This is a genomic window from Nostoc sp., assembly GCF_036917975.1.
Lineage (GTDB): Bacteria > Cyanobacteriota > Cyanobacteriia > Cyanobacteriales > Nostocaceae > Nostoc.
The window spans coordinates 173,014-230,684 of record NZ_JBALEJ010000034.1 but is presented as its reverse complement, the minus strand read 5'-3'; the positions used below and the strand labels follow the sequence as shown (position 1 = coordinate 230,684).

The following is a 57,671-nucleotide window of genomic DNA, read 5'->3' as shown; positions in this document are numbered from 1 at the left end:
GTTTCTAACCGCCCTTTTAACGTTAATTTAAGATTTTAGATTAAAAGTCTTTACCACAAGGATTATCTAAATTTGTCATGTTATGGTATAATAGCGCAGTTTTTAGCTAGCTAAAAAACAAACACCAGAAAGTGATACTATAATGAACCCTTTTAAATTGAATAACTATAGCGATCGCGAACCCAGTGAGAAACAACAAAAAAGATTTCCGGGATGGTTTGCTTTAGATTTTGGTACGTCGAATTCGACAGTTACACTTTTCGATCCAATTGAAGTACCGATCGCAGAAATTTTACCCAAAGAACAAGAAATGCGGTTGCGCGATCGCTTATCACAATGGCTGAGTTCTCCCGCCTCAGTGGCTTTACCAGATGTCAGCGCTGATGATTGGGAAAAGTTTATTGTAGAAATTAGCAAAAATCTGGAGATAGAACCAAGAAAGCTGAGTGAAGTATTTGAAAGTGATAATAAAGAGCGATTTTTGGAAGCAATTCGCCAAATTGAACTTTCTTTAGGAAACAGCGAGAGATTCCGCCGTGCTGTCAGCAAAAAACTTTACCAAATCTATCATGAGGTGTTCCGCGTCCCTACCCTAGAGTCGCAAAATCTGATCCCAGTTGTGCTGGATATCGATCGCCGCGATACGGAAATTCCCAGCGAGTCGGAAATTTCGCACTTAGGGGATTTAAAACTGCGGATGGGTAGGGAAGCTAGAGATAACCGAAAAAAAGCGATCGCTCAAGGTACAAGCGGTTCTTTAAAGGAAATTATCAGCAGGTTTCACCATTCACCCAAACGCTATTTTGGTCAGGAGCGATCGTTTTCAGTTATTTTGGATGGTGAAGAACAAACAATTACCGCTAACCAGTTAATCCAATCTGCTTGGGCGCATTTAATCGAGTTAACTGAAGACTACCGCCAACACGCACGACGCAGATTTTCAGAAGGAGATTTTTTAACAGCAGTTGTCACCTACCCAACAGTCGCCCCACCAGTTGTTCGTAAGGAAGTTAGGGAATTAGTTGAGCAGTTGGGGATCGATGATGTGCAAACTGCTTATGATGAAGCCGTTTCTGTGGCAATATTCTTTTTATGGCGAGAATTTGGCGGTAATCTCAACATTGGGATTGAGTCATTCAAAACTCGTTGTCGCCAAGTAGGAAACAAATGGTCACAAAATGTTCTCGTCTTGGATATTGGTGGGGGAACTACAGACTTAGCTTTAATCGAACTAACTTTAGAAGATAAAACCCCAGCTTTTGCTGATTATGAAGACCGAGGTTTAGGAGGACGTTACTATAAACTTACCCCCAAACTATTAGGTTCATCTGGTCATTTACAGCTAGGCGGTGAGTTAATTACACTGCGAATTTTTAGATTATTAAAAGTTGCGATCGCAGAATTTTTATTGACAGCAGTAACAAAAGGTGGTATTGAAAACGAAAAGCTAGAAGATTTAATTAACTCCGAGTTAAACGAGCGTTTTTTAGAACAAGGCAAATTCAAAACTGGCAGTCTTTTAAAATGTCTGGATAGAGAAAATCCAGAAGGCGATATTGCTTATAAAGATGCTCTAGATACTGCCGAGAAAGTATTGCCCACCCGTTGGCAACAAGCACCCCAACGTCTACAATCTTTTTATATTCTCTGGGATTATGCAGAAGCAGCTAAACTTAAACTTGGGCAAAAGCCACCAGCAGAGAATTCTCTATTAACCTTCACACTTTCTGAACAGCAAATTTCCGAATTACTCACTCAAAGCGCCGTTAAATTACAAGTTACAGATCCAAATAACATCTGTGTCACCTTAGATAACCAGCAATTTGAACGAGCCGCCGCATCTGGAATTAAAGAAGCGATCGGAATTGCCAAAGGACTAATGGAAAGTCGCTTGCGTCCCGACGATCTCACCAAAGATTCTTGGAATTCTCAAAAAGTTGATTGGTTAATTTTGTCTGGTAAAACTTGTAATTTAGACATAGTACAGCGCCAAATCTACCAAGAATTTAGTAAGTCCCCATATTTTGTCTGGAATCCAGAACGGATTACCTTTGTGTTGGAATTTACCAAGCTAGCCACCTCCGCCGGTGCTTGTTATGCCGAAAAGCTGCGAAGATTAAGATTCGATCCAGAAGAATCCAAAAGCTTGCTGCGTAAGGGAGCAAACCAGCTAGAAATTGATGTCAAAAATCTATTTTATTATTTGCCCTGCAACTTCAAACGCAAAACCCAAAGCAACGATTTACTAACTATATTCAAAGCCGGACAAGAACTCTATCAACTCGCACCTTGGGAAACTGCTGCCAAAGTTCGTACTCATTGGCAAGGCATACAATTAACTAACATTATCTACCGTCAAGATTACGAAGAAGGAGATTTGCGATTATGGGGAAGCTTTGACGGCAAAAACCTCATGAATAAACTGGAGATGCAAGAAGCAGAGTTTCTAAAAAAAATCAAAGTCCAGTTTGAGATTGACCAAACCCTCGAATTTAATGTATTGCTTTGTCAGGGAAATCCCCATTATTTGATTGATATTTCTGGTATTAATTTAGAATCGGTAGTTTCAGAAACTTCTGCGTTATTTGCTGATGGTAAATTAAACTGGAATATTGCTGTGGAAGGCTTCAATAAAGACTTGAATGATGGTGATATTGCCGTCAATGTTATTGAGTCTGCAACCGTAGATCAACCAGATGCCTATCATCTTGTATTTGAAGTAGGAAATGATGGTAGTAGAACGTTTCACAAATTTCACTATTTGCGCGATGGAGTGACGCAACCAGGAATTGGGTTAATTAGTAATCCCTTACCTCCCTTCCCACAAACTGGCCAGCACACCTTCTATGTTTATCAAACAGATGCCGAAACAAACAGTAAAAAATGGATAAGAATTGGCGCACTCAGTAAACCAGATGTGACTACAGATTACCCTTGCCAATATCGTGTAACTCTCGACGATCAAGGTATTCTAAGGATGCACGCTGGTGAAGTCCCTTACTGGACATCACAAAATCAAGAATGTTTAAAGGAAGAAGGATGTGTTTATCGTGCTGAATTAGAGTTACAACCTAATGAAGTTGATAAAGAACGCGATCCTTTTTGCGGGATACATTAAACCTCTGCGTTCCTCTGCGCTAACCTTTGCGTTCCTCTGCGTTGAAAAAATTAATATTTTAAACGCAAAGGGGCGCGGAGTAAACGCAAAGGGGCGCAGAGGTTTGCCAAGTATATTTGGAGGTGATATTTATGCAGCACTTGCGTCAATTATTAGAGATAGAAAACTCAGAGTTAGCCCAATTACTGCGGTTTAGTTTGTATGGACTAGAGGCTAGTTTAAATCAGGCTCGTGCAGAATTACCACTAGATCCAGGATCTAAAATATGCGATGAGGTGCTGCAAGAACTTCATAACCTGTTGCAACCTACGTCGCCACAGCAAAATACTGGCGGATCTTCCCCGCCAGATGAGTTAAAACTAAGTCACCTCCGAGAAGCTTTTAATTCTGACTCAGAACTCAGTTATTATCTGGGTAATTCCCAACTGCAAAGCCAAACAGATTCAGATTTGTGGAATGAGATTCAACGCAAACTGCTACGACTTCCAGAGGATTTAGCTACATCTTGGCAACAGCGTACCTTGGATCTGGCTCAAGAAGTTGGTGCGATCGCAGATAATTCTAACCTTTATCAACTTCCCTTTATCCGCAACGAAATTATCTACCCCGGACTTAGTGGTACTGTTCAAACTCAAGGATTGAGCTTGTATCAGCAAGCACTTTCAAATTCTAAAATTCCCCAAGGTAATACATCCGATTTAGCAGCAGCGTTTCTATTTTTATATATGAATTTTATCGAAATAGACCCGGATTTACATCATGCTTTAAAAAATGTTTTTAGCTTCGATGTTATTTCCTTACACTCCAAACCAGAACAGCGCGATCAATATATTGAGGCTTTAAGCGATCGCTTCCAACGCACTCAAAAAGCAGAAAAAAACACTGATCCCTTATTAATTCTCCGTGCCTGGATTGACATGGACGAAGCTATACATTCCCTAGTATTTGTACCACCGGCTGAACGCTATTCTTGGTGGGGAAAGCTGCAACATGAATCACGGCGTATCCTGAAGAAAGTCGCTGATGAAGCTATTAATGCAGGTAATGAAGTGCGAATTCGCCAATTATCGGGACTTTATGCAGATATCTGTGCTTTATCCAAGGATGACTTACAACTAGACTGTGGTGGTATTCCTGGCGAAGTCTTAACTTGTCTTCGAGTATATGCGCGAATTAATCAAGAAGAATCTCCAGGTCGTATAATATTTCGCTCATCACGCTAGCTGCTGGCGAGTTTTCTAATTCTTGAGATTATGAGGCAAGGCAGACAATTTTACTAATCCCCGCCTTGCCTCATAATCTAATGAAGGTAAAAACGTTTAAATCTAAAGGATGCCCCAGAAGTGTAGAATCCCTTGACCAGAAAATACTTCAAGTGCAACAGCAGATAAAAAGCCAATCATTGCAAAACGACCGTTCCAGTTTTCGCTCTGAGGAGTGAAGCCCCAGCGCAAAGCATTAGGATCTTCTGAAACCAAAGGCGTAGTCTTCTTAACGTCTGCCATAAATAATACTCCGAGCTTTTATGTTGTAACAGTTATAACTGCCTGTAAAGTAATGTAACAGATTTTTACGAAATTGCAACATTTAATTGGCTCAAAAATGAAATTTATTTAGCTAACTTATATTAAGTATGCGTAATTTCTTGTCAATATCCCGAGGATGGTTAGAATTAAAAGGTTATGCGTAGTCAATAAACTAAGGTAGTATGACATCCATAATTACATATAGTAGCTGAGGTGTAGTGCAGTGAGTCAAGTTTTAAGCTTGGAATTAAGTGATGAAGTCTACGCGGCATTGCAGCAACAAGCTGAGGTTTTAGGCGTATCTCTTGCAGAATTGGTAGCTACTTCCATAGAACAGCAGTATGGTTCTCCAAGACGTGAAAAGTCGCAAGCTGAAACAGAGAAAGAAGTCGCTCGTCAACGTTTCCGAAGTCATGCTGGAAGCATTAACCTTGGTTACGCTACAGGAGCAGACAATGAAAGCATTGATGCTGATTTAGTCAGAGCATACAACAATAGTTTTTAGCAAACAAATTGAGTGTTTATATTACCCCAAATGTGACGATTTCTAATTATGCTCAAAAGTCCTCTCCGATATCCTGGTGGTAAGTCAAAAGCAATTAATCAAATAGTCGAATACTTGCCAGAGAGCTTTTCGGAATTTCGAGAACCTTTTGTGGGTGGTGGTTCTGTATTCATTTATTTAAGACAAAAGTTTCCGGATCTCAAAATCTGGATTAACGATTTAAACCGCGAAATTTTTTTATTCTGGAAATTTGCCCAATCTGATTTAGCTCAGTTAGTTAAAGAAATTCGACAGATTAAAGTTAAATATACAGATGGTAAGTTGCTTTTTACAAAATTAACTCAGGTCGATATCAATAATTTATCTGATTTAGAAAGAGCCGTTCGCTTTTTCGTCCTTAATAGAATTACTTTTTCTGGAACTGTAGAATCCGGTGGTTTTTCCCAAGAAGCTTTTCATAAAAGATTTACTGATTCTTCAATAGAACGACTTGAAAAGTTAGAAAATATTTTATCAGAAAATGTGCAAATTACTAATTTGGATTACAGCCACGTATTAAAATCAGAAGGTGAAGATGTATTTATATTTTTAGATCCACCATATTTTAGCGCTGAAAAATCAAAGCTATATGGTAAAAGAGGTGACTTGCACACCTCATTTGAACATCAGAGATTTGCTGAACTTTTGCAACAATGTCATCATCGCTGGTTAATTACCTATGACAACTCAACACAAATTAGAGAAAATTTTCAATGGGCTAATATTTCAGAGTGGGAATTACAGTATGGGATGAATAATTATAAGCAGAGTGGTGCGGCTAAGGGAAAAGAGTTATTCATTGCTAACTATGAAGTTCAACGGGATTTAGACAAAATCGCATCTTCTATTGCATAGTCCAGCAACCACGGTACTGCAAACTGCTGCGGTTCTTGAGGTGAATGAGTTCGTTGCCAATCAACTGTTTGCCGCAATGCTTCATCTAACGGCACAATTTCCCTATATCCCAACTCTTGACGGATACGAGTTGAGTCTACAAACCAATCTTGCGCTGTATTACCAGGCAATTTCCACTCTGATGGTAACTGGCTTTTGGGTACGATAACAACTTTACCCTGCCATCCTGCTATTTTCCCGACTTTGGTGATGTGTTGAGCTTCGGTAAGTGCTTCTACATCAGCGACGTGATAAATGCGACTAGTTGCGCGTTCGTTTGTTGCTGCTAGTGCGATCGCATACGCTACATTTTCCACATAGCCATAAGAGCCACGCCATTGAGCGATATTGTCTTCCAAAACAATCGCAGGACGGTTATCATCCATCCGCCGAAGATAGGAATACAGGCGATGTCGGAAATCTCTGGAACCATATACCATTGGCAAGCGTATAATCGTTCCAGGTAAGTTGGATGCCATCACCACCCCCTCCACCAGAATCTTTTCATAATCAATTGGCACAGCGATCGGTCTAGAGGGCATTTCCCGGTATGGATAAAGTTGTTGGCGCAGGGGTGAATCTTCGGTAAGTGGTACAGGTACAACATCAGATTCCTTACCCCAAAGCACATCGTATGCACGATACACATCTATACTGCTAATCGCAACAACACGCTGGGCAATACCTTCAAATGTGTTCATCAGAGTTAGTGCATCTTGTTCGTTATAAGCAATCATATCTACCACAATTTGAGGCGAAAGCTGTCTAAACTTGCTTTTCATCTCCAAAAGATGGGAGCGATCGCCCAAAATTTCCTGCACATCTGGTGGTAAGTTAGCTGTAGTTTTTCCCCGATGAAATACGCTCACTTCATGACCCATTGCAATCAGTTGACGGACTACAGAAGGGCCAATAAAATTTGTGCCACCAATGATGAGTATTTTCATTTTGGTTTTCATCCATTACTGTTTGTCGATATTAGAGTGGTTTGCAGATTATATAGATGCAGATGTTTTCAAGATGATATTGTCAATTAAACCGTAAGCTTTTGCTTCTTCAGGACTCATGAAAAAGTCACGTTCAGAATCCAGTTCAATCTTTTCTGGCGATTTACCTGTATTAGCAGCGAGTATTTTGTTCATTAATTGGCGGAAATATAAAATTTCTTTGGCTGCAATTTCAATATCAGATGCTTTTCCCTGAGCGCCTCCTAATGGTTGATGAATCATAATTCGAGCATTTGGGAGAGCATATCTTTTACCCTTAGTTCCAGCAGCAAGCAAGAATGATCCCATTGAAGCAGCAATACCGATGCATACAGTACATACTTCTGAACGAATTTGATTCATAGCATCGTAAATAGCCATTCCTGCTGTCACCGAACCTCCAGGACTGTTAATATACAATGTGATATCTTGCTCTGGATCTTCAGCATCAAGAAATAGCATTTGTGCAACGATGAGGTTAGCTGTCTCGTCTGTAACTTCATTTCGCAAAAATATAATTCGCTCTGCAAGTAAGCGGGAATAAATGTCTAATGCTCGTTCCCCTGTTTCTGATTGTTGAATAATCATTGGGATGCTGAGTTGAATTTGAGAATTCATATTTGATATCTCCAAGCAAGATTAATCAATTCAAAATTCAAAATTCAAAATAAAATGCTTAAGCTATTTTTTTCAGGAATTAGGATTTTTATCAAAAGTCTGTTTATTCATATTTAATTTTCCAAAAGCTCAATTTAATGTAGCTTGGCTAATACTCATCCAACTACAAATAATAATGTTGCCAAGCTTTAAATTGAAATGTAATTATTGGCGTGCAATATGTGAATTTACACTTTAACTACTGCAATCTTTGACTAAGATTTGCGGTAATTTTTCATGTAAACTATAGTTCCATCCACCATTGAGAAAATAACTAAGAACGATACTATCTAATGCCTCATATCTACTAATGGGTATTGATGAGAATACAGGGCTGCGATTATTTGGTATTACTGTCTGCATCCCTGCCTTGGACTCATGCATAAATTTCCCTTGCCACGGTTGGGAAAGTTCCATTGGTTCATTGAGCTTGATGGCTTTTTGAATCAAACCTTTATGTTCAAGTAGAAGTTTCGTACCCCCAACTACGGGTTGGATTGTCCAGGTAACAACTGAAGGCTGGCACATCATACTGTCTTGCCAAGTGAACGCCAGTCGTCTTGGCTCATCAAGTTCAATTACCTGACAGTCTATGTCTCCCTCCAGCCCTGGCAGTGTCGAATGCACAAATCGGAATTTGTGTCCTAAACGTGGCTCAAAGTCGTTTTCCATTAGCCATACTGCCAATGCTTGACGGTTAGTGAGTACCTGCCAAACCCGTTGGGGAGGATAGGGATAGAACACTTCCATATTCAAGTTTCGGAGCATCAATTTTCCTCCAAATAATTGCCAAGGGCATCGAGTTTTTCTTGCCAAAACTGCTCGTAATGAGCAATCCATTCAGATATCTGTTTCAATGGCTCCGGGTTTAGCCGATAGAAACGCTGTCGCCCTGCTTTTCGCATTTGTACTAAGCCTGCTTCACAAAGAATCTGTAAGTGCTGAGAAATCGCTGGCAAGCTCATGGCAAATGGCTGGGCTAGTTCTTTGACTGGTTGCTCACCACTACGTAACAGATCCAGTAGCGCCCTGCGTGTGGGATCTGCGATCGCCACAAAAACATCGGCACTGGCAGCAGGTCTACTCATTCCTATTAACCATATATTTAAGCAAACGCTTAACTATTTATAGAATACATAAGTAATTGCTTAAATGTCAACTCCTAAGAACAGCAAAAGGTTGGGATTTTAGTTTCCCAAGCTTGGCTGCTATTTCTCATTTTTCGGTAGGATAGCTCCCATACCCACAAAAACCTTAGCTATGACAACTTCCCCAATCCCTGCTCAAGAATCCTCTGTTAGCTGGTATCTTCTGCTGCAACAATTAATAGATGGACAATCATTGTCTCGTACTCAATCTGCTGAATTGATGCAAGGTTGGCTCAGTGAAGCGGTTCCCCCAGAGTTATCGGGAGCAATTTTAACAGCGCTGAACTTTAGAGGCATTTCTGCCGATGAGTTAACCGGTATGGCTGAAGTATTACAATCTCAATCAAGACTGGGGACTGGGGACTGGGGACTGGGGACTGGGCAAGAATCTACCCAATCCCCAATCCCCCTAATTGATACCTGTGGTACTGGTGGAGATGGTTCATCAACTTTCAATATTTCTACAGCTGTTGCTTTTGTTGCCGCAGCCTACGGTATACGCGTCGCCAAACACGGTAATCGTTCAGCTTCAAGTCTCACAGGAAGTGCAGATGTATTGGAAGCCTTGGGTGTAAATTTGAGTGCTTCTAGTGAAAAAATACAAGCCGCACTACAAGAAGTCGGGATCACCTTCTTGTTTGCTCCTGGTTGGCATCCAGCACTCAAAGCGGTTGCCCAATTGCGGCGGACTTTGAAAGTGCGAACAATTTTTAATTTGCTTGGGCCGTTAGTAAACCCCTTGCGTCCTACTGGGCAAGTGGTGGGCTTATTCACTCCTAAACTTTTGGCAACTGTTGCCGAAGCTTTACAAAATTTGGGTAAGGAAAAGGCGATTGTGCTGCACGGACGAGAAAAACTTGATGAGGCGGGGTTAGGAGATGAAACTGATTTGGCGGTGTTATCAGACGGGGAGGTGCAGTTAACTACCATTAATCCCCTAAATTTTGATTTAACGCCTGCTCCCATAGGTATGCTTCGGGGTGGAGATGTCCAAGAAAATGCGGAGATTCTCAAGGCGGTACTCCAAGGTAAGGGAACTCAGGCGCAACAGGACGCAGTAGCTTTGAATGCTTCGTTGGCGCTACAAGTCGCAGGTACGATCGCCTTCCTCGATCACGCTGAGGGTATTAAAATCGCTAAGGATATCTTACAGAGTGGGGCAGCTTGGACGAAATTGGAACAGTTAGTTGAGTTTCTGGGGAATTGATTTGCGATCGCAATTGCGGGCGAAATTCTACGACATTACGCTTAATGGTGACATCATAATTACCAAAAAAGTCATGTCCTAAAAGTCCAGTTTCTAGTTCCGCACCTGCGATCGCTACTGGTATTTTATTCACTATTACCCCGCCAACTGCCATCGAATTAACATAGCCCACAGGAAATTCTACCGCTCTGGAACTGGCGGTGTTTGCCTTAGCTTTCCCCACTGTGACGATTCCCAAAGCATTAGCCATCTGTTGGGTGATGACAGTACCACTCGCTCCCGTATCCACAATCATCTCAAATTTCTGCTGGCCATTGAAGGTAACTTCCACAATTGGCGTACCACCAATGCGCCTTTTAATCGGGGCTGTAAATACTGCTTGATCTGGAATCACCACTGCTGATGAGGGCAAATCTGGCTCTGGTGATAACGGTTTTGTTTCTATAGAAGGTAAAGTAAACTTTGGTATGGTTTCTCTTTGGGGAACAACAACTACTACTTTCTGAGGTTCTCTAACTGCAACAGGGCGAGGATTAGCTTGCTGCTGGGCGTATTTAACTAGGCGGCGATATTCTCTGATTTTGGTTTGAGCGATCGCAAATTCTGGGCTTTGTGGTCGCACTCTTCGCATCAGCGCGATCGCATCCTGGTACTGACTCGCCACCAACTTCCAGTCATCTGGAGATTGAGCCGATTGGCTAATACTCCAAGCGCCAACAGCTTTGTCTCGCCCCATTTCAAAAAGACTTGGTTCACTTTCAGATTCAGACGGATCTAGCGGCTGCGCTTCTGGGGTAGCTGCGGGTGTCACTGGTTCGACAGTCGGCTTTACTGATGCCAGACCCCCAACAGGTGTGGGTTGGTCATTGCCACCAGTCGCGGTGTTTTGTTTGTCTTCACTACAGGCAACACATAAAATCGCTAGAACGCTTGATACAAAAATTAGGGTTGCACGGGATAAAAAAGACTGAAGCATAATTAATTTTAACTGCCCAAGCTTTGCCAAATCCACTCCCGCTAATTTAATTCCCTTTTAATTTTAATTAACTATTTTAAAAACTCCCAATTGCTCAACTTATGGGACAATTAACAATCGCAGTATTGGGGACTGGTGACTGGGGACTGGGGAAGAAGCAAGGGAGTAGGGAGCAAGGGAGTAGAGTTTTCCCCGCCCTGTACCTCTCTATCCAATCCCCAGTACCCAATCCCCAGTACCCAGTACCCAATCCCCAATCTACTATGCCCCTGACTGACGCAGCAATCCCAGCTTTACTTGTCCTAGCAGATGGAACCACTTATCGCGGTTGGTCTTTCGGTGCGACGGGAACCGCGATCGGAGAAGTGGTATTCAACACTGGCATGACCGGCTATCAAGAAGTCCTGACTGACCCTAGTTATCGCGGTCAGATAGTTATTTTTACCTATCCTGAATTGGGGAATACTGGCGTCAATCCTGAAGATGAAGAATCAGATGGGCCTCAAGTGCGGGGTGCGATCGCCCGGAATATTTGTCAGCGTCCAAGTAACTGGCGATCGACACAATCTTTACCTGACTACCTCAAGCATAACCAAGTACCGGGGATCTACGGCATCGATACCCGCGCCCTCACTCGCAAAATTCGGATGTTTGGAGCGATGAACGGTGGCATTTCTACAACCATTCTCGATGAGGCAGAATTGCTAGAGCAGGTACTAACGGCTCCCAACATGGCAGGATTGAATCTGGTTCGTGAAGTCACCACCCCAACAGCTTATGAATGGGCAGATCCGACAATTCCAGCTTGGGAATTCAACTCTGAAGCTGCCGAAAATCTTGGGGAAGCCTTTACCGTTGTTGCCCTTGACTTTGGCATTAAACGTAATATCTTGCGTCGCCTAGTAAGTTACGGTTGTAAGGTGATTGTTGTACCTGCTGATACACCACCAGAGGAAATCCTCAACTACAATCCAGATGGTGTATTTCTTTCTAACGGCCCTGGCGATCCGGCTGCCGTCACTGAAGGGATTGCAACTGCAAAAGCACTCCTGTTAAGTCAAAAACCAATTTTTGGTATTTGTATGGGACACCAAATTTTAGGTCATGCACTAGGGGCAGAAACCTATAAACTCAAATTTGGTCATCGTGGTTTGAATCAGCCTGCCGGTTTACAACAACGGGTAGAAATTACTAGCCAAAACCATAGTTTTGCTATTGATCCAGATTCTTTACCTACAGCAGTTGTGGAAATCAGCCACCTAAACTTAAACGATCGCACCATTGCTGGGGTACGTCACAAATCTCTACCTGTATTTTCCGTACAGTATCACCCAGAAGCCAGTCCTGGCCCCCACGATGCTGATTACTTGTTTGAGCAATTTGTTCAATCCATGCGAACAGCACGTCAAACCGTGGCAGAGGTGAGGTAAAAATAGGGGAATAGGGACTGGGGACTGGGGACTAGGGACTGGGGAATAAAATCTAAGAATACTATTTTCCAGTACCCAGTACCCAGTACCCAGTACCCAATCCCCTATTCCAACAGATTGTAGACAACTTGCTCAAAAACCATCTATACTTGAGCGTTCACTTTAACTCATGAGGAGGGAATTATTGCTGAGCCACTAAATCTAACCGTTAGCCTGAGGGGCACTCGTGAAGTCCGGGATAACTGTCAGCTATTCCGCCTCACAGGTTTGTTAGATGCTTTTTCTGAGCCGACATTTCGCAAGACACTTGGCAGCAAGATTGACGATGGCCCTAAGCATATTATTTTGGATCTCTCACAAATTGACTTTGTAGATAGCTCTGGCTTGGGCGCTCTGGTGCAGCTAGCCAAGCAGGCTCAAACTGCTGATGGCACTTTGCAAATTGTCACGAATGCCCGTGTAACTCAAACGGTCAAGCTTGTTCGCCTAGAGAAGTTTCTCTCCCTGCAAAAATCAGTTGAAGACGCTCTAGAAAACGTCAAGTAGCCTTGATTGCTAGACCTGAAAGTTCAATTTAGCTATCTAGATTCAACATCAGATAGCTTAATTTTTAAAACTTCTGGCAAAAAACCTCTCTCCTTGTGGGCTTGTTGTACACACAAGTAAAATTACCCCCCTTAATCCCCCCGATATATTGGGGAGAAACAAGAAATCTAGTTCTTTCACGCCACATGCTTCAAGTCGGGCGTTGCCCGCCCAAAGCAGTGGCTCCCCTTTATAAGGGGAGGGTTAGGGTGGGGTAAAACCTTGGTTTTTCAGCTATTTCAGACTTGGTGTACACCGTAGCTGCTTGTGGGAGAGGCAAAAAGCCAGTTGAGCTAGTATATTTAAAGTTAAGCAATAACTTAAAGATATAAAAACCCAGTTCTTGGGTATGTAATCGTTGGCTATAATATCTGATAAATAATCAAAGCTTGAGAAATTTGTAAGAAATATCAAGCCAGCATCTTTGTCGATAAGTAGACTTGATCCTGTATAGTTAAAAATTGTCACTTACTAAGTAAGCACGACAATGCGATCGAGCCAAAGCGTAAATTTGATGTTCAGATTTTACCCTATCTTCGGCACAGACCACAATAAGTAGGCGAAATTTGGTTTACAGATGTTGACATCATGGTGATTTAAAATGCCAACTCTCAATCAAAAAGATGAAATTAGGAAGTAATTTTGATAGTATTGATTATGCTAAGTATACTATCATGGCATACTTCAGAAAAATCAATCTTTGCGAAGAATGCCTGCCAAATAGAGCCAGTCAAGGAATGATTTATTTGTGAAGTCACAGGAGGAAGAGCTATTAGATGGACAAGATAAAACTCCCAAACCGAGTTTATCTTGGGATCAAGCACTCTTGGCAACCACAGCGCCATTCCAACAGATTTCCTTTTCACAAGTGCAAAAAATTTCTCCTACTGCTTTAGCGTATTTAGGGGATGCAATTTATGAATTGTATGTTAGAATCTTCTATCTGCTGCCATTGCAGCGGTCAGGGATTTACCATAGTCTGGTAGTGGAGCAGGTAAGAGCGGAAACACAAGCGCTACATTTGCGATCGCTGATTCCTCATCTCAGGGATACCGAATTAGAAATTGTCCGACGGGGTAGAAACGCCGCAACAGGACGCCCTAAGCGACTTAATCCCGAAATTTATCAACAGGCTACTAGTCTAGAAACCTTAATTGGCTACTTATATCTCACCGATTATCAGCGTCTAACCGAACTATTGCAAATACTTCATATAGAAAAAGAGTGAAAACTCAATTTCACAATTGCCGTAACACTAGATTAGGTTCAAGAAATTGAGGCAATCGGAGCGATCAACCATACGCTATATCCATAACTAAAATGCAGAATAAACCAAAAAAAATCAGGACTTCTAGTGAACCCAATCGTGGGCAACCCGTAAAAATTAAAGGCAAGCGTGTTGTTACGAATCCGACTCGCAATCCCAGAAAAGTCGATAGCAACCCCATTTCTGTAGCTAATCCAACTCGCAATCCCAGAAAAATCGATAGCAACCCCATCTCTGTAGCTAATCCAACTCGCAATCCCAGAAAAATCGATAGTAACCCCATTTCTGTGGCGAATCCAACTCGTAATCCCAGAAAAGTAGATGGCAACACTATCTCTGTTGTTAATCCGAATCGCAATCCCAGGAAAATCGATAACAACCCCAGTTATGGGAACTCCCGACAACGAAATAATAACTTTTCCCAGCCATCTGCACCTACACAACCGATAGAAGAAGATAGCGATCTCATCTACGGTCGTCACCCCGTATTGAGTGCATTGCAAAATCAGCGCAATCTCAACCGTCTCTGGATTACTACCCGTCTGCGCTACGATCCCAGCTTTCACCATTTTCTCTTGCAAGCGAAGGAAAATGGCACAGTTATTGATGAGGTTGAACCCAAGCGCTTAGACTATCTCACCAACGGCGCTAATCACCAAGGTGTGGCAGCACAAATCGCTCCCTACGCCTACACCGAATTGCCCGATCTAATTGAACAGTGCAAATCTGTAACCGATGCCGTAATTGTCGTGGCTGACGGAATTACCGATCCCCACAACTTGGGAGCAATTATTCGCACCGCCGAAGCAATCGGCGCTCAAGGGTTAGTGATTCCCCAAAGAAGAGCATCTGGGATTACTTCTACTGTGATGAAAGTAGCAGCAGGCGCTTTAGAAAATTTTGCTGTAGCTAGAGTCGTCAATCTCAGCCGCTCTTTAGAAGAATTAAAAGAAGCTGGCTTTTGGATTTACGGCACTGCTGCAAGTGGCAGCGAACCTCTGCATACAGTCAATTTCACCGGCCCAATCGTTTTGGTAATTGGCTCAGAAGGTGAAGGTCTGGGTATGTTGACTCAACGATCCTGTGATTTTTTAGTTTCAATTCCTCTACAGGGTAAGACTCCCAGCCTGAATGCTTCCGTAGCAGCAGGTATGGCGCTTTATGAAATTTATCGTCAGCGATCGCTAAATACGCTGCACTTAGATAAATTACACAAAATCTCTTTTAAAAAATAACGTAACAGAGTATAAAGAAATGTAAAAGATAATAAAGTAGCATATCGTTTCACACCCTGTAGCACGTTTATAAATCGGCGAAAACCATGAAAACCATTTGGCATAACCTCAAGGAAGTGTTAATTAACACGTTTGAGAACCTCGGCTTGGCTTGGTGGGTAGAAATTGTAACGCAGAATCCGCGCTGCACGTACTACTTCGGCCCATTTCTGAGTTCTTCCGATGCAACATTAGCCAGCAAAGGATACATAGAAGATTTGGAGCTTGAAGGAGCTACGGGAATTCTTGTGAGTGTCAAGCGTTGCAAACCTAAGACCTTAACGATCGCTGACGACTTGGGGGAAAGATTTGACCGCAAAGTACAGCCTGCCTTTGGCGGTCAAATTTAAGTTAGGCCAACATAATTCGTAATTCGTAATTCGTAATTACGAATTATTTCCTTAAGAGTCAATAATCCACGGGTTTTTGACTACTAATTACCTGCGGATGTTCTTCCAGCCAACGATCAATGTCACTGAGAACTAGTTGGGGGACTTCCCAGGGAAAAAGATGTGCGGTGTTGGCATAGCACTGCCACCGAGAATTTTGGAGGTGTTGAGCAGTTTCTAAGCTGGAATCAGATGTAATGTGGCGGTCTTGATCGCCAGCAAGTACTAAAGTCGGACATTGAATTAGTGGCAAATCTGGAAGTCGGTTGTATCCCGATTGAATTGCACTATAGAGGGCGCGAGTCGCCGCCGGGGAAGTTTGCAGATAAGCTGGCACTGCTTCTTTGGCAATGTAGTTGTAACTGGTAGATGTATGTTGTTGGATTAGATAGCGAAAAAGCGATCGCCTGCCAAAAGTTTCAATATTCCATTGCCAACTCGGTTTTATATAGTTCAACAAGGCAGCAACGCCAGTATATAAATTATCCTGCCAAGTAATGCTCGGATGACTACCACGGGGTTTTGCAGCTGTTGCCACCAAAATCAGCCCAGTAACGCGCTCTGGCAAACGTAATGCCAACTCCATTGCCAGAATACCCCCAAGTGACCATCCCAATACTAGGCATTTTTCAATCTCTAAGCGGTCTAGCAGCGCTTCTAAATCAGTCAAATGGTCATTCATCTCAAAATTGCGGTTGTAGCGACTTTTCCCATATCCACGTAAATCAGGAGCAAAAGTTTTGTAGCGTTTTGATAAATGATTGGTAAAGACAGAAAGACTACGACCAGTACCAGGATGACCATGTAAGCCTAAAATGGGGAATCCTTGACCTTGGATGTAGACATTGAGACTTGCAGCAGTCGTGGTATGGCGATCGCTCATTACTTGCTGTTCTCCTGTCTATCGAACAAATGTTTTAAAATACATTGACGTACCTATTTTAGATTTTAGATTTTAGATTTTAGATTTTAGATGATTTCCGTTCATGCCCCGCCCGAAGTCAAGCGGAACAAATCCAAAATTGTCAATCTCAAATCACCAAGCCCTGTACCCTTGTGGTCAGGGTCAATCCAAAATTGCAAATCTAAAATCCAAAATTGTTTGACTTTCAGTTCTCAAGCCTCTAATCTCACTCACAACTTTTTTCCGTTCAATGACAATTGCCAACTGCATTGATCGCAGCCTCCAGTGCGATCGCTACATGAGTCCAATGAGTCCCCCCCTGGCAATAAACCACATAGGGTTCACGCAAAGGCCCATCTGCTGATAATTCCAAAGTACTCCCTTCAATAAACGTCCCCCCAGCCATCACCACCTGGCTCTCATACCCCGGCATATCATCTGGAACAGGGTCTAAGTAGGAACCAATGGGAGAATGTTGCTGTATCGCTTTACAGAAAGCAATTAGCTTTTCGGCAGAACCGAGTTTAATTGCCTGAATTACATCCCCACGGGGAGCAAGAGGTGCGGGATTTACTGGATAACCAAGTTGATCAAATACATAACCAGTTAGATAAGTCCCTTTCATCGCCTCTCCTACCATCTGCGGCGCGAGAAATAAGCCTTGGAACAGCAGGCGATTTTGGTCAAAAGTAGCACCGCCATAACTACCGATACCGGGAGCAGTGAGACGACAGGCGGATGCTTCCACTAAATCGGCACGACCGGCGACATAACCACCAGCACTGACAATAGTGCCACCAGGATTTTTAATCAATGACCCCGCCATTAAATCAGCACCTACGGCCGTGGGTTCCTTGGTTTCAATAAATTCGCCGTAGCAGTTATCTACAAAGCAAACGGTGTTCGGGTTTTGCTCTTTGACTAAGTGGACGATTTTTTCAATATCAGCAATTGATAAACTAGGACGCCAAGAATAGCCACAAGAGCGCTGAATTAAGACTAAACGAGTGTTTTCAGCCACACTAGTACTTATTGCTTGCCAATCTATAGTTCCTTCTAAGGTTAGCTCCAATTGGCGGTAATTTATGCCAAACTCGATAAGAGAACCTTGACCTTGACCCCGTAAACCAATGACTTCTTCAAGCGTATCGTAGGGAGAACCAACCACTGCTAACATTTCATCCCCAGGACGGAGGACACCAAACAAAGCACAAGCGATCGCATGAGTTCCCGAAACAAACTGCACTCGCACCGCCGCAGCTTCAGCACCCATAACTTCGGCAAAAACTTTATCCAAGGTTTCTCGTCCTAAATCATCATGACCATAGCCGCTTACACCAGCAAAGTGGTGTGCGCCGACACGGTGATTACGAAAAGCATCCAGCACTCGTTTTAGATTATGCTTGACCTGAGCGTCAATTCCAGAAAAAATTTCTAACAGTGCATGTTCTGCTTGCCGCAGCTGTTCTAAGCTGTTCATCAGTTCCTCGGTTCAAAAAAATTAAATTATAGATATGCGGATTTTCAGATCGCGCTGTTCTTCGACTGGAAAAATTAAAATTCAGGTTACTGCATGACAATTGCTACTTCAACCAAACCTCAAATTAACTGGGTTAATACCCTGTTTTTCATTGGACTGCACATCGGCGCTTTATTTGCCTTTGTTCCCGGTAACTTTAGCTGGACGGCAGTTGGTGTGGGTTTCTTGCTGTACTGGGTAACAGGTGGTTTAGGAGTTACTCTAGGATTTCACCGCCTTGTCACCCACCGCAGTTTTCAAACTCCCAAGTGGCTAGAATATCTCTTGGTTTTCTTCGGCACACTTTCATGTCAAGGAGGCCCAATTGAGTGGGTCGGGACACACCGTATCCATCATTTACACTCTGATACTGACGCTGATCCTCATGATTCTAATAAAGGCTTCTGGTGGAGCCACATGGATTGGCTGATTCACTATTGTCCCGCTCACGCTGATGTTCCTCGTTTCACCAAAGACATTGCCGAAGACCCAGTTTATCAGTTTTTAGAAAAATATTTCATTTTGATCCAGGTTGCTCTGGGTGTACTGCTTTTGCTTCTGGGTGGCTGGCCTTTTGTGATTTGGGGAATTTTTGTTCGGATTGTTTGGGTTTACCACTGCACTTGGTTGGTAAACAGCGCTACTCATAAATTTGGCTATCGGAGCTATGATTCTGGCGATCGCTCGACTAATTGCTGGTGGGTAGCTGTACTAGTTTTTGGTGAAGGCTGGCATAATAACCATCATGCCTTTCAATACTCAGCTCGTCATGGGCTGGAATGGTGGGAAATCGATTTGACCTGGATGACAGTTCAATTGCTACAAGCAGTTGGTCTGGCCACTAATGTGAAGTTGGCCCCAACAAAAGTTAGTTAGGAGTTAGGAGTTAGGAGTTAGGAGTTAGGAGTTAGGAGTTAGGAGTTACATAAGGGTGTTTTTACTTATCACTTTTTACTCCTAACTTTTCAAAAAGCTATTTACGGGTGCGCTTGTGTCTGTTAGGTTGCTATAATCCGAAGCGCTAATGTGAAGAGTTTTTGCGGCAAGTTGCTTTTCGGTGACTTGGTGGAGGAGTTTGTTGTTTTTCAGGTGTCCATGACTACATCAATAATTAACAGCCAGAAACTAAGTGACGAGCCTGGTAATTCCGATTTTAGGCTCAAAGATATTGTCAAAACCCTGCCACGGGAATGTTTTCAGCAGAACCGTCGCAAAGCTTGGACACAAGTACTACTTAGTGTCTTGGCAGTCGCCTTGGGCTATTACAGCCTAGTCATCACTCCTTGGTTTCTTTTACCCCTAGCTTGGATTTTTACGGGTACTGCTTTAACAGGTTTTTTTGTTATTGGCCATGATTGTGGTCACAGGTCTTTTGCCAAACGTCGTTGGGTAAACGATTTGGTAGGGCATTTCTTTATGATGCCGTTAATTTACCCCTTTCACAGTTGGCGTATTAAGCATAATTATCACCATACTCATACCAACAAGCTGGATGAAGATAACGCTTGGCATCCAATTAGACCAGAAGTGTTTCAAAATTGGGATCAAACCCGGCAGTCTGCTTTTGAACTGTTCATGCGTAAACGTTTCTGGTGGGTAGGTTCCATTGGACATTGGGCTGTGGTGCATTTTGATTGGCGGAACTTCAAAACTAAAGACCAATCGAGTATCAAGCTTTCTGTGGCTGTGGTAGTTGTGTTTGCTGCGATCGCTTTCCCGCTTCTGGTCGCTACAACTGGTATCTGGGGCTTTGTCAAATTTTGGCTAGTACCCTGGATGGTTTACCATTTTTGGATGAGTACTTTTACTATTGTTCACCACACTGCCGCAGATGTTCCTTTTGCGACAGCGACCAAGTGGAATGAAGCTCTAGCACAGCTATCTGGAACTATTCATTGCGATTATCCGCGTTGGGTAGAAATTCTGTGCCATGATATCAATGTTCATGTACCTCATCATATTTCCACCGCTATTCCTTCTTATAATTTGCGGCTAGCTTACAGCAGCATCAAAGAAAATTGGGAGCCTCATCTGCATGATGAGTGTCAGTTTTCTTGGTCTTTAATGAAGCAGATTACAGACCAATGTCAACTATACACAACTGATGTTGGCTATAAAACTTTCGACGAACATTATGCAGAGCAATAAATAGCGCTGTAATTACACTCACGCTCTTGAACCAACAAGAGCGTTTATCATGCTGTCTTTAAATAGACTCTGGCGATTTTTTACTGACTAAGATTTTAGATAATCTGCCAGAAATTATCCTCTTTTATGTTAGCGATCGCTAGTTTCGTGGGCATCCTAGAGATGAGATGATTTTGTCTCAAATAAAGTTCCGATTTATATCCAACAAAAGAATCTAGTGCAATCAAATATCATTACGTTCAAAAATCCTCCTGCTAGTGAAACGTCTGAGGATACGACTAAATTGCCTTTTACTCTTCAAGATTTAAAAGCTGCAATCCCTGCTGAATGTTTTCAGCCAAATGTGACAAAATCACTTTTTTACTTTTTTCGTGATATCTTGATTATTGGTCTGCTTTATGCAGTTGCTTATTCCCTGGATTCTTGGCTTTTCTTCCCGATTTTCTGGCTAATGCAAGGAACGATGTTTTGGGCTTTGTTTGTAGTCGGACACGACTGCGGACACCAATCTTTTTCTAAGCACAAATGGCTCAATGATTTGATTGGACATCTTTCTCACACACCAATACTTGTTCCTTATCATGGTTGGCGGATCAGCCATAGAACTCATCACAAAAATACTGGCAATATCGATAACGATGAAAGCTGGTATCCTGTGACAGAATCACAATATAAGGAGATGCCTTTAGCTCAAAAAATAGGCAGATATTATGTTTTCCTATTGGCTTATCCGGTGTATTTGTTTAAGCGTTCTCCTAATAAAGAAGGCTCCCATTTTTTGCCTAGCAGTTCGCTTTTCAAGGCATCAGAAAAATGGGATGTAATCACTAGCACTGTACTTTTGATTGGCATGGTAGGTTTGCTCGGTTTTCTCACCTACCAATGGGGTTGGATGTGGTTGCTGAAATATTATGCTGTGCCCTACCTTGTGTTTATAGTTTGGCTAGATTTGGTGACATTCTTGCACCACACTGAGCCAGAACTTCCCTGGTATCGTGGAGAAGATTGGACTTTTTTAAAAGGTGCAATTTCTAGTATTGACCGCGATTATGGTTTGGTTAATCATATCCATCACGATATCGGTACTCATGTCGCTCACCATATATTCCTGAACATCCCTCACTACAATTTGTTGAAGGCAACTGAGGCAATAAAACCAGTAATGGGTGAGTATTTCCACAAATCAGAAGAACCAATTTGGAAGTCATTATGGCATTCATGTATCAGCTGCCATTTTGTCCCTGATACTGGTAGTAAGGTTTACTACACATCTAATAACAAGTTAGCTAAAGGCTAAGACTCAGATTCCCGACTTCTTTCAAGAAGTCGGGAATCTAGTATTTTCGTTAGTGCTGATTAGATTAAATATTACCTAAATACCTAGTACAACCTACCTCTTGAGGTGCCTTGGCGTAGCCTGCCGCAGGCATCGCACATCACATTAACATTACATTATTAGTGCTTCTAACTCTGTCAGTATTTGATCTTCCTTAGCCTGCGGTAAATCTCAACTTGCTAACTGTCAGGTTATTAAAATACAGAGGTAAAATAAAATAAATAGATGACGTTTGCAGATTCTTGCTCCTATCCTGACAAAAGGATTTATTTTCTCCAGACTCTTGCTGTCTTGGTTGGTAAAGATTAACATATCTGTGGACAGAGGCGCAATATTTCGTTAAACCAACCTGGGAAAAATTAAAATCTCTTGGGCTGTCTACTTTGAAGGAAGGTTGAGCACCAGTTAAGTTTATCTGTATGTAGTGACTTAAGACCATTACCTGGTAGGTTTATAAATCAGCACAGACTATACTATAGACAATTTACCCAAAACTTTTTCCAACTTTAAAATCAGAGGTATCAATGATTATAACTAATTTTAGCAAACAAAAAAGTGAATTTAAGGAACCTAAAATACTTAAAGCGAAACCCCATTGGCAAGGGCAAAATTTGACTGATACTGCTGTCAAAGGTAAAGATATCAAAAAGATACAAGATACTGCACCTGATAGTTCGATTTTCAATAGCTTGAATCGTGGTCGAGTTGCTATTTTTATTGATGGCTTAAACCTATTTCATACAGCTTTACAACTTGGTATAGAAATTGACTATGTTAAATTACTTTGTCATTTAACCAACGGTTCAAGACTGTTGCGTGCTTTCTTCTATACTGGAGTTGATCTCAGCAATGAAAAGCAACAGGGTTTTTTATTGTGGATGCGTCGTAATGGCTATCGTGTAGTGGCAAAAGAGCTTGTTTTAGCAGCAGAGAATTTCAAAAAATCAAATTTGAACGTAGAAATTGCTGTAGATATGATCACTTTAGCCCCTTACTATGATACAGCGGTTTTAGTTAGTGGGGATGGAGATTTAGCTTATGCAGTGAACGCTGTTAGCAGAATGGGGGTTCGGGTGGAAGTGGTCAGTCTGCAAACAACGACCAGTGAAAGTTTGATTGATGTTGCTGACTGCTTCATTGATCTCGACAGCATTAAAACACATATTCAAAAAGATTCTAATCTTGGCTATAGTTATCGCACGCCGTCAAATTCAAACCTTTAAAACCCGATTTCAAATCTATCGAAATCTCTACTCAGCTATTACAAACTTGTAGAAGGTTTATACAGATTGGGTGGGGTTTAAATCCCTATTCATACCCTCCCAATCCCCAATCCCCAGTCCCCAATCCCCAATTCAATTTTGCTCAACCTTATATTTAAATGGATATTTTAATAGTTGAAGATGAACCAGAAATAGCTCATTTAATCGAAATCTCTTTAGAAAAAGAAGGATTTTTTTGTCGCACTAGCCGCGATGGCATGAATGCTCTGCGGATGTTTCAGGATCAACCACCGGATTTAATCATTCTAGATTTAATGATTCCTGGTTTGGATGGGTTAGAAGTTTGTGCCCGAATTCGCCAGAAACCAGGTGCAAAAGATCCTTACATTTTGATGCTTACTGCTAAGGGTGAGGAAATCGATCGCGTCATTGGTCTATCCACTGGTGCTGATGATTATATGGTCAAACCCTTTAGCCCCAGAGAGTTGGTAGCTAGGGTGCGGGCACTATTACGGCGTAGCCTCCGTCAAGGGGGACAACATCAAGTTAATCGTACCCAACACTTTATCGTCGATGTAGACCAGCGCACTGCTAATCGCCAGATGAATTCCCAAGAAGTTGAAATTTTGGACTTAACTACCCTAGAATTTAACTTGCTTACCACCTTTGTCAGCAATCCTGGTCGAGTTTGGAACCGCACTCAACTAATTGATAAACTTTGGGGAGATAACTTTTTTGGCGATGAACGAGTGGTAGATACTCATGTAGCTCGGTTGCGAAAAAAGATTGAACCCGATCCGGCAAATCCTACTTTTATTAAAACTGTTGTTGGGGTTGGCTATAAATTTGAAGATCCTCTGGTAGCGTAAATGTTATGAAGATGGGTCTGAGAACACGTCTATTTTTCTCCCACTTAGTAGTGATGATCGTGGGGGTAGCTAGTCTGGTAAGCATCAGCAAAATCTCTTCCCCGCGTTTGTTTGTACTGCATTTGGAAGGATTAGAAAATCAGGGGTTTGACTTAATCGATGTCCGTGCTGAATTGGTTACAGGATTTGAACTTGCTTGGCAACGAAGCACTATTTGGTCAGTCTTAGTCGGCACTACCGCCGCCGGAGGATTGAGTTACTGGGTGTCCAGACGGATTATGCAAAGGTTAACCGAGATGGAACAAATCACCCAAAAATTTGCTGCTGGTCAGATGGATGCACGACTACCTGTATCTGATATTCCAGAACTTAGTGGACTGAGTGCTAGTTTCAACCGAATGGCAGCCAGTTTAGAAGGGGTAGAAGCGCGGCGGCGAGAAGTAATTGGAGATATGACCCATGAACTACGAACACCGTTAACAGTGGTGCGTGGTTACTTGGAAGAACTGGCTGATGGAGAAATTGAAGCGTCTCCTGAAATCTATCGGCGTTTAGCTAAAGAAACTAAGCGTTTAGAGCGCTTGGTGAACGATTTACAAGAACTGTCTAAGGCAGAAGCAGGTTATCTGCCAATTAATATCCAACGGATAAATCTGCGTCCGTTGTTAGAATCATTAATTGAAAAATTTACCGACCAACTGTTAGAAGATGGGCCAGTTCTGCTCTTAAAGTGTCCATCTGTAATACCTCCTGTATTGGCAGATATTGATCGGACAGAACAGGTGTTAGTTAATCTGCTAGGTAATGCAGTATATTACACTAACGAAGGTTCAATTACCATTGATGTTGGGACTGAAGCATCTCAACTCTGGATTGCGGTGATAGATACAGGCATTGGTATCGCTCCAGAAAATCTGCCCCATGTGTTTGAGCGCTTCTGGCGAGCCGACCAATCGCGCGATCGCTATTCGGGAGGTACTGGGATTGGTTTAACTATTTCCCACCGTTTAATTGAACTACAAGGCGGTAAGATTCAGGTAGAAAGCGAATTGGGAGTTGGCAGTAAGTTTCGGTTTTTTCTGCCTTTGGCTTGAGTCTGAGGGATTGACACAAGGTAGTCATGGCTGTGTCATACCCAATTGTTAATTTGAAAGTATCCCACATTTTTGTTTGTTGATAGACACCAAAATTTGGGAATTGCATAGAGTATAACATTATGTCTACTTTTGTTCTGGCCGCTTTTTTGGTTAGTTTACTCAGTTTTTCGGGTTACGCTGCGATCGCCTACCTGTTTCCTCAAAATCGTTCCCAAGACTAAATAATTCATAATTCGTAATTCGTAATTCGTAATTCGTAATTGAATTCTTAACTACAAAATACGAATTAGTAATTAGTTAATTTCCTTTCGCAATAATTCTGGAATCTGAGAAGGGCGTTCGGCTACTGTAATTTCTGCTTCTTTTAAAGCAGCTAATTTACTTTGGGCTGTGCCAAAATTGGGATCGCGTCCGATAACCGTTGCTAAAGTCCCGGTTTCTCGCCAAGTTTTTCCTGGTGGTGCAAGTCTACCTGCAATGTAGGCAATTACTGGTTTATCAATTGCCTCAGCAATGTATCGGGCTGCTGCTTCTTCACTACCACCACCAGGTTGACCGACTAAAACGATCGCCTCTGTGGTTTCATCCTCATCAAGGATTTGCAGCCATTGCAGAAACGAGGAACCAACGATCGCATCACTACCAATACTGACACTAATCGACTGCCCCAAACCTGCTTTTGTTAATTCATAGGCAATTTCGTAGGTGAGGGTACTGCTACGACTAACGATCCCCACTGTCCCAGGGGTATAAAATTCGCTGGGTTGAGTCCCTAAGAGAATTTTTCCCGGTACAATTATCCCCGGACTATTTGGCCCAATGACCAAAGTTTCACAGGCTTCGGCTTTGCGGAGTAATTGTACCATATCCAAAGGCGGCACGCCAGCAGTAATAATAATAATCTGGCGAATCTTAGATGCGATCGCTTCTAATGCCGCATCTAGTACGTCATAAGGATCTACATAAATAATTGTCGTATCAATTGCCCCAAATTTTTCTATTACTTCCTCTACTAAATCAAATACTGGCAGTCCATGCAGTTCTTGTCCGCCGCATCCAGCATTGACACCAGCTACCAAATTCGTGCCATAAGCTTTCATTTGAGCAACATAGGTGCTTGATATAAATTCACAAAAGCCTTGAATTAAGACTTTACTTTCTGGCGTTAAGTTCATAAAAAATTACCTTAAATTTACCAAGCCAGTGAATTGAACCACTGGGCTTGAAGAAAGGGACATGAGAGTGCTGAGTAGTGAGTGCTGAGTAGTGAGTGATGGAGATGAAGGAGAAATAATTCCTGCCCCCTGCCTCCTGCCTCCTGCCCCCTGCCTTATCCCAACGACAAATATTGACGCCCACCTACTTTATTGCTCACTACTTTTTATTAACCGTTGGTTTAGCAAGACGAACTGCTGCATCCACTGCCTCATCTAAATTTTCTACCACGAGAAGCGCATTGCTGTGGGTTTTTAGTGTTGTCAAATATTTTCTTGCAGTACTAAATTCAGAACCGGCAAGGCGGACAACTAAAGATGGAAAATTACGCTCTCGCCGCACTTTATTACCATTAGAACGTATAATTTGTGATTGAATTTCGCTATTCTCTGGCTGCACAACTCTGGCGATCACTTCAGTTACTTCCTCAGTTTGAGGAATGCTACCTAGAAAGTTAATTAATATTACTTGAATACTTTTATCAGCCTCCAGCATTTTCAGACCCATTTCTAGGCGATCGCGGAAGGTTGTTGGTGTAGTATCTGTAAGGAAAGCATGACGTAGATTCAAACAAAGACCTGGATTACCGCCAGCATTAGCAACTAAATCCAAAGTTGCCATCACCGAACCAGTACCATTACCTAAAATACCGATTTTTCCATGCATTGCTACACCATCCCAGTCGCCTAAAATACCGTTGATTTCAGTACTGGTATGACGGCTGATAATTTTTGCCGCCATTTCGGCAAGATCGGGATGACGCTTGATCGCCCGTTCGTTGACTCTGACTTTACCATTGAGAGCCATAACTTGATTAGTAGCACTGACTGCCAAGGGATTGATTTCAACTAAATCCAGGTCTTTTTGCACAAATAAGTGGTACATCTTCTCCAAAACGTTGCTTACCGACTGCATCAGCGTTCCTTGCAAACCCATTTTCAAAGCTAGTCGTCGGGCATAAAATGGCGAGAATTCTTGTTCTACAACAACATGGTGCATTTTTTCGCCAGCCGATTCCCAATCGATGTCCGCTTCTTTGCAACCTAAAAGTACCGGTCGGCAGACAGCAGTATCTAAAACCACCGCTAGATAAAATTCCTGGTTAGCGTCGTATTGGGATTCTGCCAGCACAACTTCCGGCAATTCGCCCCATATTGGTAAACTAAAGATATTTTGAGCAGCTGCGATCGCATCGATAGTCGTTTGAGCAAACCTGACTCCACCAGCTTTTGCTCGTTCTGCTCCGTGTACTTGAGATTTCAGTACAATTGGAAAGCGAATTTTTAAACGTTTTAAATCTGTAGGATGGTCAATTCGCTGGGAAGGCAATACCGGAATGCCTATCTTCCCAAACCATTCTTTAACTTGATACTCTAATAAATCCATTGATACACCTTGTACTGATACTTTCCAAGCTTTTGCTGATTGCTGTCTTAATATTTTGCAGCACCTTTATTGCAGAATGAAGCTTTTAGCAGCTATAAAAATTTATTTTTCACGGATCAATTTTATCGAATTTACCAAATGAGGCACATTAATTTCGATAGCCAACCCGTTTACAACACATAATTAATATCCTCAGCAAGCTTCCCAGCATAGAAGATAATTAGCATTTCTGTCAAAACCTTCTGACATAACATCGTTTTCTTAACCTTTGGATAATTTGGTAACAACTGCTCTGCAACTAGAATTTTCTAGGAAACTAGCTCCTATGAATTTAATTGTGGCGAAATAATGCAGTGAAAATACCCAAACATTCTATTATTCCCATTTTTTATTTGTAATTCATATCTGAAGACAGATTATTTAATTTTTCACCTATGAATCTGAAAATGTAGCGCCGCGAACAATAACTGCTTTTTTAATTTTTGGTGAAAAGTCAGAATTTGTGTTAGAAAGTTGGTCGTTCAGATTTTCAGGCTGTAGTTGGTTAAATTGTGCATTTGCATTCAATAAACCGAGAAAGTTCGTTTCATCCTCTTAAAAATAATCAAAACAATATAGAAGTTCAGCAGGAAAGCTCTATGAAAGTAGCAGTCCAGCAGGAAGATTTACAGCTTTTAGCCAAAACTTTACAGGAACAATTACTTGTAGAAGTTTCAACAGCTGAAGTCTTCGAGGTTAAGTGCGCCGTCAATAAAGACGAGCTAATGATTTTAACGCAACACGCATCAGATGTAATAGTTGACGCTCAACTAATTTTTACAGTTATTGAGGAAGTACTTCAGTCTCTAGCACCCCACAAAGAACAACGGGTGCAATGTTTCCTCAGGATTTTTGGTGAACAGATCCCTTATGCCAAATGTTTTTTGGAGTTGAAGCAGACGGGGGGTAGGAGGCAGGAGGCAGGGGGCAGGGTGCAGGGTGCAGGGGGAGATGGGGGAGTAGGGGGAGATGAGGAAGCAATATCTTCATCATCTCTGACATATTCTCCATCAATTGATGAGGATGAGGATGAGGAAGAGGAACTGTTTGATCCCTTTGCAGATGTGCCGAATTTGTCGGCTGCAAAGCCAGGATTTCAAGCCAAACCTATCCTACTGGGTGCAGCATTGTTGGCAATTGTAGTCTTAGGCGGTAGTGCTTACTTTTTGACTCCTCCTTGTGTGATGTCTGAGTGTAAAGAAATGCAAAATGCGGAGCAATTAAAAACAAAATCCTCACAATTGATGCGCCGCGCCAAGTCTGAAAAAGAATTAGTTAGCATACAACAGGAACTTGAGACAGCCAGCGTAGCTCTGAATGCAATTCCTAGTTGGTCGCCCCGTTACCAGATGTCAAAAGAACTAAAAGCAAGTTTGTCTGGGCGGTCAGAAAAAATCAACCAGGTGGTCAAGGCTTTGCAGACGGCATCTTTGGCGACACAAAAAGTTCAAACTCCTGCATCTAGCCTAGAGGAATTACAAACTAGACAACACTTATGGCGCCAAGCTATAGCGCCACTAGAAACTATAAGTTCCAGTAGCGAACTCTATGGATTGGTGCAGGGTAAATTACTTAATTTTCGTGTCCATTTACACGCGGTAAATCAACAGATATTTCTTGAGGAAAAATGGCTGAAAAAACTAACAGCAGCAAAAGCTGTAGCCGTTGCAGCCGAGAAGCAGGAAGCTAATGCTAAATCATTGAATGACTGGCAAAAGGTGCAGTCTACTTGGCTGGTAGTAGTTAATGCCTTGAATACCATTCCCTGGAATAGTGTTGGATACCAAGAAGCTCAAAAGCTGTTGATAGATTATAAACCTAAGTTAGTAGTAGTTCGCGATCGCGCTACTAAAGAACGATTAGCTGTTCAAACCTACCAACAAGCCCTGATCACCGCCAAGCAAGCCAAAGCTTATGAGCAACAAAACCAATGGCAAGCAGCAGCGACATACTGGGATCAGGCTTTGCAAACTACTAAAAAAGTTCCCCAAGATAGCTTGTACTATACTCAAGCTCAGTCTCTCGTCGAACCCTACTCAACAGCCCTCAAACAAGCACAAGAAAAATTACAAGTTGTTAGTAGTTTCCAACAAACCCGCACTGACTTAGATAAAACCTGTATTAATAATGGAATTCGGATTTGCACCTTTAGCATAGACAATGCAGGAATTATTGTCCGGTTAACGCCTGAGTATGACCAAATAAGGCAAAATAATTTGGCTAATCCTTATTCTGAGAACTCGGATACTGCTGTTGATGTTATTAACCACTTGCAAAGCTTACGGGAAGCGCTAGGTGTAATCGCTGACAACGCCAACCTGTCCCTTTTCCTCTATGATTCCCAAGGTCAGGTAATTTATACACGGACTTTAGGCGGTTAGAAAAGTTAGGAGTTAATCTAGAAAGACAAGCAAAAAGAAAAGTTAAAATCTGCTCAGGAGGCTTCACCAATTTTAGCTAAAATGCACAAACTAAAAGAGGATTTTAGAGACATATTTGAATCAACTGTATCTTGGGGAGACAGCATAATTAAATTATTAGATTGGATGCATGATGCACTTTCATATTTTCCGAAAAGTATAGGTACTATGGTTAGATGGTTTGGTGAAATAGTAGGCTATTTTGACGGGAGAACCACGAGTGGTACTGTAGAAGGAATTAATAATAAACTTAAGTTAATTAAAAGACTTGGATATGGCTTTTGTAACTTTAGCAATTTTAGATTACGCAGTTTATTAAACTGGCATTTTAGTATTGATTATCCATAAAACTAGCGGAAGAACCACTTTATTTCTGATTTAAATCACTGAAAAATTCATCTTAGCGATGTAATTGCATTGCTCAAAAACCTGATTTAACTTTACAGAGGCTATATGATTTTCTATGGAGTATTTATATCTTTATAAGAAATTTACAATAATCAAGAATTTTATCCAAAATAAATATTGATTTTTCATCAAGAAGAATTCAGTATGAATTAGAATCTGGCTGATGGATCTAGCTTCCTTAAAATCAGGGGTATAAAAGAGTTTGAGAGCCACATCTATACTAAGCAATCCTTAGTAAAACAGTGGTATAAAACCCAACTTTATTTATTCGTAATCCTGGATGATGACGAATGTATTCTTTTTTATTATTCTCAACAAAACCCGATTTTTCAAAATTGTCTTGACTATTCAAAATTCCTTATATCGCAATCCTATCGGAGTTATCAGAAATCTGGGTGATGACAACTGCCAAGGAAAAGAGAACAAAAATGGAATTTACAAATCTCACTAATGATTTAGGATTGCTATAGCAAAATCGCAAATTAAATGAGAGAAATGCTAAATGTGATATCAACACGTTGTAACAATGGCTGATAATCGCATTTTTTATGTTATAAAGCTCACAGAAATTAATGTTAGGCGGAAACTACTTTATGGAACCAGATAAACTTGGCCGTTTTAAGGAGTACGGCGAATTCATCCTCCGAAAGATAGATTCTGTGCCCCAGTACCCTTCTAAACAAGAAGATTGGGTTCCAGCTAGTCTTGATGACTGTCTTCTTCGTTTGCGTTCAGCTGCCCAGAAAACTGTAGACTTGGCAACTTCGCCTGTCAAAATCGGGGTGATGGGGGAATTCAGTAGCGGAAAAACCCTACTTTTAGGCAGTCTAATTGGATATGCAGATGCTTTGCCTGTCAGTGAAAACCCCACTACTGGTAATGTTACCGCCATCCATATTATCCCGCAAGACGATTTCGCAACTACGCAACTAAGTAACTTTACGGTAGAGTATCTTTCCCATGAGGGAGTACATGAGTGTCTACGCTTCATGCTAGGGGAAGCCAATAAACGAACCACAGCAGCAGGGCTTCCTCCGATACCAGTATCGAAACTCAACTCTGGCACAGATATTATTGGCTGGTGTGAAGAAGCATGGAATAGCAGTAACAATTTAGAGCTACGTTATTTACTCCGAGAGTTGGTATTATTCCTGCGGGCTTATCAAGCTTATGGGGAAGTTATGTGTGGTGGGCGCTACCAAATTGATGCTATCACCGCCCGGGAGGGGCTACAGCTGGTCGAACAGCCAATGGCAATCCAAACTCTGAAATTTGACGATCTACCCCCAGCGCACATCCGATTACCGAGTCCACCCCAGAGGCTACCAACAAAGTTATTGCAAAATAGCTTCCCACTGATCCGCCGCGTCGATATCGATGTGAAAATCTCACGGGAAATTTGGGATTTTGCAGATGCAGCTAAATTTATTCTCATCGATTTTCCGGGATTGGGGGCTGCGAATTCCGGGGCTAGGGATACCTTTTTGTCATTGCGAGAATTGGCAGAAGTACAGACAATTTTGGTATTGCTAAATGGTAAATCTCCCGGAAGCGATCGCGCCAATAAAATCTTCACCATGATGCAGCAGCAGCGACCGGGACAAGACCTGAAAGATTTAATTCTCGTCGGTGTGGGTCGTTTCGATCAACTACCTCTAGACAGCGAGGGTGGCGAAAGAGAACTTGACCATCTCATTGAAGATAGTCATTTAGAAGAGGAAACGGTTCTCCAAAAACTCAAAGTTCTGCAAACTACCATTGACGGTGCAGCAGCATTTACAACCCAAAAAGACCGCATCGTTTTACTGTCGCCATTGTTGGGACTGGCTGAATTAGCAAAACGTTCTAGTAAAGTCAAAGCTGGTTCACCAGAGTTTTTAGCTAACTTAGACTATCCTGATTACCTAGACAGGTCTAAACGGCTACAACAGAAATGGGAGCTATTAAGTGAACGGCTGATAGAATCTAACACCCGTAGCTATTTAGGCAGACAGCTAGGTTACTTTAGTCAAGATGGCGGACTTAGTAAGCTGCGCGAATTGATTCAAACCCACGTAGCTACTCATGGTCTGAAGCAACTACATGAAGATACCAAAAGAGCTGCTGATGTGGTGAGTCAGCAACAAGATCACTTAAAAGACATCATAGATGAAATTCACGAGCAAGGTATCCCCACAGGCGATAGTCCCGCTTTTATCGAATTGCGTTTTGTAGTCGAAAGCTTAGATAAAATCTACAGAAATTTTCAAAAAGATATCGGCAAAGAACCACTTAAAGACCGGCGCGGTGTTGTTGTCAGCGATGTAGTAAAAGACGAACTCACCTTTAGAATTCTTAATTGGAACCAGTGGACTTTACTCTTCAACAAAGCCAATAATGGAGCGATCGCTCTGGCAGAATCTAAAGGTGCAGCCGGTAAATTATTCGATCGGGGAAACCGCATAAATACTTCCCTTCCGACTAAGAGTGATGATTTTTATCCAGTATTTGAAAAAACCGTTAAAGAAGTAGAAGATTTTGCCCGCGATCGCATTTATCAAGCCGTGGTAGATTTGTTGAACCAATTATCAAATCATATCGCCCCAGAACGCGAACAATTGCAGGCATTTTTCCACCCAGAAATGGAACAAGAAATCGAAGAAAAATTTGGTTTTGAAGACGCGGATCTCTTTTACAAATTATTACTAGGATGCGATCCTAACGAATGGAAAGAAGCAATTATCTCAGAAATTACTAGTAAAGACAAAACTGTTGCACCCGAAATTATCTTTCCCTTAGCACGTCAAGACGACAAACACAACGTTGGTCAAATCTTTGATTGGGCACCAGAGAAAAGCCAAGGCTTACCCAGATCGAGCAATCACCAACTTTTAGTACTGCGACTGCGAGATGAAATTACTGCTAGTGCCAGCCTCCATCTCGTGCAGTATGTCAGCGAAGTTAATCAGCAAATTAATTCCGAACTAGAAGGCATTTTGGATCAAATTATTCCTAGTCTGCAAAACCTTTCCAAAAAAGAAACTTTGCTAAGATATTTGGCAGCTGGGGAATTGCCATCTGAGATTCAAATTCCTACTTGGTTGCAGATTATTTCCGAAACTGCGGCTGTTTCTTACTCAGATGATTTGAGATAAGCAGCGATCGCGTAGAGATATGAGGGTGTATTTGTGAGACGTGATGCGATTTTTTATACAATTTTTAAGCGTGTCCCAGGATTGTTTTTCGAGTTAGTAGAACAGCCACCGCCCGAAGCCGCTAGCTATCGCTTTGAATCAGTTGAAGTTAAAGAACCAACATTTCGGATTGATGGGGTATTTTTACCTCCACCGGATGCAACATCTCAAACGATCTTTTTTGCTGAGGTACAATTCCAAAAGGATGAGTTACTGTACCATCGCTTTTTCACCGAATCCATGCTGTATATGTATCGTAACGCGTCGCTTTACGATGACTGGTACGGGGTAATTATTTTACAATCTCGCAGCTTGGAACCGGAAAAAACCACTATTCACAGATCGTTACTGAACAGTTCGCAAGTACAACGGATTTATTTAGATGAGTTAGGTAGTCCTGATGAGCAAAAAGTAGGTATCAGTTTGATGCAGTTGACTATTGCCTCAGAAACTCAAATGGTGGTACAAGCAAAACGTTTAATTGATCGAGTGCAACAAGAACAGATTACTGTCTTAGCTAAAAAGGAGATAATAGATGTAATCACAACGATTGCTGTTTATAAATTTGCCAACTTAAGTCGTGAAGAGGTAGAGGCTATGTTAGGAGTTAAGTTAGAAGAAACTAGGGTTTATCAAGAAGCTAAACAAGAGGGACTAGAACAAGGATTAGAGCGAGGAATACAACAAGGAATACAACTAGGACGAGAACAAGCAAAAGTTGAAGTTGTTCCTCAGTTATTAGCTCGTGGTATGTCGATGGAAGAGGTCGCCCAATTACTTAATTTAACCATCGAACAAGTAAGAATTGCATCTGAATAATCACAACAATTACTGGTTATAAATTTACCGACTTAAGTCGTGAAGAGGTAGAGGCAATGTTTGAAATTACGTTACAAGAAACTAGGGTTTATCGAGAAGCTAAAGAAGAAAGACGACAAGAAGGACTAAAACTAGGACTAGAACTAGGACGACAAGAAGGACTAAAACAAGCGCTAGAAGAAATACGGAAAAAAGGACGAGAGCAAGCAAAACGTGAACTTATACCTCGGTGTTTAGCTTATGGTATTTCGATAGAAGAGGTTGCTAGGATACTTAATTTAACTATCGAACAAGTCGAACAAGTAAGACTTGCAAGTGAGCAAGAATCTTCAACATCAATTTAGTAACTGCCGTGATGACTAGGTTGGGCTACGCCTACGATCTTTTATATAAAACCGAAGACGTAGTCCGCCTTCTCTACGAGACGCTCCGCGAACGGCATCGCGCCAGATAAACAAGCCAGTGATAAACAGAATCATTGGTACAAGACCAACGAAGACATAGAGAATTCGAGTTACTAGACCGCCAGTTGTCTCGTCGGTAAAAAAGAGCGGCATTTGTGACAAAGTAACTACCGACTTCAAAACTGTTGGGCAAACCGCCAAAGCGATCACCAACATAATTGAATCCCGCCCCAAAGCCCAATCCTTGTAAACTACCCTGTTGAAGTTCATAGGTCGTCCATAAACTAGCACTGTTTTTGGGAATATTTGGTAACGTACTGCCAACAAAAAGTGCGTTTGTGTCTTTTGTGACGGTAGCATCTGTATAGGTGTAGGCAGCGATGATATTCCATCCCGGCAAAATTTGCCCACTCAAATCGAGTTCAACACCTCGACTCTTTTGCTCTCCGGCGGCAATTTGAAAACCACCTATTAAATTGTTTGGATCGGCAGTCGCAACATTTTGCCTGGTAATGTCAAAATATGCCAGTGTGGTCAAGAGTTTGCCTCCGAGCAGTTCTGCCTTAACACCGGCTTCATACCCTTCCCCCTTTTCCGGCTTCAGAGCATCGCCACTAACAGTCGTTCCAGTATTCGGATTAAATGACCCGGAATAGCTAGCGTAGAGCGAAAGGAGCAACAACGACTCCGGTGTTACTGTCGTAATTCAAATAGTGAAAGGCACTGTGTAATTTCCAGTTTTCACTAAACCGATGCTCCAAGTCATAGCCTGTACTTAAATATGTCTTCGTTATGGATGAGTCGTTAGGTTCGTTGGCAATGCGATCGCGCGGAACATCAACCACCCTATTGCCCTGAGCGGGCAGTCCAAACGCTACAGGGCTTTGATCGTCGAAATATCTCAGCGAAACATTCAGGTCAGTGCGATCGCTAATCTTCCAACTGAATGTAGGTGAAATCAAATAGCGCTGGTTCTGATTATCGTAATTCTGAAAACTGTCACCTTGTGTATATAACCCATTTAGTCGATAGAGCAGGCTACCATCAGAGTTGAGAGGACCGGAAATATCAACGCTTGAGCGCAAGAAATTTCGGTTTCCAAATTGCTGTTCCACCTCATAAAAAGGGTCTTTCAATGGCTTCTTGGTTACCAAATTGATGATGCCTCCCGGCTGAGCATCACCGTAGAGAATAGAAGCCGGACCTTTGAGGACTTCCACCCGCTCAAGATCGGCAACTTCTTTAATTGGCTGCTCAGTATTGTATATCCTAAACCCATCTTGTAGAACTGGAGCATTATTAAAACCCCTCAGGTTGTATGTATCGCCTCGGCCATTCGTGGTTCCGTTAAACGTTACCCCACTGATGTTGCTTAGCGCCTCTTTCAAGCGAGTCACTTGTTGGTCTTTGATTACCTGTTGCGGAACTACCTCAATGGATTGGGGAATGTCGAGTATGGGAGTGTCGGTTCTGGTCGCAGTCGTGGCATTTGGTACGCGGTATCCATCTTGTTCACCCGTCACCACCAATTCAATCGGCTCATCACTCTGTGCTGATGGTTTTTCCTGTGGCTTAGGTTGGGCTGATGGTTTTTCCTGTGGCACTTGTGTCGCAGATACAAGGTTGGGTGGAGCGGAGCGCAACCCAACATATATCAGGATGTTGGCTTTGGCAAAGCCTCCACCCAACAAAGCAATTTTTTTTGCTAATGACTTGGGGGATGTAGAAACCCCAATCTCAAGCGAAGCCAGATAGGGGTAGTTCATTACACTAAGATATAGCATTTTCCGACAAGCGTAAGGTACACCCGTAAGGGCACGGCAGTGCCCATAGGTGTCAACTTAACGTGAAACCCTTGTCAAGAGGTGATTTTGAATTCATTCTCTTACCATCAAGATCCGCGTTACCCCACCCTAACCCTCCCCTTATAAAGGGGAGGGAACTGCATTTCCTTTTCCCCCCTTTCTAAGGGGGGATTAAGGGGGGTAAAACGTTTGTCGGGTAAGCGTTTGACCTTAAGTTGACACCAATGGGCAGTGCCGTGCCCCTACACCTTGCGGTATATGTTGTACCTCATCTGAATGGAACCGCTATACTTATTTTCTCATCAATATTTCAATAAGTGGTCAGACAAAAATATTTACAGTCATTGCGATTGCTTTATTTTGCAACTCTTGGAGACGCTACCGCGAATGCGACCTTCGCAATAACATTGTGTAATTAATTCTGTCTGACTACTTACTGCTTCACTCATGCCATTTATATTCCCAATACAGAGTTTTCAGAACGAAGACAAAGTAATACTTAGGTACTATCATAGGGCGATCTCAGTGTGCCAGTTGCGTAAGTCTTGTCTAAGTATAAAGACCTCTCCCAACACATCCCCACTTACTCTTCATTTATTTCTGGAGGTTCTTCTAAAAAGCTAACAATTGGGGGAGGGAATTCACCGTTATTGAGTAGTATTTCAAAGCATTCATCTTCTGAAATTCCGTGTTTTTTAGCTTTGTAGGCTAGTAGCTCTTTAAAGGCTCCGATATTTCTTCTTATGTAGAATGAAACTATTGAGGCTAAATTAGCCCTTATAGATCGCTCCATTAGCTTTGAGACTACCAAAAACCAATCTTTATCAAAATCTGATAAATCTATTGATCCGACATTTAATTTAGCCATTTTTTACTTCTTTATTTCTCCTATATTACACTTGTTTGATACTGGTACACTTATAGTGTACTAGTGACATAAGTTACTTGCACTAACTTTTTAATATTTTTTAATGTGATGTTAAACCTATATAACATTGGTATATTAAAAAGGTGGACAAATATACAACATCTGACCAGACAGGTATAGGCTACAAGATTAGATAGAGAATAGTAACTTGTCTTGTAGCTACTTGGACACGTCTTAGACATGTCTAAGACTGTCGGTTTCTTGTCCGTTCCTTGTCTTGTCCACACTTTGACCAAGCCCCGTTGGGGCGGGAGTAAGGAGTAGGGAGTAGGGAGTAGGGAGTAGGGAGTAGGGAGTAGGGAGTAGGGAGTAGGGGAAATAGATGTGCCCCAACAACCAGTGGGATACAAGCCCCGACACCCAGACGATAGCAAAGGTCTGGGTTTCAAGCCCCGACCAAAATTTCTTTAATTTTGAATTTTGTTAGCGCAGCGTTAGCGAGTCTGCGTTCGCTTTTAGCGTCTCGTAGAGAGCGTCATTTTGAATTGTTAATTGTTAATTGCCTTTGGGAGGAACTGAGATTTTGAATCAAAAATATACACTATTGGAGAGTGGTTGATTATGAGTATTTCAGAACTTGTGACATTTTTAAACGGTGTTTCTTATATTCTGGACTCTGTACAAGATTCACCGGAATTAAAAAGATTGATCGAATCAAGATATTACTCGACAAGTAATAATCTAGTTTTCGCTGACATTCTGCTAGTAATCGAAGAAGTATCTAAGGGATTAGCCCAAGCAAATAAATTTGAATTAGATCAAAAACTATTATTGGAAGAATAAATCATACAACTAAAAAATTATGCTCTCAAACATCAGATTTCTGTTATCGATGCCATTGAGATTATATCTTCCAAATTTACCAAAATAAAGCTATGCTTTTTTGAGGTGGAATTATTAGGGTTTAACTATAGCGTTTCTCGTTCGGATGCAATATACTTTGACCTCACTTCCATTCCTTTCTCCTAAAAGGAGAGGGGCTTTGAATTTTACTCCCCAACGCTAGAAGGGAAGGGGCTGGGGGTTAGGTCTGTATTCTATGCAACTGAGAACCGCTATAAGTAATTAATGGGAGCAAAAATGATATGATTGGAATTGCGATCGCAGGCACCGGCTTTGGTCAAAAAGTCCACATCCCTGGATTCCAAGCACATCCTGGCACTGAGGTAGTTGCTGTTTATCACCGAGATATCAATAAAGCTAAAGCCATAGCAGAATCCCATAATATCCCCCACGCTTCCGACTCACTTACAGATATTGTGGCATTACCAGAAGTGCAAGCAGTTAGCATCTCTACACCGCCTTTTTTGCACTATGAAATGGCAAAGACTGTACTCCAAGCTGGCAAACATTTATTACTAGAAAAGCCGACAACTTTAAATGCAGTTGAAGCTAAAGAACTTTATGAGTTAGCTAAAGCAAAAGGCGTGATTGCGACTGTAGATTTTGAATTTCGCTTTGTACCAGCATGGCAGTTGTTTGCTGAATTATTATCAGAAGACTATGTGGGTAAGTTGCGCTTAATTAAAATCGATTGGTTAGGTTCTTCTCGTGCTGATACCTCACGCCCTTGGAATTGGTATTCTGAGAAAGATAAAGGAGGCGGTGCATTGGGATCTTTGGGTTCTCACGCCTTTGATTATATTCACTGGTTATTTGGGCCAGTCCGTAGATTAAATGCCCATTTAACTACTGCGATTCCCACACGAGTTGACCCTGTGAGTGGGGAATCTAAGTCAGTGGGTACAGATGACAACTGTATATTAACCCTGGAATTGGCAGATGGCACACCTTGTCAACTTTCTATCAGCGCGGTTGTTCATGCACCAAGAACCCATTGGGTAGAAGTATATGGCGATCGCGGTACATTAATTGTGGGCAGTGAAAATCAAAAAGATTATATACATGGTTTTCGGGTTTGGGGTTCCCAGATTGGTAAACCTCTAACGGAAATAGAAATACCGAATCGGTTAGTTTTTCCCAAAAATCATGCTGATGGGCGCATTTCGGCATTTATCCGCGTCGTAGACCAATGGCTACAGGGAATTGAACGCAATCAGGAAATTACACCATCATTACGAGAAGGAATTTATTCTCAGTTGTTGATGGATTTATCCCATGAATCTCATCAAAAAGCAAGCTGGGTAGATGTTCCCAGCTTGGAAGGGTTTATTAGTAATTAGAAAACAAATGAGCAAAACTCCCCGCATTCGTATTCCGCCGGAAGTAAAGAAATATGTTTTTCAACGTGACCAATACCAATGCCGAAGTTGTGGTAAAACTACCGTAGAAACCAACCTTAGCATTGACCATATCATTCCTCTCGCCCGTGGCGGTCAAAATGATATCAGTAATCTGCAAACTCTTTGCTTGAACTGCAATCAGCAGAAAACAGACAATATTGATCCCCGTTTCCGGCGGCATTTTGATTTATGACGGTTCTCAATCAAGATGCGATTTATCGCGTCTCTACATTCTTTTTCGGAGATGTCTAATTAGGGTTTTGGATACATTACGCACTTATCCCAATTGATTTGAGATCATGCTGACATCAACAGCTAATTTTTTGCCCAACTTGAGCAACTGAAGACACTGATTATTTCCTTCATTGTCAAGGTTAGTAATACACACTGGCGCTATCTGACTATGCAAACAACTAAAGTATAGTTCTTGCGATCGCTGTAGGGAAACATCAATATTTAGTTGATCCCCGACATCAATCAATCGTTCCAATAGTTGGATATCTGCATTAAAACTACCATTGGCATCGTGCAACAATTGCCAGAGCGATCGCGCAATTAATTGTTCTAACATCTGCTTACCGTCGGGAATATTTAGCCGACAACGCAGATGTTTTGCTTCAGTTGCGATCGCTTCTAATTCTAAGATGTGACTCCAACTCTTTTGGGGATCAGCGATATCTTGCTCAAGCGATCGCAATGTCATCAGACAGCGATGCCCTAAAGCAATATCGGCTGCTACCTGCAATTCTTGCGGTACTGCGATTTCGTCTCGATGAAACGCCATCAGCACACCGTAATTATCACGGTAGGCTTGAGTATATAACTGTCCTAAACGTGTCAATGTTTCTTCACTAAGTAGCCGCATAATCCGGTGGCGTTCTTCAGCAAATAGATTTTGCAAGCTGAAAGCTTCTTCTCCAAATAGCTGCGTCATCGCCAAGATCGTATGAGCCGCACTAGCTTGTTTTAGCGCCCCAAACAGCTTTTCTTTTAATTGGCTGTAATCACGCCGCCCGGTAAATTGTTGAATGCCGCAGTGGAAATCCCAGCCTCCCAAATGCAGCACCGCAAATACTAAATGCTCACTTTCCCAAGTGATCTCTGATACTAGCTTTAAATTTCCCACAGCCAGAGTTAGCGATCCCATGCGTTGCAGTTGGTAATCTAATTCATTGGCAGCGTAGCAATAAACCTTTTTGTGGTAACGCTGAGACTGTTTGTCAGCAGCATCTTTTCTCGGTAGGGAATTGTGCGTCTCTGCTGGTTTCTGACTGGTAAATAGGGAAGTAATAGCGTAATGGGCTGCAACTTGCTTAAATCCAAGTTGGGCAGTTAACACAAGTTGCCGATAAATTTCTGCACCGTGTTTGAACTGATCCACATTACTAGGGGCTAAACCAAGACGTTTGACGAAGCCTTTTTCTAACTGCACACCTGCCACATCCCCTGCCAATTCCAAAGCACGGGCGGCGTAGCGCAGAATTTGTGTCCCCTCTGGACGGGAAATTTCTTCAAAAAACCAACCGCAACTCGTGAACATTAACAACGCGTGACGCTGCATTTCTAATAGACGTAGAGCGTCTACTTGTTCGGCTGCCGTTAATTTGTGGGTTTGATGACGGGCTAAGAAACGGTTGACATTGGTAGCAGAGCGATCGCGCAATACTTGGATATATTCATCTCGTGCTAGCCAGGGATCGCGAAATAGCTGTCTACCATGTTCTGCATACACCTCAGTTAGCTGATCCCGCAGCCAATTTAGGGCATCCCGCAAAGGACGACGCCATTTCTGATGCCAAACACCGCCCTCTCCACCACAACCACAATCATCTTCCCATCTACCGACACCGTGGGCGCAACTCCAGGCTGTGACTGACTTCAATTCCACTTCCCAATCAGGAGAATTTAAGCTGAGGTAGTGGGCAAAGTTCGTCACCGTCCAACCCTGTTGAGGAAACTCTTTAGTAAAGGCGTAGGCTAAAGTTTTCTCAGTTCCCTTTTTGTGGTGTCCGAAGGTTTCCCCATCTGTCGCTACTGAAATCAACTGTGCTGGGCGATGATCCCCACGTACTGCTGAACCGATACGTCCGGCAAAACGACTCGAATTATAAACGACATCACTAAAACCCATATCCCGCGATATCGGGCCATCGTAGAAGAAGATATCAATGTAGGGTAATTCTTCTGTACTACTATCGTTGGGGCTAGTGGCGATCGCACTTAGCGGTGAAGACGAAGTGTCTAGTGTCGGCTGCAAATAACAACGATAGGGACGGGTGGAATCAATCTGACTACCGCCGACTTCGATCCATTCAGGATGAGGATGTTCTGGAGTAGGGAGGGGACGGCAACGCAGGGCTTGAGACGGTGCAAGGACGATGAAGCGAATCCCCTCAGCAACAAGGGCTTCTAGGGTTGCATAGTCTACAGCCGTTTCTGCTAACCACATCCCTTCGGGATCGCGGCCAAAGCGGGAGCGGAAATCTTCTTTACCCCAGCGAATTTGGGTATATTTGTCGCGCTCATTGGCCAGAGGCATGATGATGTGATTGTATACTTGCGCGATCGCATTGCCATGACCATCCAGGCGATCGCTACTCTTGGCATCCGCCTCTAAAATCCGCTGATAAACCTCCACATCGTAGCGTTCTAGCCACGACATCAGCGTTGGCCCAATATTAAAACTGAAATACTCGTAATTGTTGACGATCCCCACCACTTCGCCTCGATCATTTAAGACTCTGGCAAAGGCATTCGGGCGATAGCATTCCCAATGAATCCGCTCATTCCAATCATGGAAAGGTGCAGCGCTCGGTTGGCGTTCAATTGCGTCCAGATAAGGGTTTTCCCTTGGTGGCTGGTAAAAATGACCATGCACCGTCACGTAAACACCATTAGCCTTTCTCAGGGGATCAGTTTCTTTGGTGTTATTGGGATCTGAATGTAATGTTAACGTTGAGCCAGAGCTAGCTGGCATTTGGGCAGCAGAAGTCATGTATATTTATCCAAAACAAAAAATTTGCAGTTGCACCGAAAGTATTGTGCGTAAACCTTTCTCCAATAGTTTGAACACAAAATTCGGTATAAACAACAACTATGGAATCCAACTAAATTTTTGACAAAGCGGTTTCATTGTAGTGGGAAATCTGCGTTATCGCACAGCCCTTTCCCTGAAGGCTCAAAATCATTAGCCATTGAACAAAGCCTCAGTTAGGGGTTTTCTCTTCTTGGATGCTAATCAAAATTTTAAATGTATTTTAATATATTAAACCCCATTTCTGATGTAATATTTTGGCTCAAATTCATACTTTTGCAACAAAAGATTACGAAAACTCATTATATCGCAATCTGATTTTACACAACATTCGCAACAGTGAGCTGAAAACAGTACAATCTCTGAATTGGTCTACAGTCGGTTGAGAGTACCATATCGGAGTGCTGAATGAAAGTGATTATTAATTCAACACTCCAAATTTAAAACTTAGGATTGCTCGCTGTGAATGATACCCTCAACCCAAAACAAGAAATGTCAACCAAAAACATTATTCTTTTCGCTTTACTACTGTTCATCCCGGTTTCTGTCGCAGCCCACTTTCTGGAGTGGGGAGAATTGATAGTTTTCATTACAGCTGGATTAGCAATTTTGCCCTTAGCAGCTTGGATGGGTACAGCCACAGAAGAAATTGCTGTCGTAGTCGGGCCATCATTAGGGGGCTTATTAAATGCCACCTTTGGCAATGCCACAGAATTAATCATTGCCCTAGTAGCGCTGAACGCTGGGTTAATCGATGTAGTCAAAGCCAGTATCACGGGATCGATTATTAGCAACTTACTATTGGTGATGGGTTTTTCCATGCTTTTGGGAGGACTGCGCTACAAAGAACAGACATTTCAGCCAATTGTGGCGCGGGTAAATGCTGCTTCGATGAATTTGGCGGTGATTGCCATTTTGATGCCAACAGCGATGAATTACACTTCTCAAGGAATTAACGAAGAAACACTGCAAAATCTTTCTATTGCTGTTGCTGTAGTATTAATTTTGGTTTACGCCCTAACGCTGCTATTTTCGATGAAAACCCACTCTTATTTATATGATGTGGGCGTAGCGGAGACAGAAGAAGAGGAAATCCCAGAGGCTAAACCAAATATGGTGTTGTGGGTTGGCGTGTTGCTAGTATGTACCTTGCTAGTAGCAATTGAATCAGAAATGTTGGTCGATACTTTAGAAGTGGCCACATCTCAGCTAGGTTTGACGGCGCTGTTTACAGGGGTGATATTGGTTCCAATCGTCGGTAACGCGGCTGAACACGCCACAGCAGTCACCGTGGCAATGAAAAATAAGATGGATCTTTCCCTTTCGGTAGCTGTGGGATCGAGTATGCAGATTGCCCTATTTGTCGCGCCCGTGTTAGTTATCGCAGGGCGGATATTAGGTAAACCAATGGATTTAGATTTCAAACCCTTTGAATTAGTAGCTGTGGTTGTGTCAGTGTTAATTGCCAACAGCATTAGTTCTGATGGTAAGTCCAATTGGCTGGAAGGGACTTTGTTATTAGCTGCCTATACAGTATTGGGGTTCGCCTTCTACTTCCATCCAGTTATAGAAAGTATAGGGTAGTTAACAGTGCGTAGGCGTAGCCTGTCGTAGACATCGCTCTTGACCGAGCCAATTTTAGATTTTAGATTTTAGATTATTTTGGTTCTAACATCCCGCTACGCGCTTTCAACCCTTCTGGGTAACACAAATCCAAAATCCAAAATTTAAAATCCAAAATCTGTTAATTACCCCCTTTTGCCTGGGACAGGGGAAAATAAAGAGATATAAGAGCGATCGCCTGTATGAGCTACTGCCTTAATCCCCATTGTCCCAAGCCGGAAAATCCCGATCATGTGAATTTTTGTGTGACTTGCGGTTCTAAGTTACTCCTCAAAGAACGTTACCGTGCTATCAAACCAATCGGACAAGGTGGTTTTGGCAAAACTTTCTTAGCTGTGGATGAAGATAAACCCTCCAAACCACGCTGCGTAATTAAGCAATTTTATCCCCAATCCCAAGGCACGAACACTCTTGCAAAAGCCGTAGAGTTATTTAATCAAGAAGCGGTGCAGTTAGATGAATTAGGCAAACATCCCCAAATTCCTGAACTACTGGCATATTTTACCCAAGAAGCCCGGCAGTATCTTGTACAAGAATTTATTGACGGGCAAAACTTAGCCCAGGAATTAGCACATAAAGGGGCTTTTAGTGAAACGCAAATCTGGCAACTATTAAATGATTTATTGTCAGTTTTGCAATTTTGTCACGCCAGACACGTAATTCACCGTGATATTAAGCCAGAAAATATTATTTTACGTAGCGGTGATAGCAAATTAGTATTAGTAGATTTTGGTGCGGCTAAATCTGCCACTGGCACTGCTTTAAATAGAACTGGTACTAGTATTGGTAGTCCAGAATATGTTGCACCTGAACAAATGAGAGGTCGGGCTGTTTTTGCTAGCGATATTTACAGTTTGGGTGCTACTTGTGTAAATTTATTAACCCAGCGATCGCCCTTCGATTCTTATGATACTCAAAATGATACATGGGTTTGGCAGCAATACTTGCAAACCCCGATTAGTAATCCGTTGAGTCGCATTCTGAACAAGATGCTAGAAAGTATTCCAGTTCGGCGTTATCAAACGGTCGATGAAGTTCTCAAAGACTTAAATCAATACTCACAAGTTGCAGCCACACCAGCGATTGCGGCAAAACCGATCCCTCAACCACCACTCAATTCTCCACCTGCTTTTTTATCGAAATCTCCTAGTCAACTTGAGAGAGAATTAGAAGAAATGAAAACCCAATTTATGGGTAGCAGTAAACCTCAACCAAATAAAGTACAGCCACAAAACCCCACATCTCAGCCTCCTAGTACAAATAAAATAGATCAAGAATTAGAAGAATTGAAAGCTAAATTTCTAGGTAATAACAATCCTTAAAAAGACACTATGACTTCTCTCCTAAACCTCATCTATGTTGAAACATAGAGTTTTTTAAAAGATATATTTATGTAGGTTGGGTGGAGTGAAACGCAACCCAACATTACCACCAAATTTTATGTTGGGTTACGCTATCGCTGCACCCAACCTATAAAACTACGGTTCTCAAGGTAGACGAGGTTTAACAAACTATGGTGTATATACATCTCCGTATGAAAGGGAGTGGTGAGTAGGGAGTGGGGAGTAGGGAAACTAAGAAAGCTTTTCCGAAAAGCGGGGTTTCAACCAATATGCGATACAAGGATTTTTTCTCTGACGACTAAATCGAGGGCTAATTTCTTCCCCTACTCCCTACTCCCTACTCCCTACTACCGCCCCGAAGGGGTAGTAAAATAAAAATCGTTATAGTAAGTTCTAATGCAGGTAATTTTTTAAAATGCTAAAAGAATATGAAGATTTATAAAATTTTAATTATCTTGGTAGGAGCGATCGCACTCCTTACCAGCGCTGGTTACTATTATGTATTCATCTTAGGTGCGCCCCAACTAGACCCACCCCAAGAAGAGGCCAATACTGGGCTAAAATTTCAATTAGCAACCTTTAACTCCCAAGCAATGGGTGCAGTCCGTAATTATGGCGTGATTTTGCCCCCTGGTTATAGCAAAAACCCGCAAAAGCGATATCCTGTAATCTTCTTACTACACGGTGGTCATGATGATGCCCGTGCTTATGTTGATAAATATGCACTCTTAGACGTACTGCATGAACTTTATCAAAGTCGAAAATTACCACCATCGATTGTGATTACACCCGATGGTAATGATAATCGCGGTTCCAGTCCTTTATATGACCCCGATTACTTTGATGGGCCAAATGGTAAAGTGGGAACTTTAATTGGATCAGAATTAGTGCAAGTTGTCAAGTCGCGCTACCGCACTTTAGAAAAACCCCAGTCTTGGGCGCTGGGAGGTCTGTCTTCTGGAGGATGGGGGGCTTTTAATATTGGGTTACGGCATCTTAACAACTTCCAGATATTATTTAGCCATAGCGGTTATTTTACCGATAATAGTGGTTCACAAAATAGTCCTCAACAAATTGTGCAGCAGCTATCACCCCAAGATCGGAAGCAATTGCGTGTTTACCTGGATGCAGGTATGAACGATACTAATTTACTAGCTTCTACCAAAGCTTTTAATGAAACCTTAAATCAGTTAGGCATTGCTCACGTATTTTATGCGTTTCCTGGAGGTCATGGTTTGTCTGGTGCAGATATAGGCTGGAACTACTTTCACAAACATCTTAAAGATTCGCTATCGTATGTAGGTGAACAGTTTCAAAAAAGTTAGGAGTTAAGAGAAAAAGTTAGGAGTTAAGAGTTAAGAGTTAGGAGTTAGGAGTTAGGAGTTAAGAGTTTTAACGCCAAAACAAATGACTAATGACAAATGACTAATGACTAATGACTAATGACTAATGACCAATAACCAATGACTAATGACTAATGACTAATGACTAATGACCAATGACCAATGACCAATGACCAATGACCAATGACCAATGACTAACGACTAATGACTAATAATTTAAAAACTCAGATTGGACTTTGGAGTGCGGCATTCCTTACAGGTTTAGTCGGAGTAGTAAATTTGTTATCAGCAGTGACACCTAATCTGTATGGTAGAAATCACTGGTTGAAGGAATTTTTGCCATTTGATATCCGGGCTAGTGGTCATATATTTACAGCCCTGACTGGGTTTATTTTACTAACACTTGCTACTAATTTATTACGCCGAAAAAAAATAGCCTGGTTGCTTACCATTGGGTTACTAGTAATTTCCATTTTCAGCCATTTGCTGAAGGGATTGGACTATGAGGAAAGTCTACTCTCTGGAGTTTTACTGGGGCAATTAATCTTGATGCGCCATTTTTTCACGGCGCAGTCAGACCGTCCTTCTATCGCACGGGGAGTCAGAGTACTTCTAGGCGCTTTATTATTTACTCTGGCATACGGAACTATTGGATTTTATTTGTTAGATGGCAAATTTTCCGAGAATTTTAATTGGCGTGAAGCGATAGTTCAGACTTTGGCGATGTTCTTCACTGCGGATAATTGGGGACTGCAACCAAAGACTCCATTTGGAGAATTTTTTGCTAACTCCATCTATATTATTGCAGGAGTTACTATTGCTTATGCAATCCTAATGTTATTGCAACCTGTATTTTGGGGGGATCTAGCAACTACAAATGAGCGAAAAAGAGCTAAAGAAATTGTCGAGCAATATGGATGTTCTTCTTTAGCAGCGATCGCACTCTTAAATGATAAGAGTTATTATTTCAGTCCTTCTGGTAACAGTGTAATTGCTTATGTACCTAAGGGACGGGGTGCGATCGCTTTAGGAGATCCCATTGGCCCTGTTGAAGACCGCAAAGAGACAATTGTTGCTTTCCGAGAGTTTTGCCAGCGTAACGACTGGTATCCCAGCTTTTATCAAACTTTGCCCGATGATGTTGAGCTTTACAAGTCATTGGGGTTTAAAGTACTTAAGATTGGAGAAGAAGCGATCGTTGACCTGAAAAGTTTTACGTTACAAGGTAAAGCCGGTAAAAACTTTAGACCATCAATCAGTCGTTTAACTAAGCTAGGATACAGAATCGACTTTTACCAACCACCCATCGCCAATGATTTATTGCACCTCCTCAAACCTGTCAGTGATGAATGGTTGAAAATGGCGCAAGGTTCGGAAAAACAATTTTCTTTGGGTTGGTTTGATGAAGCTTACCTGCGAGAGTGCGAGATTGCTGTAGTGCATAATCCTGAAGGTCAGATCAGCGCCTTTGCGAACATTCTCCGGGAGTACCAACTCAACGAAGCCACTATTGACATGATGCGACATCGCTCATCTCTTGAAAATGGCACAATGGACTTTTTATTTATTTCCCTACTCCAACATTTTAAAGAGGGTGGCTACGACAGCTTTAATTTTGGTCTTTCTGCCCTTGCGGGAGTTGGAGACAACCCAGAATCGCGTCGCTTGGAAAAAGTATTGCACTATCTTTATGGGCACTTGAATCGCTTCTACAACTTCAAGGGATTGCACGCTTACAAAGAGAAGTTCCGCCCGCGTTGGGAACCGCGTTATTTGGTTTACCCCAGTTTAACCGCCTTACCAGATGTAGTTGTGGCATTGATTCGCGCAGATTCAGGCGATCGCCTCTTCGATTATTTCAAACCCGGAGCGTGAACTACTCATACTGACCACGAGCTACGTCTACACAACTTGGCATTTTTATGATACGATTGTACTATAAAAATATGAATGTCCGGTGAGTATGCAGCGCGAAATTTACCAGACGATGTCCAAAACTTGTAGTAAATGAACGCCCATAGTAGCTAGTACAAGAAGGCAAAAGTAAAAAGGCAAAAGTAAAAAGAAAGAATGCTTATTTTGTAAGCTTTCTGGATATTTTAAATGGGTGGTTTATTTATGCCGTGTTGTACTAATGGCCTGTCCCATTATGTTTAATGGGAGAACTCATTCTTAACTTTTCTTCCTTTGCGCTCTTTGCGTCCTTTGCGGTTCGTTCTCTTAACCGTCAAAATGAATTTGACGGTTAGAGAGACGCGATAAATCGCCGTCTCTACAGGGAATTTATTTTTGAATTTTGAATTGTTAATGACCTTTATGTAGAAGGTAGCAATATGACGAATAATCAAATTTCTCTGGTAGAATTAATCCAAATTTTTACACAGTACCGCAACAATATTATCGTCAATATTAAGCACCTACAAGAACATTATCAAAGAACAGGTATCAAGCGTGTTAAAGGTGTTAGAAACGAAAATGGGAAACTGCTTCAACCTTGGTTAAGAACAGAATATATTGATAATGCTGAGTATGTAAGTATGGGCGATTTTCAGTTTAATCGCAATACTGCTACTCTCAATATGCTGATCAAACGTAAAGTCAAACTTGCCAAATTTGAAGACCAAACCCCCACTATTGAGGTAGCCGGTTTGCTAGTGAATGACCTCAATACCTTTAATAACTATACAATTGTTAGTGACGGCAAAATTAACGTAAAGTCTTTAGTAGTCAAAATCAGCAGCAAAAAAGCCTTTGACTTACTCAAAGAAAAAGGCATACTGGATGCAGAAGAATTTGACTTTCGTGCTGAACATACCATTCAGTTAGATGACTTACCCCTTGTAGCTGCTAATAGTTATTACAGCAGTATTGATGGACTATTCAATGAACTAACAGAAATTAAAGTACTGACTAGTATTATTGGCGCTCACTTGAAAAAGGAGTCAGATGTATTTATAGAAGCGCAGTTAGATGAATTTAAAAAGCACTATCTGTCTAAGAATACTTACATCAACTTTCCCACATCTACCGAATACACTGATATCAAAGAAGCTTTAGCAAATGGTAGTCTTGACTCAAAATTGAGCTATAAAATCGATATCGGTAGTCAAGATATTCTAAATCTGAGCAAGTTACCTTCTGCTAACAAGTTTCTCAATAGAATGTATCGTTTTTATGACAAAGAAACTGGAGAAGTGATCGTTAAGCCGAGTTTTGAGATGGCATTTAATGAAAATCTTGCTGTTAGGCATAGGTTACTCTCATCACGCACCAAGATTACAAAAATTGACGAGTTAATGAAACCAATTTTTGATGATTTTCTTGGGCTTGAGCAAAATGGCATTGTTGGAGGTATTCTTAAGAAAGTTGATGCTGATAGTTTGGCGCAGTTATTGCAGGATAAACAAACTGGTAAGCAAATCAGCAAAGAGGAAATGATTGCAGCTTTAACGGCAGCAAGTAACAAGCTAGAAAAATATGCAGACAATATCTACCAAGACAAGATATCTCCCTTAGTATTTTACATTGGTGCTACTGGACTATTGCCAGAGCAAATGCAAGCAACAGCCATGACTGCTGAGGAAGCTGCTGCTAAATATCGAAATTTGCAATTTTCTAAAGATCAGCAAGAAGGTACTTTTTTTGCAGTTGGTGATAGTATTATCAGCATCTATGCAAAAACTGAATATTACAGCAAACTTATTTCTGTAGGTGTAGACAATTAGATTGGATATACTAATCTAATTTGATTTGTGAGAATGCAAATATTAGAATCCCGACTTATTTGATAAGTCGGGATTCAATACGGTTAGGTTAAGGTTTTTTTATGAAAATTATAGATCGCAAAGCTCCAATAAATTATCACAAAGACGCGATAAATCGCCGTCTCTACAAAAGACTGATTCCAGGGTGATTTTTAGTATATTTTATCAATCAAAATTTACTACTTTTATTAATCTCAGTTGATTTGATAACTTAAAAAAATATTTCATAACACTTGAATAATTTTAAAGCCTGGTAGCAACTACGTATTTATTTTATTTTTTAGTATATAAAAATTTAATTCCTAAGCTAGCGCCTGAAATATATAGTATAAAAAAGTACATTAAATCTCATAAAATCATAAATCACTGAGTAGATCAGCTTTATTTGTGTCTAACTGCATCTCATAGTTTTATGTTTCTCTGACTCAAAATAGAGTCGCTACTGTCTTGCTTATTTTGGTATATCACTTAGCAAAGTTAGTTTTATTACCTGATATGGCAATAGATTTACTAATAATCTTTAAGAAAATTACGCAGAAATCAACTTCAATGAGACAATCTGACCTAATCTTCTCAACCGAAAGGAAGACATGAACGATCGCACAAAGGCTCTTCAGGCTCTCGCCGCTGAACGTTGGCGGATATCCCTGATTCTCAGTGGAGCCATGATTTTTATTTACTTCGGCTTTATCCTATTAATCGCGTTCAATAAGCCCCTGCTGGGGTCATTAGTATTTCCTGGCCTTAGCCTGGGAATTTTACTAGGGGCGCTGGTAATTGTCTCAGCATGGGTATTAATTTTTATCTACGTGCGTTGGGCAAATAGCAGTTATGACGACCAAATCGCAAGGCTGACACGTAAGTGAAAATTGGGCATGGGGATGAGGGAGAAATCAATTCAAAATTCAAAATGACGCTCTCTACGAGACGCTTCGCGAACGCGGACTCGCTAACGCTGCGCTAACAAAATTCAAAATTAAAGAACTTCTGCCTCCTACCTCCTGCCTCTTCTTTCCCAATGCCCAATAGCAATTTCTAGTCCCAAATTCAAAAATACTAAACCAAAAAAGCATGAATAGTGTGTGGTTCAATCTGCCACTGGCGGCGGATATTACCAATCTTGGTCACTTTAACCCGTTAGCGATCGCTTTCTTTTTTCTATTTGTTATCAGTTCTTTAGGCATTACCTATTGGGCGGCAAAGCTCACCAAAAATACGGCACAGTTTTATACAGCTGGCGGTAAAATTAGCGGTTTCCAAAATGGGCTGGCCCTAGCAGGAGACTTTATGAGTGCAGCTAGCTTTTTAGGTATAGCTGGGCTGGTGGCACTCAACGGCTTTGATGGCTTGATTTATTCTATCGGCTTCTTGGTGGGCTGGCCGATTGTCATGTTCTTAATTGCCGAACCACTACGTAACTTAGGTAAATACACCTTTGCCGATGTAGTGGCTTATCGCTTGCAGCAAAAACCTGTACGTATCGCCTCTGCGATTGGAACGCTGGTAGTAATTAGCTTTTACTTAATCGCCCAAATGGTAGGTGCTGGGGAGCTAATTAAACTGTTGTTTGGCTTTGATTATGAACTAGCTGTGGTCATTGTCGGTTGTGTGATGATGGCTTATGTGATTTTTGGTGGGATGATTGCCACCACCTGGGTACAGATTATCAAAGCAGTTCTGTTGCTCGGCGGAACTATCTTACTAGCTATTTTGGTACTGGCACAATTTGGCTTTAACCCACTTGCTCTTTTCGCTGCTGCATCTGCGAAGTATACAGGTGTCTTAGCTCCGGGCAAACTAGTTTCTAACCCCTTGGATGCTATCTCTTTAGGACTGTCGTTGATGTTCGGCACTGCTGGATTACCTCACATCCTAATGCGTTTCTACACAGTACCCGATGCCAAAGCAGCGCGGCTCTCTGTTACTTATGCCACAGCTATTATTGGTGTTTTTTATCTCCTTACCTTCATCCTGGGTTTTGGCGCGATGGTATTGGTAGGTAAAGATGCCATCGAGAAAATTGGTACTGGTGGTAACATGGCTGCGCCGATGTTGGCAGAATTTCTCGGTGGTGATGCTTTCTTAGGTTTTATTGCGGCTGTTTCCTTTGCAACGATTTTGGCGGTTGTCGCTGGGTTGACACTCTCAGGTGCGGCTGCATTGTCCCACGATTTATGGGTGAACGTGGTGCGTTCAGGTCATGCTGACGAGTCAGAACAACTGAAAGTAGCTCGCGGTGCAACAATGCTTTTGGGATTAGTAGCAATATTCCTGGGCATTGTATTTAAAGGGCAAAACGTCGCTTATATGGTAGGTTTAGCATTTGCGATCGCTGCTAGTGCAAACTTCCCAGCATTGCTCTTATCAATGCTTTGGCGACGCTTCACTACCAACGGTGCGGTTGCAAGTATGTTAGTAGGTACTGTCTCCTCTTTAGTGCTGATTTATTTGTCGCCTACGATTCAAGTAACGATTCTTAAGCACGCTTCTGCACCCTTTCCGCTAAAAAATCCTGGATTAATCAGTATTCCACTGGCGTTTATTGTGGCAATTGTCGTTTCCCTATTGAGTACTGAACAGCAAGCACAGGAAAAATTTGCGGAAGTTGAGGATCGTATTCACATTGGTTCTGGGATGTGATTTTGTCATTTGTCATTTGTCATTTGTCATTGGGAAGAGACAAGGTAGACAAAGGAAGAGGGGGGAGATAAGGAAGAAACTTGTTCAATAATTCACCCTTGTCCCCCTTAGCTCCCCTGCTCCCTTCCCCTCTGCTACTGTCCAAGTTCTTTGATGTTATTCATCACTTGTTGATATAAGTCATTGTTACCCTGACTTTGAAAAATGTTTGCTGCTTGTTGTAAGTCTTTGAGTGCCCCTTGTTTATCTCCGTTAGTGGCACGGGCATTTCCCCGGTTATTGTAGGCAGGGGCAAAGTTAGGATTGAGGCGAATGGCTTGATTGTAATCTGCGATCGCCCCCTTAGGATCTCCATTGGCAGCACGGGCATTTCCTCGGTTATTATAGGCGATCGCATATCTGGGGTTGAGGAGAATTGCTTGACCAAGATCGTCTATTGCCCCTTTTTTATCTCCATTGGCGGCGCGGGCATTTCCTCGGTTATTGTAGGCTTCGGCATAGTTGGGATTGAGGCGAATCGCTTCACTGTAATCTTTGACTGCTTCTCTGTTACCTCCTAATGAGGCGCGGGCATTTCCTAAGTTATTGTAGGCTTCAGCGTCGTTAGGGTTGATGCGGAGTGCTTGATTGTAATCTGCGATCGCTTTTTCCTTGTCTCCCAAATCGAAGTAGACTAATCCCCGGCCGTTGTAGGCAGCGCCATATTGAGAATTTTGATCGATTGCTTTACTGTATGATGCGATCGCAGCTTGCAAGTCGCCATTTAAATGCTGATTCTTTCCCTGAAGATAGAATTCTCCACCTTTAGAAGTTGTAGCTGAACGACGGCTAGGTTGACTGACTCCTATTTCTGTCACCAACACATTGTCATTCTTACTACAAGAAATACTGCTAGTTGCAGCCAATGTAGTAAAAATAGCTATGGTAAATAAAGTATTTACCCTTGTTCGCTTTTGCCCAAATAAACGCCGTCTCATAAGTTAATATAAACTGCCATATTACCTGAATCGAATTAATCCCAAAACCTAGATTTTAATTTTTTAACTCAATAATTATTTTAACTTTTAATAGACCTTTAAAGTTAATTGACAAATTTCCCTAATATTTTATAGATTTATCAGGGTAGGCACGAGAAAATAATTATTAAATTTCCAGATTTATGCTTCACAATAACTCTATAAATTCCGATATTTGTAGCCTGATGAACAATTTACCCATCCTCAGCTTCACTCTCTTGAGTTTTGGGAATTAGCCGCCAAGAGGTATTCTTGTCAATATCTACAGACAATTGTTCCAGATTTTGCCCTAAATCTTTTTGGAGTTTTTGAGTTAATGTAATCGGAAAATCTAAATTAATACCTTGAGTTTGTGCTAGTCTTGCCAATTCGGTAAATGTAGCTTTGATTGTAGTGCGCTCATAACTAGTCAGCTTATAATCATAAGTTTCAGATATATTCTGAGCCTGCATAGCTTTTTTTATACGTTCTTGCAAATGCTCAAATTCTGAATTCAACAACTTCCATTGCTGCTCAACTTGTGAGTATTTGGCACTTAGTGATATTAAGTCTTCCGTTGCGGGTTCGGGGCTGGCTTGGGCTTGTAAGTCTAACAAGTTTAGGTGAATTTGAGCAAGATAAATGCAGTCTAGGTAAGCATATTCTATCTGTTCTTCAGTCAGGGGGCGTTTTCCCCAATCGCTTGTTTGTTCTTGTTTATCGATATTGTTAAAGCTACAAAGCGCTGTAGCTATAGTCTTAAGTTGGTAGTTGGGTAATGGTAAAAGATAGTAGGGAATTTTTTTTGCCATTTCCAAAGTGCAAGTAATATTTTTGGCTTTCTTGTTACCGAGAAGCTTTAGATCGTAACTGGCGTTGTGAAAAACTTTTTCAATAGCAGAATTTATCATAATTTCTTCAATAAATTCAGCTATAATATTAGGCTGATCTAAGACATCTAAAAGATAGACGCGATCGCCACTCATATCTTGAGGATTATCTAATACCTGAATCAGCGACAATCGGGGATTACGACTTTTATAGTCAGCCACTTCTGTATCTATCCACAGAGTTTTGGCATTGGTATATTCAGCGACAATGGCACTAATTTGACTGGCGGAAGTAAGGTAGGGCATTGGCTAATATTTCCTGATTTTATCCATTCTTTGAGACTATCAATACTTTGAGCTACTGCACGATCTATTCGTTCATTCGTGGCTACTAATGTTCCCACGCCAATTTCTATTTGTCCCAGTTCCCACAACAAAACTTGAAAGTTTTTCGTATGGTAAATGCCCGTAATTATTTATCCATCCCAAGAAAGCTTGCAGTCTGATTCCTATATCTTGTCCCGGTACTATTTCTGGCGACCAGTCTGCTGTTTGTTTTGACCCACACTCGCTGCAAATACAGGTATGTCTTTGATATTCTACGATTTCGATGGGTCTTTCTACCAACTGTGCTACTTGCTGGGTTTCTATTTTTATGAAAAAAGTAAAGGTTTAAAACCTCGCCCCTTGCGGGCGAAACAGTCCTTGTATCCCAAGATAGGTAGAAACCCCTCTTCCCGTTGTGTCTGTCTTGATTCAATTGCGAATTGCGAATTGGTTTCATTGGTTCATTACTGAATCCCTTTTGACCACAATATTTATACACTTGCGGTCTTAATATCTCAAACCTATCTACTCTCCCAAAACCCTTTCTCGTTTTTCCCGGATGTCCTGGCTGTCCTCCTGGTTTCCGTTTTGGCGTTTCACTCCCCCTAGTTCATCTTCAAGTTTTTTCTCGGTTTTTTTGAGGATGTCTGCCGACGGTGGTTTTGATGATGAAGTGAAAGTCTAAGTCTCTACTGACGCAAGAGTTTCTCTATTACAGATTCTAGTTCTATTACTCTGGATTTTAGCTGAACTATAGCGATCGCCTGCTCGATAATCATATCCACCAGTTGTTCGGTAGCCAGCTGTCCAAGGATCTCACGGTCTAGTTGTAGAGGCAGGTCTTTTTCCATAATTTTGATACTGTGCGCCAAGGATGTCACACTTGTCAATACCCCCAGACCTGAATCCTTACCGGCATTGTTCAATTTCCACCATGAGTATAATTTCCTGTTTTTTGTTCGATGTTTCAGCCGATGGCTTTAGTTAAATTAAAGCGATCGCTATTTATCCCACGATTTACATGGCTGAAACCCTTATTATAAAAAGGGATTGCTAACAAAATAAACAGTATTGCCAAATTCTTTAGGGTTGGTTGGCAATACTGTTGGCTTCAAGGTTGTTTGTCATAATTTCAGACTTATAGAGACGCAAAATTTGCGTCTCTACAAAAGTTATCGCTATGTAGATAATTTTATCGAAACCGTATCGAGTTGCTGAGAAGATTATTTAGCAAGCAATAGGGGTTCTTGGACTGGTTGTAGCAGTTGAGTATAAAGTTCACTCAACTGAGTTGCTACACCATGCCAACTAAACTTGCTTTCAACGCGCTTTCTACCGGCTTTACCCAATTCGTCTCGCCACTCTGGATTTAAAAGAATTCGGTCAATGGCAGAGGCAAAGGCATCTACATCTTGTGCTGGAGCCAATAAACCAGTTTCTTCATGAACTACAGTAAACTGAAGTCCGCCGACATCGCTAGCGACAACTGGTGTACCGCTTGCCATTGCTTCGATCGCTACGAGTCCAAAGGGTTCGTAGTGACTAGGAACAACGCAAACATCGGCTGCTGCGTAATAAGTTGGCAAAATCTCTTGACTGAGACGACCGGCAAAAATGGTAAAGTCGCTCATTCCCAATTCGTTGATAATAGCCTCAATGCGATCGCGCTCAATTCCATCGCTGTTACCTGGAGTGCTACCACCACCAATAATTAGCTGGATATTTTTCGAGTCGCGTAGTTGAGACTCGTTGACTGCACGCACCAAGGTTTCTATACCTTTGCGTTGGTCAAAACGTCCTACATACAGCACAACCTTGGCTTCTTTGTCAATACC

General features: G+C 41.7%; 47 protein-coding genes and 3 pseudogenes (1 of these 50 running past the window's edge). 31 read left to right on the top strand and 19 right to left on the bottom strand.

Features of this window, described 5'->3' with window-relative positions; all coding sequences use genetic code 11:
* Positions 1 to 142: 142 nt before the first annotated feature.
* Entirely contained in the window at positions 143 to 3,118 is a 2,976-nt protein-coding gene (locus tag V7K76_RS15690; RefSeq protein ID WP_334952764.1) for a molecular chaperone, read from the top strand.
* Positions 3,119 to 3,249: 131 nt separating this feature from the next.
* The gene (locus V7K76_RS15685; protein ID WP_334952765.1) at positions 3,250 to 4,341 is read left to right on the top strand and encodes a hypothetical protein; all 1,092 of its coding nucleotides are present in this window, start codon (positions 3,250 to 3,252) and stop codon (positions 4,339 to 4,341) included.
* A gap of 102 nt (positions 4,342 to 4,443) precedes the next feature.
* Here the strand turns inward: V7K76_RS15685 and V7K76_RS15680 are convergent, their stop codons facing one another.
* Positions 4,444 to 4,623 carry a high light inducible protein gene (locus tag V7K76_RS15680; RefSeq protein ID WP_229471559.1) on the bottom strand — a complete coding sequence of 60 codons (180 nt, stop codon included), beginning with the start codon at positions 4,621 to 4,623 and terminating at the stop codon, positions 4,444 to 4,446.
* A 244-nt stretch (positions 4,624 to 4,867) separates the two neighbouring features.
* Here V7K76_RS15680 and V7K76_RS15675 point away from each other — a divergent pair, with 244 nt between their 5' ends.
* Both V7K76_RS15675 and V7K76_RS15670 read left to right on the top strand, forming a co-directional pair.
* Complete coding sequence (locus V7K76_RS15675) at positions 4,868 to 5,149, top strand: hypothetical protein (protein ID WP_334780181.1); 282 nt, start codon at positions 4,868 to 4,870, stop codon at positions 5,147 to 5,149.
* Between the two features lie 48 nt (positions 5,150 to 5,197).
* A complete protein-coding gene (locus V7K76_RS15670; protein ID WP_334952768.1) occupies positions 5,198 to 6,043 on the top strand; it encodes a DNA adenine methylase in 846 nt (281 codons plus the stop codon).
* On the opposite strand, the gene V7K76_RS15665 is transcribed toward V7K76_RS15670, so the two are convergent.
* From V7K76_RS15665 to V7K76_RS15650, 4 genes are all read right to left on the bottom strand, one after another.
* Positions 6,004 to 7,029, bottom strand: a complete 1,026-nt coding sequence (locus tag V7K76_RS15665) for an NAD-dependent epimerase/dehydratase family protein (RefSeq protein ID WP_334952770.1) — start codon at positions 7,027 to 7,029, stop codon at positions 6,004 to 6,006. The genes V7K76_RS15670 and V7K76_RS15665 overlap by 40 nt on opposite strands.
* A 48-nt stretch (positions 7,030 to 7,077) precedes the next feature.
* Complete coding sequence (clpP, locus tag V7K76_RS15660) at positions 7,078 to 7,686, bottom strand: ATP-dependent Clp endopeptidase proteolytic subunit ClpP (RefSeq protein ID WP_334952772.1); 609 nt, start codon at positions 7,684 to 7,686, stop codon at positions 7,078 to 7,080.
* Between the two features lie 234 nt (positions 7,687 to 7,920).
* A complete protein-coding gene (locus V7K76_RS15655; protein ID WP_334952774.1) occupies positions 7,921 to 8,493 on the bottom strand; it encodes an SRPBCC family protein in 573 nt (190 codons plus the stop codon).
* Positions 8,493 to 8,813 (bottom strand): ArsR/SmtB family transcription factor, encoded by a 321-nt coding sequence (locus tag V7K76_RS15650; protein ID WP_229492935.1) that lies wholly within the window; start codon positions 8,811 to 8,813, stop codon positions 8,493 to 8,495. The genes V7K76_RS15655 and V7K76_RS15650 overlap by 1 nt, the downstream gene beginning before the upstream one ends.
* Before the next feature lie 172 nt (positions 8,814 to 8,985).
* Here V7K76_RS15650 and trpD point away from each other — a divergent pair, with 172 nt between their 5' ends.
* Complete coding sequence (gene trpD / locus V7K76_RS15645; protein WP_334952776.1) at positions 8,986 to 10,080, top strand: anthranilate phosphoribosyltransferase; 1,095 nt, start codon at positions 8,986 to 8,988, stop codon at positions 10,078 to 10,080.
* Here trpD and V7K76_RS15640 read toward each other — a convergent pair.
* Positions 10,010 to 11,056 (bottom strand): retropepsin-like aspartic protease family protein, encoded by a 1,047-nt coding sequence (locus V7K76_RS15640; protein WP_334952778.1) that lies wholly within the window; start codon positions 11,054 to 11,056, stop codon positions 10,010 to 10,012. The two genes, trpD and V7K76_RS15640, sit on opposite strands and share 71 nt — an antisense overlap.
* A 263-nt stretch (positions 11,057 to 11,319) precedes the next feature.
* Here V7K76_RS15640 and carA point away from each other — a divergent pair, with 263 nt between their 5' ends.
* From carA to V7K76_RS15615, 5 genes are all read left to right on the top strand, one after another.
* Positions 11,320 to 12,486 carry a glutamine-hydrolyzing carbamoyl-phosphate synthase small subunit gene (gene carA / locus V7K76_RS15635; protein ID WP_334952861.1) on the top strand — a complete coding sequence of 389 codons (1,167 nt, stop codon included), beginning with the start codon at positions 11,320 to 11,322 and terminating at the stop codon, positions 12,484 to 12,486.
* Positions 12,487 to 12,666: 180 nt separating this feature from the next.
* Positions 12,667 to 13,032, top strand: a complete 366-nt coding sequence (locus V7K76_RS15630; protein WP_334780218.1) for an STAS domain-containing protein — start codon at positions 12,667 to 12,669, stop codon at positions 13,030 to 13,032.
* 787 nt (positions 13,033 to 13,819) lie between these two features.
* The gene (locus tag V7K76_RS15625) at positions 13,820 to 14,299 is read left to right on the top strand and encodes a Mini-ribonuclease 3 (protein ID WP_334780173.1); all 480 of its coding nucleotides are present in this window, start codon (positions 13,820 to 13,822) and stop codon (positions 14,297 to 14,299) included.
* A gap of 92 nt (positions 14,300 to 14,391) precedes the next feature.
* Entirely contained in the window at positions 14,392 to 15,573 is a 1,182-nt protein-coding gene (rlmB, locus tag V7K76_RS15620) for a 23S rRNA (guanosine(2251)-2'-O)-methyltransferase RlmB (RefSeq protein ID WP_334780172.1), read from the top strand.
* 86 nt (positions 15,574 to 15,659) lie between these two features.
* Entirely contained in the window at positions 15,660 to 15,962 is a 303-nt protein-coding gene (locus V7K76_RS15615; RefSeq protein ID WP_334780171.1) for a DUF1816 domain-containing protein, read from the top strand.
* A 58-nt stretch (positions 15,963 to 16,020) separates the two neighbouring features.
* On the opposite strand, the gene V7K76_RS15610 is transcribed toward V7K76_RS15615, so the two are convergent.
* Both V7K76_RS15610 and V7K76_RS15605 read right to left on the bottom strand, forming a co-directional pair.
* Complete coding sequence (locus V7K76_RS15610) at positions 16,021 to 16,884, bottom strand: alpha/beta fold hydrolase (protein WP_334780170.1); 864 nt, start codon at positions 16,882 to 16,884, stop codon at positions 16,021 to 16,023.
* A 268-nt stretch (positions 16,885 to 17,152) separates the two neighbouring features.
* Positions 17,153 to 18,385 carry a methionine gamma-lyase family protein gene (locus V7K76_RS15605; protein ID WP_334780169.1) on the bottom strand — a complete coding sequence of 411 codons (1,233 nt, stop codon included), beginning with the start codon at positions 18,383 to 18,385 and terminating at the stop codon, positions 17,153 to 17,155.
* 93 nt (positions 18,386 to 18,478) lie between these two features.
* On the opposite strand from V7K76_RS15605, the gene V7K76_RS15600 reads away from it, so the two are divergent.
* The 6 genes from V7K76_RS15600 to V7K76_RS15575 all read left to right on the top strand — a co-directional run bounded on the left by V7K76_RS15600 (position 18,479) and on the right by V7K76_RS15575 (position 25,094).
* Positions 18,479 to 19,300: an acyl-CoA desaturase gene (locus V7K76_RS15600; protein ID WP_334780168.1), complete on the top strand. Its 822-nt coding sequence runs from the start codon at positions 18,479 to 18,481 to the stop codon at positions 19,298 to 19,300.
* Between the two features lie 219 nt (positions 19,301 to 19,519).
* Positions 19,520 to 20,572, top strand: coding sequence for a fatty acid desaturase (locus V7K76_RS15595; RefSeq protein WP_334780167.1), 1,053 nt, complete (start codon positions 19,520 to 19,522; stop codon positions 20,570 to 20,572).
* Between the two features lie 217 nt (positions 20,573 to 20,789).
* Positions 20,790 to 21,869: a fatty acid desaturase gene (locus V7K76_RS15590; protein WP_334780166.1), complete on the top strand. Its 1,080-nt coding sequence runs from the start codon at positions 20,790 to 20,792 to the stop codon at positions 21,867 to 21,869.
* Positions 21,870 to 22,432: 563 nt separating this feature from the next.
* Positions 22,433 to 23,131 (top strand): LabA-like NYN domain-containing protein, encoded by a 699-nt coding sequence (locus tag V7K76_RS15585; RefSeq protein WP_179067522.1) that lies wholly within the window; start codon positions 22,433 to 22,435, stop codon positions 23,129 to 23,131.
* Between the two features lie 158 nt (positions 23,132 to 23,289).
* Positions 23,290 to 24,000, top strand: coding sequence for a response regulator transcription factor (locus tag V7K76_RS15580; RefSeq protein WP_334780165.1), 711 nt, complete (start codon positions 23,290 to 23,292; stop codon positions 23,998 to 24,000).
* Positions 24,001 to 24,005: 5 nt separating this feature from the next.
* Positions 24,006 to 25,094 (top strand): sensor histidine kinase, encoded by a 1,089-nt coding sequence (locus V7K76_RS15575; protein ID WP_334780164.1) that lies wholly within the window; start codon positions 24,006 to 24,008, stop codon positions 25,092 to 25,094.
* A gap of 296 nt (positions 25,095 to 25,390) precedes the next feature.
* Here V7K76_RS15575 and V7K76_RS15570 read toward each other — a convergent pair whose 3' ends face one another.
* Positions 25,391 to 26,272, bottom strand: a complete 882-nt coding sequence (locus V7K76_RS15570) for a succinate--CoA ligase subunit alpha (protein ID WP_334780163.1) — start codon at positions 26,270 to 26,272, stop codon at positions 25,391 to 25,393.
* Between the two features lie 199 nt (positions 26,273 to 26,471).
* On the bottom strand, positions 26,472 to 27,698 hold the full coding sequence (locus V7K76_RS15565; protein ID WP_334780162.1) for a succinate--CoA ligase subunit beta: 1,227 nt from the start codon (positions 27,696 to 27,698) through the stop codon (positions 26,472 to 26,474).
* 638 nt (positions 27,699 to 28,336) lie between these two features.
* Between V7K76_RS15565 and V7K76_RS15560 the strand changes: the two genes are divergently transcribed.
* The 5 genes and pseudogenes from V7K76_RS15560 (at position 28,337) to V7K76_RS15540 (ending at position 34,901) form a co-directional block, all read left to right on the top strand.
* Positions 28,337 to 30,118, top strand: coding sequence for a hypothetical protein (locus V7K76_RS15560; protein WP_334780161.1), 1,782 nt, complete (start codon positions 28,337 to 28,339; stop codon positions 30,116 to 30,118).
* A gap of 24 nt (positions 30,119 to 30,142) precedes the next feature.
* Positions 30,143 to 30,505: pseudogene (locus tag V7K76_RS15555) on the top strand (ISL3 family transposase); the annotation flags it as partial.
* 653 nt (positions 30,506 to 31,158) lie between these two features.
* Complete coding sequence (locus tag V7K76_RS15550; protein WP_334780160.1) at positions 31,159 to 33,699, top strand: proteasome protein; 2,541 nt, start codon at positions 31,159 to 31,161, stop codon at positions 33,697 to 33,699.
* A 33-nt stretch (positions 33,700 to 33,732) separates the two neighbouring features.
* A complete protein-coding gene (locus V7K76_RS15545) occupies positions 33,733 to 34,557 on the top strand; it encodes an Rpn family recombination-promoting nuclease/putative transposase (RefSeq protein ID WP_334780159.1) in 825 nt (274 codons plus the stop codon).
* Positions 34,558 to 34,613: 56 nt separating this feature from the next.
* Positions 34,614 to 34,901, top strand: a complete 288-nt coding sequence (locus tag V7K76_RS15540) for a hypothetical protein (protein ID WP_334780158.1) — start codon at positions 34,614 to 34,616, stop codon at positions 34,899 to 34,901.
* A gap of 73 nt (positions 34,902 to 34,974) precedes the next feature.
* Here the strand turns inward: V7K76_RS15540 and V7K76_RS15535 are convergent, their stop codons facing one another.
* From V7K76_RS15535 to V7K76_RS15525, 3 genes are all read right to left on the bottom strand, one after another.
* Positions 34,975 to 35,640, bottom strand: coding sequence for a TonB-dependent siderophore receptor (locus tag V7K76_RS15535; protein ID WP_334952785.1), 666 nt, complete (start codon positions 35,638 to 35,640; stop codon positions 34,975 to 34,977).
* Entirely contained in the window at positions 35,618 to 36,727 is a 1,110-nt protein-coding gene (locus V7K76_RS15530; protein WP_334780155.1) for a TonB-dependent siderophore receptor, read from the bottom strand. The genes V7K76_RS15535 and V7K76_RS15530 overlap by 23 nt, the downstream gene beginning before the upstream one ends.
* 622 nt (positions 36,728 to 37,349) lie before the next feature.
* Entirely contained in the window at positions 37,350 to 37,634 is a 285-nt protein-coding gene (locus V7K76_RS15525; RefSeq protein ID WP_334780154.1) for a hypothetical protein, read from the bottom strand.
* A 621-nt stretch (positions 37,635 to 38,255) separates the two neighbouring features.
* On the opposite strand from V7K76_RS15525, the gene V7K76_RS15520 reads away from it, so the two are divergent.
* From V7K76_RS15520 to V7K76_RS15510, 3 genes are all read left to right on the top strand, one after another.
* Complete coding sequence (locus tag V7K76_RS15520) at positions 38,256 to 38,477, top strand: hypothetical protein (RefSeq protein ID WP_334780153.1); 222 nt, start codon at positions 38,256 to 38,258, stop codon at positions 38,475 to 38,477.
* A 302-nt stretch (positions 38,478 to 38,779) separates the two neighbouring features.
* The gene (locus V7K76_RS15515) at positions 38,780 to 39,877 is read left to right on the top strand and encodes a Gfo/Idh/MocA family protein (protein ID WP_334780152.1); all 1,098 of its coding nucleotides are present in this window, start codon (positions 38,780 to 38,782) and stop codon (positions 39,875 to 39,877) included.
* Between the two features lie 7 nt (positions 39,878 to 39,884).
* Positions 39,885 to 40,130 (top strand): HNH endonuclease, encoded by a 246-nt coding sequence (locus tag V7K76_RS15510; RefSeq protein ID WP_334780151.1) that lies wholly within the window; start codon positions 39,885 to 39,887, stop codon positions 40,128 to 40,130.
* A gap of 84 nt (positions 40,131 to 40,214) precedes the next feature.
* Here V7K76_RS15510 and V7K76_RS15505 read toward each other — a convergent pair whose 3' ends face one another.
* The gene (locus V7K76_RS15505; RefSeq protein ID WP_334780150.1) at positions 40,215 to 42,932 is read right to left on the bottom strand and encodes a DUF3536 domain-containing protein; all 2,718 of its coding nucleotides are present in this window, start codon (positions 42,930 to 42,932) and stop codon (positions 40,215 to 40,217) included.
* 531 nt (positions 42,933 to 43,463) lie between these two features.
* On the opposite strand from V7K76_RS15505, the gene cax reads away from it, so the two are divergent.
* From cax to V7K76_RS15470, 7 genes are all read left to right on the top strand, one after another.
* Positions 43,464 to 44,555 (top strand): calcium/proton exchanger, encoded by a 1,092-nt coding sequence (gene cax, locus V7K76_RS15500; protein WP_334780148.1) that lies wholly within the window; start codon positions 43,464 to 43,466, stop codon positions 44,553 to 44,555.
* A gap of 221 nt (positions 44,556 to 44,776) precedes the next feature.
* Positions 44,777 to 45,916 (top strand): serine/threonine-protein kinase, encoded by a 1,140-nt coding sequence (locus V7K76_RS15495; RefSeq protein ID WP_335029860.1) that lies wholly within the window; start codon positions 44,777 to 44,779, stop codon positions 45,914 to 45,916.
* Between the two features lie 449 nt (positions 45,917 to 46,365).
* Positions 46,366 to 47,262, top strand: a complete 897-nt coding sequence (locus V7K76_RS15490; RefSeq protein ID WP_335029859.1) for an alpha/beta hydrolase — start codon at positions 46,366 to 46,368, stop codon at positions 47,260 to 47,262.
* 222 nt (positions 47,263 to 47,484) lie between these two features.
* A complete protein-coding gene (locus V7K76_RS15485; protein ID WP_334780143.1) occupies positions 47,485 to 49,155 on the top strand; it encodes a phosphatidylglycerol lysyltransferase domain-containing protein in 1,671 nt (556 codons plus the stop codon).
* Between the two features lie 458 nt (positions 49,156 to 49,613).
* Positions 49,614 to 51,005 carry a hypothetical protein gene (locus tag V7K76_RS15480; protein WP_334780142.1) on the top strand — a complete coding sequence of 464 codons (1,392 nt, stop codon included), beginning with the start codon at positions 49,614 to 49,616 and terminating at the stop codon, positions 51,003 to 51,005.
* A gap of 629 nt (positions 51,006 to 51,634) precedes the next feature.
* Positions 51,635 to 51,910 carry a DUF485 domain-containing protein gene (locus tag V7K76_RS15475; RefSeq protein WP_334780141.1) on the top strand — a complete coding sequence of 92 codons (276 nt, stop codon included), beginning with the start codon at positions 51,635 to 51,637 and terminating at the stop codon, positions 51,908 to 51,910.
* A 205-nt stretch (positions 51,911 to 52,115) separates the two neighbouring features.
* Entirely contained in the window at positions 52,116 to 53,684 is a 1,569-nt protein-coding gene (locus tag V7K76_RS15470) for a sodium:solute symporter family transporter (RefSeq protein WP_334780140.1), read from the top strand.
* 134 nt (positions 53,685 to 53,818) lie between these two features.
* Here V7K76_RS15470 and V7K76_RS15465 read toward each other — a convergent pair whose 3' ends face one another.
* The 5 genes and pseudogenes from V7K76_RS15465 to V7K76_RS15445 all read right to left on the bottom strand — a co-directional run.
* Positions 53,819 to 54,661, bottom strand: coding sequence for a tetratricopeptide repeat protein (locus V7K76_RS15465; protein ID WP_334780139.1), 843 nt, complete (start codon positions 54,659 to 54,661; stop codon positions 53,819 to 53,821).
* 233 nt (positions 54,662 to 54,894) lie between these two features.
* The gene (locus V7K76_RS15460; RefSeq protein ID WP_334780138.1) at positions 54,895 to 55,815 is read right to left on the bottom strand and encodes a ribonuclease D; all 921 of its coding nucleotides are present in this window, start codon (positions 55,813 to 55,815) and stop codon (positions 54,895 to 54,897) included.
* 17 nt (positions 55,816 to 55,832) lie between these two features.
* Positions 55,833 to 56,175: pseudogene (locus tag V7K76_RS15455) on the bottom strand (IS66 family transposase); the annotation flags it as partial.
* Positions 56,176 to 56,302: 127 nt separating this feature from the next.
* Positions 56,303 to 56,687, bottom strand: a pseudogene (locus V7K76_RS15450) (IS66 family transposase); the annotation flags it as partial.
* Between the two features lie 372 nt (positions 56,688 to 57,059).
* Positions 57,060 to 57,671, bottom strand: partial view of a glycosyltransferase family 4 protein gene (locus V7K76_RS15445; protein ID WP_334780137.1) — the 3' end only. It continues 654 nt past the right edge of the window; 612 of the gene's 1,266 nt are visible here — the last part of the coding sequence; its start codon lies beyond the right edge, outside the window; its stop codon occupies positions 57,060 to 57,062.

Excerpts from the sequence above, each read along its gene's own strand:
- V7K76_RS15690 (WP_334952764.1), top strand. The coding sequence starts at position 143 with ATGAACCCTTTTAAATTGAATAACTATAGCGATCGCGAACCCAGTGAG.
- V7K76_RS15685 (WP_334952765.1), top strand. The coding sequence starts at position 3,250 with ATGCAGCACTTGCGTCAATTATTAGAGATAGAAAACTCAGAGTTAGCC.
- V7K76_RS15680 (WP_229471559.1), bottom strand. The coding sequence starts at position 4,623 with ATGGCAGACGTTAAGAAGACTACGCCTTTGGTTTCAGAAGATCCTAAT.
- V7K76_RS15670 (WP_334952768.1), top strand. The coding sequence starts at position 5,198 with ATGCTCAAAAGTCCTCTCCGATATCCTGGTGGTAAGTCAAAAGCAATT.
- V7K76_RS15665 (WP_334952770.1), bottom strand. The coding sequence starts at position 7,029 with ATGAAAATACTCATCATTGGTGGCACAAATTTTATTGGCCCTTCTGTA.
- clpP (WP_334952772.1), bottom strand. The coding sequence starts at position 7,686 with ATGAATTCTCAAATTCAACTCAGCATCCCAATGATTATTCAACAATCA.
- V7K76_RS15655 (WP_334952774.1), bottom strand. The coding sequence starts at position 8,493 with ATGCTCCGAAACTTGAATATGGAAGTGTTCTATCCCTATCCTCCCCAA.
- V7K76_RS15650 (WP_229492935.1), bottom strand. The coding sequence starts at position 8,813 with ATGAGTAGACCTGCTGCCAGTGCCGATGTTTTTGTGGCGATCGCAGAT.
- trpD (WP_334952776.1), top strand. The coding sequence starts at position 8,986 with ATGACAACTTCCCCAATCCCTGCTCAAGAATCCTCTGTTAGCTGGTAT.
- V7K76_RS15640 (WP_334952778.1), bottom strand. The coding sequence starts at position 11,056 with ATGCTTCAGTCTTTTTTATCCCGTGCAACCCTAATTTTTGTATCAAGC.
- carA (WP_334952861.1), top strand. The coding sequence starts at position 11,320 with ATGCCCCTGACTGACGCAGCAATCCCAGCTTTACTTGTCCTAGCAGAT.
- rlmB (WP_334780172.1), top strand. The coding sequence starts at position 14,392 with ATGCAGAATAAACCAAAAAAAATCAGGACTTCTAGTGAACCCAATCGT.
- V7K76_RS15615 (WP_334780171.1), top strand. The coding sequence starts at position 15,660 with ATGAAAACCATTTGGCATAACCTCAAGGAAGTGTTAATTAACACGTTT.
- V7K76_RS15610 (WP_334780170.1), bottom strand. The coding sequence starts at position 16,884 with ATGAGCGATCGCCATACCACGACTGCTGCAAGTCTCAATGTCTACATC.
- V7K76_RS15605 (WP_334780169.1), bottom strand. The coding sequence starts at position 18,385 with ATGAACAGCTTAGAACAGCTGCGGCAAGCAGAACATGCACTGTTAGAA.
- V7K76_RS15600 (WP_334780168.1), top strand. The coding sequence starts at position 18,479 with ATGACAATTGCTACTTCAACCAAACCTCAAATTAACTGGGTTAATACC.
- V7K76_RS15595 (WP_334780167.1), top strand. The coding sequence starts at position 19,520 with ATGACTACATCAATAATTAACAGCCAGAAACTAAGTGACGAGCCTGGT.
- V7K76_RS15585 (WP_179067522.1), top strand. The coding sequence starts at position 22,433 with ATGATTATAACTAATTTTAGCAAACAAAAAAGTGAATTTAAGGAACCT.
- V7K76_RS15580 (WP_334780165.1), top strand. The coding sequence starts at position 23,290 with ATGGATATTTTAATAGTTGAAGATGAACCAGAAATAGCTCATTTAATC.
- V7K76_RS15575 (WP_334780164.1), top strand. The coding sequence starts at position 24,006 with ATGAAGATGGGTCTGAGAACACGTCTATTTTTCTCCCACTTAGTAGTG.
- V7K76_RS15570 (WP_334780163.1), bottom strand. The coding sequence starts at position 26,272 with ATGAACTTAACGCCAGAAAGTAAAGTCTTAATTCAAGGCTTTTGTGAA.
- V7K76_RS15565 (WP_334780162.1), bottom strand. The coding sequence starts at position 27,698 with ATGGATTTATTAGAGTATCAAGTTAAAGAATGGTTTGGGAAGATAGGC.
- V7K76_RS15560 (WP_334780161.1), top strand. The coding sequence starts at position 28,337 with ATGAAAGTAGCAGTCCAGCAGGAAGATTTACAGCTTTTAGCCAAAACT.
- V7K76_RS15550 (WP_334780160.1), top strand. The coding sequence starts at position 31,159 with ATGGAACCAGATAAACTTGGCCGTTTTAAGGAGTACGGCGAATTCATC.
- V7K76_RS15540 (WP_334780158.1), top strand. The coding sequence starts at position 34,614 with ATGTTTGAAATTACGTTACAAGAAACTAGGGTTTATCGAGAAGCTAAA.
- V7K76_RS15530 (WP_334780155.1), bottom strand. The coding sequence starts at position 36,727 with ATGAACTACCCCTATCTGGCTTCGCTTGAGATTGGGGTTTCTACATCC.
- V7K76_RS15525 (WP_334780154.1), bottom strand. The coding sequence starts at position 37,634 with ATGGCTAAATTAAATGTCGGATCAATAGATTTATCAGATTTTGATAAA.
- V7K76_RS15520 (WP_334780153.1), top strand. The coding sequence starts at position 38,256 with ATGAGTATTTCAGAACTTGTGACATTTTTAAACGGTGTTTCTTATATT.
- V7K76_RS15515 (WP_334780152.1), top strand. The coding sequence starts at position 38,780 with ATGATTGGAATTGCGATCGCAGGCACCGGCTTTGGTCAAAAAGTCCAC.
- V7K76_RS15510 (WP_334780151.1), top strand. The coding sequence starts at position 39,885 with ATGAGCAAAACTCCCCGCATTCGTATTCCGCCGGAAGTAAAGAAATAT.
- V7K76_RS15505 (WP_334780150.1), bottom strand. The coding sequence starts at position 42,932 with ATGACTTCTGCTGCCCAAATGCCAGCTAGCTCTGGCTCAACGTTAACA.
- cax (WP_334780148.1), top strand. The coding sequence starts at position 43,464 with ATGTCAACCAAAAACATTATTCTTTTCGCTTTACTACTGTTCATCCCG.
- V7K76_RS15495 (WP_335029860.1), top strand. The coding sequence starts at position 44,777 with ATGAGCTACTGCCTTAATCCCCATTGTCCCAAGCCGGAAAATCCCGAT.
- V7K76_RS15490 (WP_335029859.1), top strand. The coding sequence starts at position 46,366 with ATGAAGATTTATAAAATTTTAATTATCTTGGTAGGAGCGATCGCACTC.
- V7K76_RS15485 (WP_334780143.1), top strand. The coding sequence starts at position 47,485 with ATGACTAATAATTTAAAAACTCAGATTGGACTTTGGAGTGCGGCATTC.
- V7K76_RS15480 (WP_334780142.1), top strand. The coding sequence starts at position 49,614 with ATGACGAATAATCAAATTTCTCTGGTAGAATTAATCCAAATTTTTACA.
- V7K76_RS15475 (WP_334780141.1), top strand. The coding sequence starts at position 51,635 with ATGAACGATCGCACAAAGGCTCTTCAGGCTCTCGCCGCTGAACGTTGG.
- V7K76_RS15470 (WP_334780140.1), top strand. The coding sequence starts at position 52,116 with ATGAATAGTGTGTGGTTCAATCTGCCACTGGCGGCGGATATTACCAAT.
- V7K76_RS15465 (WP_334780139.1), bottom strand. The coding sequence starts at position 54,661 with ATGAGACGGCGTTTATTTGGGCAAAAGCGAACAAGGGTAAATACTTTA.
- V7K76_RS15460 (WP_334780138.1), bottom strand. The coding sequence starts at position 55,815 with ATGCCCTACCTTACTTCCGCCAGTCAAATTAGTGCCATTGTCGCTGAA.